This window comes from Ruegeria sp. CDSA077 (assembly GCF_059612265.1).
In genome coordinates this window covers 1-42,144 of record NZ_JBXWQG010000021.1, presented here as the reverse complement: position 1 = coordinate 42,144, position 42,144 = coordinate 1, and the positions used below count along the sequence as shown (strand labels likewise).

General features: G+C 52.7%; 37 protein-coding genes and 2 pseudogenes. 13 read left to right on the top strand and 26 right to left on the bottom strand.

Translation table 11 applies throughout. From position 1 onward, the window contains the following. Positions 1-158: 158 nt before the first annotated feature. The 12 genes from AC2FLE_RS20955 to AC2FLE_RS20900 all read right to left on the bottom strand — a co-directional run bounded on the left by AC2FLE_RS20955 (position 159) and on the right by AC2FLE_RS20900 (position 13,525). Complete coding sequence (locus tag AC2FLE_RS20955; RefSeq protein WP_496699517.1) at positions 159-1,190, bottom strand: hypothetical protein; 1,032 nt, start codon at positions 1,188-1,190, stop codon at positions 159-161. Positions 1,191-1,328: 138 nt separating this feature from the next. Continuing rightward, a complete protein-coding gene (locus AC2FLE_RS20950) occupies positions 1,329-2,477 on the bottom strand; it encodes a helix-turn-helix transcriptional regulator (RefSeq protein ID WP_496699516.1) in 1,149 nt (382 codons plus the stop codon). 528 nt (positions 2,478-3,005) lie between these two features. Then, a complete protein-coding gene (locus AC2FLE_RS20945; protein WP_496699514.1) occupies positions 3,006-3,803 on the bottom strand; it encodes a polyphosphate polymerase domain-containing protein in 798 nt (265 codons plus the stop codon). Positions 3,804-3,825: 22 nt separating this feature from the next. Then, entirely contained in the window at positions 3,826-4,401 is a 576-nt protein-coding gene (locus AC2FLE_RS20940; protein ID WP_496699512.1) for a DUF4956 domain-containing protein, read from the bottom strand. A 216-nt stretch (positions 4,402-4,617) separates the two neighbouring features. Beyond that, the gene (locus AC2FLE_RS20935; RefSeq protein ID WP_496699510.1) at positions 4,618-5,130 is read right to left on the bottom strand and encodes a M48 family metalloprotease; all 513 of its coding nucleotides are present in this window, start codon (positions 5,128-5,130) and stop codon (positions 4,618-4,620) included. 353 nt (positions 5,131-5,483) lie between these two features. Further along, positions 5,484-6,155: a response regulator transcription factor gene (locus AC2FLE_RS20930; protein ID WP_085822290.1), complete on the bottom strand. Its 672-nt coding sequence runs from the start codon at positions 6,153-6,155 to the stop codon at positions 5,484-5,486. A 100-nt stretch (positions 6,156-6,255) separates the two neighbouring features. Further along, on the bottom strand, positions 6,256-7,839 hold the full coding sequence (locus AC2FLE_RS20925; RefSeq protein WP_496699508.1) for a sensor histidine kinase: 1,584 nt from the start codon (positions 7,837-7,839) through the stop codon (positions 6,256-6,258). A gap of 1 nt (position 7,840) precedes the next feature. Then, positions 7,841-9,298, bottom strand: a complete 1,458-nt coding sequence (locus AC2FLE_RS20920) for an ABC transporter transmembrane domain-containing protein (RefSeq protein WP_496699506.1) — start codon at positions 9,296-9,298, stop codon at positions 7,841-7,843. A gap of 68 nt (positions 9,299-9,366) precedes the next feature. Then, on the bottom strand, positions 9,367-10,431 hold the full coding sequence (locus AC2FLE_RS20915) for a hypothetical protein (protein ID WP_496699504.1): 1,065 nt from the start codon (positions 10,429-10,431) through the stop codon (positions 9,367-9,369). A gap of 213 nt (positions 10,432-10,644) precedes the next feature. After that, positions 10,645-10,788, bottom strand: a complete 144-nt coding sequence (locus AC2FLE_RS20910; protein ID WP_496699502.1) for a hypothetical protein — start codon at positions 10,786-10,788, stop codon at positions 10,645-10,647. Positions 10,789-11,508: 720 nt separating this feature from the next. Beyond that, the gene (locus AC2FLE_RS20905) at positions 11,509-12,972 is read right to left on the bottom strand and encodes a phospholipase effector Tle1 domain-containing protein (RefSeq protein WP_496699500.1); all 1,464 of its coding nucleotides are present in this window, start codon (positions 12,970-12,972) and stop codon (positions 11,509-11,511) included. A 73-nt stretch (positions 12,973-13,045) separates the two neighbouring features. Then, the gene (locus tag AC2FLE_RS20900; RefSeq protein WP_496699498.1) at positions 13,046-13,525 is read right to left on the bottom strand and encodes a toll/interleukin-1 receptor domain-containing protein; all 480 of its coding nucleotides are present in this window, start codon (positions 13,523-13,525) and stop codon (positions 13,046-13,048) included. Between the two features lie 751 nt (positions 13,526-14,276). Between AC2FLE_RS20900 and AC2FLE_RS20895 the strand changes: the two genes are divergently transcribed. The 3 genes from AC2FLE_RS20895 to AC2FLE_RS20885 all read left to right on the top strand — a co-directional run bounded on the left by AC2FLE_RS20895 (position 14,277) and on the right by AC2FLE_RS20885 (position 16,093). Further along, positions 14,277-14,612, top strand: coding sequence for a helix-turn-helix domain-containing protein (locus tag AC2FLE_RS20895; RefSeq protein WP_496699496.1), 336 nt, complete (start codon positions 14,277-14,279; stop codon positions 14,610-14,612). A 4-nt stretch (positions 14,613-14,616) separates the two neighbouring features. Beyond that, on the top strand, positions 14,617-15,177 hold the full coding sequence (locus AC2FLE_RS20890) for an ImmA/IrrE family metallo-endopeptidase (RefSeq protein ID WP_496699494.1): 561 nt from the start codon (positions 14,617-14,619) through the stop codon (positions 15,175-15,177). Between the two features lie 478 nt (positions 15,178-15,655). Then, positions 15,656-16,093 (top strand): DMT family transporter, encoded by a 438-nt coding sequence (locus tag AC2FLE_RS20885; RefSeq protein ID WP_496699492.1) that lies wholly within the window; start codon positions 15,656-15,658, stop codon positions 16,091-16,093. A 185-nt stretch (positions 16,094-16,278) separates the two neighbouring features. Here the strand turns inward: AC2FLE_RS20885 and AC2FLE_RS20880 are convergent, their stop codons facing one another. After that, positions 16,279-17,034, bottom strand: coding sequence for an SDR family oxidoreductase (locus AC2FLE_RS20880; RefSeq protein ID WP_496699490.1), 756 nt, complete (start codon positions 17,032-17,034; stop codon positions 16,279-16,281). A 49-nt stretch (positions 17,035-17,083) separates the two neighbouring features. On the opposite strand from AC2FLE_RS20880, the gene AC2FLE_RS20875 reads away from it, so the two are divergent. After that, positions 17,084-17,260: a hypothetical protein gene (locus tag AC2FLE_RS20875; protein ID WP_496699488.1), complete on the top strand. Its 177-nt coding sequence runs from the start codon at positions 17,084-17,086 to the stop codon at positions 17,258-17,260. Between the two features lie 50 nt (positions 17,261-17,310). Here AC2FLE_RS20875 and AC2FLE_RS20870 read toward each other — a convergent pair whose 3' ends face one another. The 6 genes from AC2FLE_RS20870 to AC2FLE_RS20845 form a co-directional block, all read right to left on the bottom strand. Further along, positions 17,311-17,919 (bottom strand): exonuclease domain-containing protein, encoded by a 609-nt coding sequence (locus AC2FLE_RS20870; RefSeq protein WP_142640329.1) that lies wholly within the window; start codon positions 17,917-17,919, stop codon positions 17,311-17,313. Positions 17,920-18,323: 404 nt separating this feature from the next. Next, entirely contained in the window at positions 18,324-19,187 is an 864-nt protein-coding gene (locus tag AC2FLE_RS20865) for a sugar phosphate isomerase/epimerase family protein (RefSeq protein WP_496699486.1), read from the bottom strand. Between the two features lie 13 nt (positions 19,188-19,200). Beyond that, positions 19,201-20,109 carry an NAD(P)-dependent oxidoreductase gene (locus AC2FLE_RS20860; protein WP_496699520.1) on the bottom strand — a complete coding sequence of 303 codons (909 nt, stop codon included), beginning with the start codon at positions 20,107-20,109 and terminating at the stop codon, positions 19,201-19,203. Positions 20,110-20,229: 120 nt separating this feature from the next. Further along, positions 20,230-21,504, bottom strand: a complete 1,275-nt coding sequence (locus AC2FLE_RS20855) for a TRAP transporter large permease (RefSeq protein WP_496699484.1) — start codon at positions 21,502-21,504, stop codon at positions 20,230-20,232. A gap of 2 nt (positions 21,505-21,506) precedes the next feature. Next, entirely contained in the window at positions 21,507-22,010 is a 504-nt protein-coding gene (locus tag AC2FLE_RS20850) for a TRAP transporter small permease (RefSeq protein ID WP_496699483.1), read from the bottom strand. Between the two features lie 59 nt (positions 22,011-22,069). Further along, positions 22,070-23,065 (bottom strand): TRAP transporter substrate-binding protein, encoded by a 996-nt coding sequence (locus AC2FLE_RS20845; protein ID WP_496699481.1) that lies wholly within the window; start codon positions 23,063-23,065, stop codon positions 22,070-22,072. Positions 23,066-23,233: 168 nt separating this feature from the next. On the opposite strand from AC2FLE_RS20845, the pseudogene AC2FLE_RS20840 reads away from it, so the two are divergent. Both AC2FLE_RS20840 and AC2FLE_RS20835 read left to right on the top strand, forming a co-directional pair. Next, positions 23,234-23,365, top strand: a pseudogene (locus AC2FLE_RS20840) (helix-turn-helix domain-containing protein); the annotation flags it as partial. A gap of 39 nt (positions 23,366-23,404) precedes the next feature. Then, positions 23,405-24,268, top strand: a complete 864-nt coding sequence (locus tag AC2FLE_RS20835) for a substrate-binding domain-containing protein (protein ID WP_496699519.1) — start codon at positions 23,405-23,407, stop codon at positions 24,266-24,268. A 262-nt stretch (positions 24,269-24,530) separates the two neighbouring features. On the opposite strand, the gene AC2FLE_RS20830 is transcribed toward AC2FLE_RS20835, so the two are convergent. After that, positions 24,531-25,421, bottom strand: a complete 891-nt coding sequence (locus AC2FLE_RS20830; RefSeq protein WP_496699480.1) for an AraC family transcriptional regulator — start codon at positions 25,419-25,421, stop codon at positions 24,531-24,533. A gap of 161 nt (positions 25,422-25,582) precedes the next feature. Between AC2FLE_RS20830 and AC2FLE_RS20825 the strand changes: the two genes are divergently transcribed. The 3 genes and pseudogenes from AC2FLE_RS20825 to AC2FLE_RS20815 all read left to right on the top strand — a co-directional run. Further along, positions 25,583-26,182: an SDR family NAD(P)-dependent oxidoreductase gene (locus tag AC2FLE_RS20825; protein WP_496699478.1), complete on the top strand. Its 600-nt coding sequence runs from the start codon at positions 25,583-25,585 to the stop codon at positions 26,180-26,182. A gap of 120 nt (positions 26,183-26,302) precedes the next feature. Then, a complete protein-coding gene (locus AC2FLE_RS20820) occupies positions 26,303-26,536 on the top strand; it encodes a hypothetical protein (RefSeq protein ID WP_496699476.1) in 234 nt (77 codons plus the stop codon). A 258-nt stretch (positions 26,537-26,794) separates the two neighbouring features. Next, positions 26,795-26,887, top strand: a pseudogene (locus tag AC2FLE_RS20815) (IS5/IS1182 family transposase); the annotation flags it as partial. A gap of 622 nt (positions 26,888-27,509) precedes the next feature. Here AC2FLE_RS20815 and AC2FLE_RS20810 read toward each other — a convergent pair. The 3 genes from AC2FLE_RS20810 to dctP all read right to left on the bottom strand — a co-directional run bounded on the left by AC2FLE_RS20810 (position 27,510) and on the right by dctP (position 30,517). Further along, the gene (locus AC2FLE_RS20810; protein ID WP_496699475.1) at positions 27,510-28,826 is read right to left on the bottom strand and encodes a TRAP transporter large permease; all 1,317 of its coding nucleotides are present in this window, start codon (positions 28,824-28,826) and stop codon (positions 27,510-27,512) included. Next, positions 28,819-29,316, bottom strand: a complete 498-nt coding sequence (locus AC2FLE_RS20805) for a TRAP transporter small permease (RefSeq protein ID WP_496699473.1) — start codon at positions 29,314-29,316, stop codon at positions 28,819-28,821. Before AC2FLE_RS20805 ends, AC2FLE_RS20810 begins: the two co-directional genes overlap by 8 nt. 67 nt (positions 29,317-29,383) lie before the next feature. Beyond that, a complete protein-coding gene (gene dctP, locus AC2FLE_RS20800) occupies positions 29,384-30,517 on the bottom strand; it encodes a TRAP transporter substrate-binding protein DctP (protein WP_496699471.1) in 1,134 nt (377 codons plus the stop codon). A gap of 281 nt (positions 30,518-30,798) precedes the next feature. On the opposite strand from dctP, the gene AC2FLE_RS20795 reads away from it, so the two are divergent. Then, positions 30,799-31,401 carry a TetR/AcrR family transcriptional regulator gene (locus tag AC2FLE_RS20795; protein ID WP_496699469.1) on the top strand — a complete coding sequence of 201 codons (603 nt, stop codon included), beginning with the start codon at positions 30,799-30,801 and terminating at the stop codon, positions 31,399-31,401. On the opposite strand, the gene AC2FLE_RS20790 is transcribed toward AC2FLE_RS20795, so the two are convergent. The 3 genes from AC2FLE_RS20790 to AC2FLE_RS20780 form a co-directional block, all read right to left on the bottom strand. Then, positions 31,398-32,636, bottom strand: coding sequence for a metal-dependent hydrolase family protein (locus AC2FLE_RS20790; protein ID WP_496699467.1), 1,239 nt, complete (start codon positions 32,634-32,636; stop codon positions 31,398-31,400). The two genes, AC2FLE_RS20795 and AC2FLE_RS20790, sit on opposite strands and share 4 nt — an antisense overlap. A 156-nt stretch (positions 32,637-32,792) precedes the next feature. Continuing rightward, the gene (locus AC2FLE_RS20785) at positions 32,793-32,999 is read right to left on the bottom strand and encodes a hypothetical protein (RefSeq protein WP_496699466.1); all 207 of its coding nucleotides are present in this window, start codon (positions 32,997-32,999) and stop codon (positions 32,793-32,795) included. A gap of 743 nt (positions 33,000-33,742) precedes the next feature. Continuing rightward, on the bottom strand, positions 33,743-34,699 hold the full coding sequence (locus tag AC2FLE_RS20780) for an EamA family transporter (protein ID WP_496699464.1): 957 nt from the start codon (positions 34,697-34,699) through the stop codon (positions 33,743-33,745). A gap of 78 nt (positions 34,700-34,777) precedes the next feature. Here AC2FLE_RS20780 and AC2FLE_RS20775 point away from each other — a divergent pair, with 78 nt between their 5' ends. From AC2FLE_RS20775 to AC2FLE_RS20765, 3 genes are all read left to right on the top strand, one after another. Further along, a complete protein-coding gene (locus tag AC2FLE_RS20775) occupies positions 34,778-36,172 on the top strand; it encodes an aminotransferase-like domain-containing protein (protein WP_496699462.1) in 1,395 nt (464 codons plus the stop codon). Between the two features lie 655 nt (positions 36,173-36,827). Next, positions 36,828-37,793 (top strand): formylglycine-generating enzyme family protein, encoded by a 966-nt coding sequence (locus AC2FLE_RS20770; RefSeq protein ID WP_496699460.1) that lies wholly within the window; start codon positions 36,828-36,830, stop codon positions 37,791-37,793. 12 nt (positions 37,794-37,805) lie between these two features. Continuing rightward, positions 37,806-41,636: an SPM autocatalytic domain-containing protein gene (locus AC2FLE_RS20765; RefSeq protein ID WP_496699459.1), complete on the top strand. Its 3,831-nt coding sequence runs from the start codon at positions 37,806-37,808 to the stop codon at positions 41,634-41,636. The last annotated feature ends 508 nt before the right edge of the window (positions 41,637-42,144 follow it).

Sequence of the window (42,144 nt, the reverse complement as noted above, 5' to 3'; positions counted from 1 at the left end):
CTATTCGCCGAGATCGCAGGATAGGTGTATCCAGTAAGTCGCTGACTTTGACCGTTCCAAATGTTTGCGACACATCCTACCAAATGGATGGCGACGGATACCCAAATCCATCGCCATTTTTCCGGTTGCTTTGTATCAGGACCGATTCATCAAACGCACTATTGGTTAAGAAATGTTGTTACATCTGTATCGAAGGAAAAAACCTGTCCAAATGCTCCGGGCGCTCCGGCTCCGCCTGCACAATCTGTTGGGACTGCTGGACTACTCCCAGGGTTTCCAGGGCCTCCACCAGACCTGCAACGGTTCGTTAACCGACCTTGATCTCCCGTCATACCAGGGTTGCCGCTTCGACCACATTGGCCTGGAACGCCAGGTTGACCGCCACGGTTGCCGAACAAGAAGTAAGTGAGCGTATCAAGAGTTTGATCAGGTGCTACTAAGTAGATATCGGCTCCGTTGCCGCCGTTTCCAGCCTTGCCTCCAAGTCCGTACCTACCCCCATTGCCCGCATTGCCACCCTTACCCGGACCTCTGCGACAGTCCAACAGACCATCTGCTCCATCACCACCCTTTTCACCACTCCCTCCATGCCCACCGGTACCGCCAGTGCCACCATTGCCGCCGTGTGGGCCATGAAAAATGAGACTCATTGATGCATTAAGTGTGCTTCCGGTCTGAGCTTCCAGCTCTCCTACAACAAAATATACTGGCGGATGGTGAAGTGTCTCGCCTTCACCACCTTGTCCGCCAGTACCCCCATGTCCGCCACTTCGACCTTGGGAGCCCTGATTGTGAACGTAGCTCGGAGAACCGTTTGCTCCATTTGAACCCGTTGCCCCGTTTGCAGCAGCAACTTCGAACGAACGAGCAATTGTGTAATTGCAATTTGCATCTTTGAATTTGAGCGTGGGTGTAAAAACAATCAGATAGGGATATCTAATGTCTGTAAATACTATCTTAGAACCACATTGTTCGAAAACGATTTCGTCAGCACGAATGATGTTGGTGCTGAATTCTCGCGTTCCTGTGATTGAGAGAATGCTCTGAAGCGGAGCTGCCTTTATTGCGTCAACAATTTCATCTGAAACCGCGGTCACACTTTGGATTCCCTGAGCCAAACTAGAGCCGCTCACAAACAAACCAAGAAGAGAAAATACCGACAGGGTCAATCTGGATGAACGTGCGATCATAATGTTGTCACCTTTCGAAATGCTATGAACTTAAGTGGGTAATTGTGTCCCTTCGAAGTTACGGGTCGCAACGATTCTGACATGATCCGTTTGGATCATGACAAGCATTCTTTGATTCATTGCTTCGGACGAAATCGCTCAGGCAACCGGTGGCAATACACGAAGGATCAGCCTTATCAGCTCGATCCGACTACGTACTCCAGCCTTAGAAAGCACGATTGAAACTTGGTTCTTTGCTGTTGTCGGACTTGTTCCGCGTCGCTCTGCGATCTCAGTTACACTCGCACCGTCAGCTATCCATCGACAAACTTCGGTTTCCGCACGAGTCAGTCCATAAAGCTCTGTGAAACGATCCAATCGGAGATAAGGGACACGTTCAGGGTCAATAATGGTAACGAGCACACCATCTAGACCTGCCTCCAGCTCAGCTTTGCTGTCGCTAACAGGCCCAATGTCCAGTAGAAAAGGTGTGAGACCTGATGGCCGAACTATTGATACCAAAGACTCATGCCGACTCGCCTGACCCTGTGCGGTTGAACCTACATCGAGAATGTGAGCGCGGATTTTCGAAGTAACGTCAGGATCAGCGGTCACGATTGTGCCATCAACAGCCAAGGCGATACCGTCTTTCAGATTTAGTATCCTCTCCGCCTCTGTATTCTGAACAATAATCTGTCCATCCGGAAGCGCAATAACGACCCCTGCCTGCACCTGATCCAAGGCCAATAGTGTAGCTCTATGACGAGCTTTCAGGAGGGCGAACATGCGACCAATTTCGAGTGCCTTTGTTAGGTGAGGGAGTAGCGCTCGTGACCTTTCAAGCGCGAGTGGAGGGACTTCGAAAGCCCCCTGATCAAATCCAATGCTCATCGCATCAAACCAAACGGAATCTTCATTCAATCGAATGCCAAGACGCCGTGCGACGCCTGTTCTTTTTCTCAAAAAAGTATAGTCTCTACGGTCATCAAGGGCTCGGGCTGAAAGCCCTGTGTCCAAGTCTGGTATTGGTTGATGTACGGGCTGAGTTCGAAGAAAGTCCCAATCAACGTTCTGTAACCTTGAAAGCCATGCACCGTAGTACCAACCCGCTGGTGTACGAGAAAAATCTAGATATACGCTGGACATCATCGTCAAGTCTTTCAAGCCAGCCTTCTTGCCACGAATTACCAACGCGATCGCCTTAGCTTCAACAGCATCCGCTGTTGCATCAAGTGCGCGTCGCCAACTCCCTGGGTTCACCGCTGTGTCGTAAATCGCCTCAAGTGCTTGATAGCTTCTGACATCCATCTGAATTTGCTTTCACAGTGTTCTTTGGGAGTTCTCTTTCCACTCTCAATTTGGAAAACACAGTAGTCCCATAAGCGATTTGGATGTCAAATCTGTAGAGTTCAGCTAACTCGGACATTGGTGCAAAGCGCATTACCCGGAACTTTTGGGCTCACGGCGTTCTTCGAGGCGGCGCAGCATCTTCAATTGCCCGGTTTCTTTCCTCATGAAACGGCCCACAGCCGACATTCGTCCGGCCAGTCGATGCCGCAGTGCAGCTTCCGCATTGCCGCCATTCGTGTGTTTTGGGCAATTTTTCTAGATTAGATAGGTCGCGTTACGACAGCACGTGCATTCGTTGTCATTGCACACCTTCATCCCTGGCCGAAAAACAACACAAGATACAAGTTAAATCCGCCTATCGCGGACACAAACGGCGAAACCGCATCGAGGTTATGCTTGGCAGCCTCAAGCATCAGTGGCGCGTGGCGACCCATTGTGACCGCTGTCCAAAGGCCATTCTATCAACCTTCGCCCACGGAGCTAACGTCATCCATTGGGTCTGAATTCCTGACATTGGTGCCCGGAGAGGCAAAGCTTCCGCAACGCTGGTAGAAAATTGTTTTGCCGATCGACAACGCCCGTTGCAGCCATACCAATACAGTATTTCGAACAGCGCTCGGTCGGGTGTAGATGCATCCCGCGTAGAATTTTATCAGCGATGCCATTGGCGCGGGCCGATTTGGTCTCGACGATGAACATGTCGGGTTGGACCGCGCGAGAAACTCCGCCAGCGTTAAAATGCAGACTGGAGTCAATGGTCATACGCTCTCCACCTTCTTTGGCAACTAAGGTGATACGTTCGTATTGCATTGCGATCACCGGTTGCAGCGATTTGCCGAAACTCTCTGAATAGATATCACGATAGTTTTCTTCGATAAATTCGACTGCCTGTTGGTTGAGTGGATTGGTAAGATTGTTGACTTTCAATCGTCGTTTTACGGTGACTTTGCGCCTGTCCTTCAGCTTAACCTCAAGATAGCTGAACCCGGCGTCCACATATTCTCGCACTCGAACTTTGCAGCGCTTTCGGCGCCCCTGATGGTGGTCATAGTAACCGCGCAACTCACTGTCGTCATAATACCTGGTTGCATATGTGAAGGCACGCTTGCCATGTATTTCCAAGACATCAAAATGCTCGGAAAAACGTTCCAGAGCTGGCCTGAGAGTTTCGGCAGGCAAAATGTATTTGTTGTCCAATCGTTCGAGCATAGCCGCTTTGCTGTTAAGTTCTGCAAGACCAATTGCCGCGAAACTCGTGAGTGTATTTGCGATGTTGGTATCCATGGCGGTTTCCCTTGATTGCAGGTCAGGTTTTGCGGAAAAACACGTTTATACGGGCCATGTCGTTGATGTAATCGAGCGCAGTGATTTGATAGGACATCACGTCCACTCCCAATCGCTCGGACAGGTCCGCACGCATTGCCTCGGGATCTGACAGTGCATGCGCATCGATCTTGTCCAACGTGATCTTGACGCCATCGGCCGACTGCAGAATGCGCGGATGGTCAAGCGCCCAAGCACCCAGCAGCACCAGCGTGACAATCACGCCGACAAAAGCCAGTTCGGTACCGTGAATTGAGCAGATGACGGCGATAGCGATGGAGCCGAAGAAATAGGTGATTTCGACCTTTGAGATTTGTTCCGACCGCAGAGTGAACAGTGCCAAAATGGCGAATAAGCCAAATCCAGCCGCTAGGCTAAATTCAACCGATGACAAAACGGTAAGCACACCGAAGGCAAAGACATTGAATAGCGACGCGGCTGTCACCAGTTCTTTGTCGCGATAGCGGCGGTAATACAAACCAAAGACTAGAACCATCATCGCAATGATGTTGATTGCAAAGCGAAAGAGGGTTTCGGGGGCGAGAATTGATTCAACCATGTACTTTGATCCCTGTTGTGAACCCTCACGGGGCACTTGATGGATCTAGTTTTGCCAGGGGCGCCTGAACCCTTCCTGATTGGCAAATTTACCACGTGTTACAGTTTTATGAAAGTTTTATGACAAGGGCATTTATTTTTTGGACCTCAAGAGATTCGCAAACGCACCCATCGGTGGATGAGAGGCTGTTTGACGATAGCCAACAGCCTAAACGGATCATCCACCAATTTCGGCCATGGTCGCTTGAACCACATAATATCGCTGAGCATTGGGTGGATGCGTCCCCAGCTTGTCAGCCTCCAGTTCGAAATTTTTCGAATAGCTGCGTCCGCCGGCAAATGCCCCGATATCTTGCGCCGTGGCAATCTCGTTTGCTCCCATCCCTGCGAGCGTTGCGATACCCCCCAATAACACTGCACCGGCCGCTGCGTTTTGGGCCTGGCGTGCCAAATGCCCCTTAACATGATGAGCGGCCTCATGTGCCATTACAAAGGCAAGCTCATCAGTATTGTTCACATCCCGTATCAGCGCTTGCGTCATTGTAAGAACGGGGCGCCCCGTCTTGTCCAAACTCTGATATGCGTTAGAGGGCGCGTTTTTGTCTGGATCTGTCCGGATCAGAAAGTCACAGTTCACGCCCTGAGTCCGACGGCGACATTCACGCTCTGCCACGGGTTCGATCCGGGCCGCGACCTGACGGAACCGCGCTTGTGCCTGCGGAGAACTCACGGGAGCGCTTGCGCGTGCTGGCTGAGGGATTGGTGCCGACGGCGGGGTGGTGGTTGATATGCATCCTGACAGCATCAGAATTACCAGAACAGGCAACACTCGCGTCATGAAAAGACCTTTCAATCGACTTAAGGGGCCATAATTGAGACCGTGACCCACACAAAAGTAAAGCGTCCTGTTGGCATTGATGGGCTGGTGGCATTCTCTTGCGCAGAGTCGGCAAAACCAGTCTTTGAGGGCAGTCCATACAAACCCGAGATCGATCCAGAGTAGGAGCAACGATATTTGCGCCGCACTCAAACGCAGACTTCTTTTTAAGTGACCACTTCCCGAGTCAGACCCAATAGTAATGTTCAGGTCATACGGTAACCGACGTTCCTGAGTGTCACGATCCGCTGACCTTCCGCACCGATTTTGCGCCTGAGACGCCCGACATAGACATCAACAACATTGGTCAATGGATCTTCATTCATGCCCCAAACCGAGTTTAAAATCCGCTCTCTGGATAACACGCGCCCAACATTGGTCAGAAACAGAAGAAGCAGGTCGCGCTCCTTCTTGGATAACTGGATTTCTTGACCTTCAACGGCAACCTGAAGCGAACGCCGGTCAAAGGTAAGCGCCCCACAGGTAATCACAGTTTCGCTAAGATCGTTCGCATAGCTGTTGGCACGGCGATGCAGCGCTTCAACCCGCGCTATCAGTTCGTCAAAGTCGAACGGCTTGGGAAGATAATCGTCTGCGCCAATTTTTAGCCCTTCCACTCTTTCCTCTGGGCTGTCCAATGCGGTCAGCATCAAAATCGGGATCTTTGATTTCCTGGCGCGCAGTTTGCGACAGACATCTTGCCCCTGAATCCCTGGTAACATCAGATCTAACAAGATGATGTCATAGTTGCTGGCAGCTACGTGCTCCAAAGCATCTTCGCCACTTGGTACGTGATCTACAGACCAGCCTTCAGCGGACAATCCGCGACGTATAAAATCAGCTACACGGGCTTCGTCCTCGACAAGCAAAATATTCATAGTACGCCTCAATTATCTCTATGCTCACAACCGCGACGATGCGCAGTGGTGTGCGACCTAACCGATTGCCCAACTTGCTTTTGAAGCAGACTGGCACGCATTAGCCGGTTTCTCGTAGGGCATCGGTCTGAACAACTTTCATCCGAGGTGACTTGGGCAGAGTTATGGTGATCATTAACCCGCCTTCCTGGCGATCTTGAAGGTCAACTGTCCCACAATGAGCCTCGACAATCGACTTCACGACCGGTAGCCCGAGGCCGCTGCCTTCGATCCCCTGCCCCGATGCGTTCGATCCCCGAAAGAACCGGTCGAATGCTTGGGATTTTTCCACCGCGCTCAGGCCGGGACCGTCATCTTCGATTGTGATCTTGCAAGACGAGAGCCCTTCTTCCAACATCGCGCTTATTGTTGGGCCTCCATATCGTCGTGCATATTGCAGCAATGCCAGTACGGACTGCCGAAGTCGAACCTCGTCAACCGAAGCGATCACCTTGCTTTCTGGGCATTCGACCTGAACCGGATCGGGGAACATCGCCACTGCATCGTGCAGTATTTTTCGTAGATCCGTTTCCTTACGATCCAGTCTGAGCTGACCAGCCTCAAACCGGGCGACGGTCAACATGTCATCCACGATTTGGTTTGTGTGCTTTGCGGAATCTCGAATACGGGCAAGTGAATCAGAAGCGACTTCTGAAAGCGTTTCTGATGTCCGTAGAGTGACATCAGCCTCGCCGAGGATGATTGCCAAAGGCGTTCGTAACTCATGGCTGATATCGGCCATCAAACGCTTGCGGTTCTCTTCGCCTGTCTCAAGCTTATCGATGAGTTGCTGAAGCTCGAACGTTCTGGCGGCAACGGTATCTTCTAGTTGCCTCTTTTGCTCGGCGCGGCTGACTTCGCGAGCAGCCAATCCTTCGGCCATACTATTCAGAACGGTTTCCAACTCTCTGAACTCTTGGCTGCCACCGAGACTTACCGGCTTGGAATAATCGGCCCCACGCAGGTGCCCAATGCCGTCTGCAAGTCGCGTAAGTGGCTTTCTGATCTGGCGATTGAACGACACGAGCGTCACAAGCAAAACGCCAATTGCGGCAAGAACGATCAAGTAAACCAATCGTTCATTCCATTTTCTGAAGGCCGCTGCCTCGCTCAATACCTCGTCGACCTCCTCGGCCTCTTCATCAAGGGCAGCCTGAATTTTTTGATCGAGTTCATCATCAATGTCACCGTCCAGCAGCGCGGCCAAGCGTTCAATCCGAACAAATGTCTCGATACGGCTTCCATTGGCTGAAAGGTTCGCGATTGCTGCATTGACGGATTCGATATCGTCCTCGATCTCATCGAGAAGTTCGAGCTCTTCGATCTCCTCATCACCCACCATCTGGATTTCACGCGCGATAGTCATTCGGATCGAATCTAATGTCTGGTCGATTTTCGCCTGCAGCTCTTCTTCGCTTACGCCATCGTCTCGGTCTCCTATAAGAAGCGCGTCGCCGTGTTGTTTGAACAGACGGTATAGATCCGCCTCAAGCCGCAGATGCAGCCCATAGGATTCTTGGGCCAGTGATATCCGGGCGTCCCACCATCGCGTTTTTTCGAGGCTGTACAGGGTGAGTCCCGCAAGACCACCTAAGAAAGCTACCAGAACAGCAGCGTAAATCCCAAATAGAGTAGATGAACGCATTTCAGACGACCTTTGAATTCTGTTTCACATTAGGCGAGGCGGCATCTTCGGCCAATATGATGGTGGCCGACGAAAACTTCTGCATAGTTTCAAGCAATTTGGCCTGGCGATCCCTGCATGAACCCCACCTGACAGAAGCGATTACGACGACGTCAGCTTTGCCAAGAACTGCGCGCACGAGATCAATACTCAATGTTTGGAAGGGTGACAGCCCGTTACCATTTTCCGCCACCCGCTGATCCAGGCCACCAGGTGCCCGAAGCAGGTCGGATAATCCAAAGTTCTGCATGACCTTTGTTATTATCTGATCATTCGGTCTTTTCGAACACATCAGTGTTGCCGAACGACGCAAACTGCCTTGGAGCCCGACATGGTCGCCCCCGACAAAGGCGATTTTTGAGGCTCTATCTTGCCCACCATAGCGAACCGCGATGCCCTCATTCTTATCAAGGCCCGCAATACACCGCGCGATACTGTTTGCGTGCTGCCCTACTAATGTTGAAGTTGAACCGGGCGGCACCGCAAAAAAGATAGAGTTTCCATCCAATTCCCCGGTGACTTCAATTTCAGGGGGCGCGCCATGATCTACACCAGCTCGCATCAACACCGGTTCCGAAAGTAGCGTTGCTGCCTTTTCGCGTGCAACGCTCCAGGCGCAAAAATAGTCCCACGCCCCGGCAAGGCTCTGCAACGGAAGGGCAAGTAGCGCCAAAACAGAAAGGCTCGCAGCCACTGTCGCCGGTGCTGTTTCGTTTTGGCTTGCCAACCAAAGCATCAAAAGACCGGTAAGCGCCACACCGAGTTGCAATACTGCCTGGAGGCTCGCGGTTCTGCCTCGACGTGCCAATGCGTCGCGTCGCAACGATGCGCCTTGTTTGTCAAGTTTGCGCAATTCGCGATTGGTTCGACCCATCAGGTCCAGTTCAGGCGCAATCGCTATGCGCTGAATCATGCAAATCGCGATATTGGCACGTTTGCGACGCAGCTTTTTATGCCGACGAGCCAGATGCCAGGCCAGCATTCCCATGATAAGCAGCGCGAAACTGAGTGAGGCAATGCCATAGACCGCAAGGGCAGGATCAAGAAAGTAGAGAACGGATACGGCACCCGGAATAACAAAGGTTGCTGACAAAACGTCTGGTAAACCACGGCCAAACCATAGGCGCGCCGCAGATAGGTCCCCGACAAAACGCAAGGACAGTGCACCAACCCGGCGTTTTTCGTGCCGAGATTTGGGAAGTCGGGCTATCTGCTTATACAACGCTCGGCGCAAAGAAATCGCGTAACTTTGGCCGAGAGCTTCTGCGCGGTATCTTGAAAAAAACAAGCACGCAGCTGCGATAATTCCGGAGATCGCCAGTTGCAGGACCGTACTCATTGCAAGAGCGTGGCCTGCATGAAGCGCGGTAAAGGCATCACGCGTCGCAAACGCTGCGAACGCCAGTGCAACAGCCTGCACAATACCGCAGATTGTAAGGAGGACCGCATCAACGATGCGGTCCTTTGTGGCCAGTTCCGTGAGGGGGGTCATGCGGCCACGTTGACAGTTTCACGTCGCATCAGCGGTGCAACATGTTGGGTTATGGTCGCGGGCGACCAAAGATCTTCGCGTGATAAAATCGGGCGACCGGTTACCTCAGCAGCTTCGGCTGCGGCCAATGGCGAACAACTGACCATCCCGGATATCGCAAATGGGCTGAGACCCACCTTGTTCAGAACGGTCACACCGCCCAGAGCACTTAGTGCGTCAGGTGCAGCAAACAGGATGCCGTCCAACCGATCCCGAATCCGCGAAGACTGCAAGATAGCCCGTGTTTCCTGCTGGAACACACCGTCAGCGATCTCAACCACCACAACCTCGGCGCCACGCTCAGCTGCGGTTGCAACCAGCGTATCAAAACCGGCTTCAATCGTTTCTAGCGGCATCCGATATGTCGTGGCCATACCGACGTCCGTGAAGTCGAGCGCCGGAGCGCCTCCGTCTTCGAAACTGTTGAAGTCACCAAAGGCTCCGGTCCCAGTCGCTTTCACACCGGCAACGGAGTAACCCGAACGCGTTAGGCCATGACCAAGGCTTGACGCAGCCGTTGTCTTTCCGGAATTCATCGAGGCCCCGAAGACACCAATGACCGTAACGTGTTCGTTGTTCGGCAGCGAGGGCAACGCGTAGTCTGATACGTTAATCACATGACCTGAGGCATTGGTCAGAAGGCCGATGGGCTTTAGTCGCGTCGGATCATCCATACGTATGTGCGCGGCGTCCACTCGGCCAGCGACACCACCGCCTGCGACCAGATCGATAAGATCTTCATCAATCACCGCGCTGGCAAGAAACTGATCTGGTGCGTATCGGTCGCCCAAACAAAGGACAACATAGTCACCAGGGTAGCTGACCGAGGCGCGGCGCTCCGCCAACTGAATTTTCTTGTGATGTCCAATTTCGGCAATCTCACAAAGAATAAGATCTCCTGCCTTTGCGCGGCCCATCTGCGTGGTAAGCCCGTGTACATCGGACCGATCAACTCTGCGGGTTGTAAATGCCCATTTTGCAATTTCGCAAGCGGCAGGGGAGGTTTGAAGAAACTGTGTCATGCTTTGCTCCGTGACTGGCTGTTCAATGAAATCATTTTGCCAGTGCGACGTGAGAAGAATTGCAAAGTGGGATGAAAGGTCAGCATGCGGTCAAATGAACGGCAAATGAACACGTGCTGTTGGAGCTACGTTTTTAAGCTGCGTATTTTCATGCAGTATGAATTCCGGTTTGCTCTCACAAACGGTCAGAGGAACAAACATAGCAGTGGGCCTTCATTTAGTCGTCATCGTCTCTATCGTCGTCTCCATCATCATCGCGATCATCACTACGATCATCTCCATCCTGTTCGCCTGACCTGCCACTCCTGTTTTCTCGACCTTCACGTTCGCCGCGCTCATTTTTTTCGCCTTGTCCATTATCTACACCACGGCGCAACTCAATGATCGTGATACGATCGTCTCCATTACGATCAATGTCCTCAAGAAGCCTCCGCGCGCCGGATTCTCCAAATGCTGTGGTAAGCTCATTCAAGCTCAAAACTCCGTCCGAGTTCGTATCAACAGACCGGAAACTAGCTGTTTGTGCTATGGCTCCATTGAACAGGCTGAGGCCAACTAAAAATGTGAAGGCCAAGAAAAGGGCGCACTTGACGCGGGCGGTTGCCCTTGACCCACGTTGCGCTGCTCCACTGCCAGTCTTTGACACATTTGATCCTTTGCCCGTCGAATGCTTCGGTGAAAAAGCGCTCCTTACTTCCAGTAGGACAATATGGCCGGCTGAGATGAACCTGACCTAATTTGAAAGTGAACGTCAGATGAATGTTGCCAGCTACCCGGAAACACGGTTTGGCTAAAGACATCGAAACCGCCCAAGACCAAACTCTGGTTTCCAAGGCAAAGGCCAGAAGTTACAGTGATCACAGCTTCCTGCCGGCGACAACGTACAACTGACATTGCGGCCCATTCCTGACCTTCGCCCTACCTACAAGATGCTGCGGTCGCAGCGCGCTTTTCCGACATTCGCCGCGCATGCAAAATCTGAAGCCGCTCGAACTCACACAATGCAAGACCTTGCCGCCTTTCCCCATTATCGTGACCGCCCTTTGGGCCCGATTTCGAACGAAGACGATCTTCTCGCTATTTCTTAGGCGACGACCCCGAAGCAGCGGCTTGGCTGTCTTCGTAGAATTCGCGCGCCTCAAGATGGTCCTTTAGTTGTTCCGGCCTATAGGGCTTCATTTCCCCCAAGTGTGAAACTGCCTCAGCTTTCAGACGCTCCTGCACCGAAGGATGAAGTGGGAAATCTGGGTTCACCATTCGCGGCTTTGCTGGCCACCGTTTTTGGATCGGCCCAATTTTGAACATGAAGGTTTCTTCGTGCTGCATTCCCTTTGGGTCAGGTGACGTTACAAGCAGGTCGTCATTGATCAAAATCTCCGGCACACAGTCACGCGCTTCCTCAACCATCCATTCGAGCGAGATGTCACTCAGCCTGGATTCTGTTTCGAGATAGCTTCCCCCAATATCGCTGTGGCATCCCGCGAACCAAATCTGTTTCAACCATTCTGGTTTCTTCCCGAAATTCTTCTTTTCTTCGGCATGCATGGCCCATTTCACACGCGGGAAATCTCTCCTGTTTTCATCAATAGCCAAAGCGTGACGTGCAAAGCCAACATCCGAATCCAACCACTTGTCGTAGTTTTGGCGGTTCCAAACCGCCCGATGTCCGTACTTCCAGATTTTTGGCCAATCTCGGATGTTCGAGATCTTCAGTGGCTTGTCTTCATCAGGAGAGAAGTACTTGAACTGTGACCATCGCAATTTTCCGTACCAATAGAGGACGAGCAGGGCCAAAATGCTAAGGGGTGACCACAGTAGCCAATGCCAAGAGGCGTGAATCATAAGCGGGACAACGGCTAGAAGTGCAGCAAACACGCCCGCTGCGGCAAATCCGACTAGGACGTTCCCTAGTGCAGCAACCGTGTCAAATACGCCAGCGAATGTGGGCTGAACATTGCCCTGCACATCCTTCTCTGCATCCGGTACAAAGCTGCCATATTTGCGCCGAAACCGTCGGCCCAGCTCCTCACGACGATCGAGATAGGGCTGTTTGCCTCGTGGAAACCCATTGCCATGGTTGTAAACATAGTTGACGGCGTCACTCGCGATTTTTCGCAATCGCGGTCCATGGCGCGGCACCGGCGTGCCATCCGGCATCGTAGTGGGAACTCCGCAAAGGTTCATAACATTCGTGACCGCGCGGACGGTATAAGCGCCCCGCGAAAATCCGAACAAAAGGATGCGATCGCCCGGCTCATAGTAAGAAATGATCTTTTCGTAACAGTCGATCACGTTTTCATCGATGCCGGTCCCAACAGCCGCTGAGAGCACATTTCTAACCCGCTGAAGAGTTAGGCCGCCAACCTCCCCTGCTCCAAGGCCAGCATCGTAGAAGCAAACTTGCTGGTCCGGTTTGATCGGCGACGACGGACCAGGCCGCATAGCTCGGTACATTTTGTAGACGTTGGAAAGCCGTTGGTCGGGTCGCAGGCCCCCTACTTGGCCGGTGCCATCGGAAAAAATGAGGATATTCTTTGGCATCTTAGTCTTACCTATTTCGCTTTAAGCTGGTTATCTTTGCAGGCACGTCTCAAACATCGGACCAACAATCGATTCAGAGGTTAACTAGCTCCGCGAGCTTCGCCGCTACTTCTGCCATGGAACCTTCCCCCGTGTTCAAACCACTACGAGAGGCAAGCATCGGGCTGACATCGCGAAGCGCCTCATACGTGGTGTCATGTACGACGGGAACGAGCAGATCAGTCGCAAGAAGAACAGACAGTTCTTTGTCGGCGATACCTTCACATTGAAGGCGTTCCAACAGGGCAGGCGTCACAAGCACGACCCCAACTCGCGATTTTGCTAACCCTTTGTTGATTTCGCGGAGCAACGTTGAGCCAAGAAGGACATCTTTTTCGCTGAACCAGACCGAGACATCCGACGATTCTAGCAAATCGTGCAACTGTTTTGCGGCCCCTGCCCGATCATCCCACGCATGGCAAAGAAAAACATCACGCGGATCCGGCGGAGGTGTTCGTGTCTCGACACTGCGGCGGACCGGTGTAAGTGCCCGCACCTCAGCTGTGGTATACATCACTGAAGATCCTGACGGAGACCATCTTGGCCTGCTGCGGCCAGAACTGGAACCACCCCCGTTGCTGCGGCTACCACTAACGTATCCTGAGTTGGAATAGGATCGAGATGAATATGGCGAGGAGTACGATCTATAGCCTCGGTAACCGCCCCGGCATGCAGGACAGTTTGCTGCGCCGCTCGCAGTTCGGTGTCCATTCACTGGTGCTGTGCATCTTGCCATTTCATATCTCTCATCTTCTCAAGGGTTTTGGAGCCTCGCGTGACTGCTTATCGCTTGCGGCTAGGACGTTGGGTCAGCGCAGAACCAGCAGCGGACTTCGCCGCTTTCGATGCATTGGGGTTCCGAAGCGTCTTAGAAGCGGCGCTCGCAGCCCTTTTGCTGGTGACTTCATTGGCACCGCTCTTGCTCCGCACTTGAGTTAATGCTGAGCCAGCCGCACTCTTGGCTGCTTTGCTGGCCGTGCGGCTTCGCAAGACCTTTGATGCTGCTGTTGCAGCACGTTTCCCAGTGACTTCCTTGTTTCGTTTCGTAGCCATTTTATGCTCCTTGTTCTGTCTGCCGCTCAAATTCTTGAGCATATTTTCTTGCCTAATATCACCGAAGCTCGACGTCAGACTTGACGCACAAGCATGCACATGATTCACTGTCTTACATGAGAGACGTATCAGAATGGCAACGAATACTGTCTCACAAGTAAGACAGTTACGGCGAATTAACCACAGAGTCAAAGTATCTCCTGGGAGAAAGAATGAGTCTTCAGATTCAAAAGCTCGGCGCTCGTATTGTTGAGCACCGCGGTCCTAGTGGCGTTAGAGCTGCAGCGGCCGAAATCGGCGTTAGTTCAGCTACATTATCGCGGATTGAAAACGGACATGTCCCAGACTTAGGAACCTTTGCAAAGATCTGTGCATGGCTAGGAGAAGATCCCGCTGTGTTCTTGGGTATCGAAGCAAATCGCTCCGTTAGGCCGCCACCGACAGTTCATATGCGCAAGAAAAATACGACATCCGTTGATACAGCTAATGCACTTGGGGCCATGATAGTGGCGGTGCAGAATGCGATCATCGCTCGGGAAGAACTTTGAATAGATGCGGAGAGGTTTTAAGGCGCATGCCGAGCGACTGTCGCTTGAGACGCGAGATCGGCTTGGCATCCGCAATGACACCGCTATCGACCCAATCGAACTTGTTCAATCTAAAGGGTGTCTTGTTTGGACACCTCAAGAGGTGCCTGAACTAGATGTGTCGCATCTTACCCAACTGACCGTCTCTGATCCGGATAGCTGGGATGCCGTTACGATTAAGGAAGGTGACTGTACTGTCATCGTCGTCAACAACACCCGCCCTGCCGCGCGGCAAGCAAACACAATCATGCATGAATGGGCACATCTTGAGTTGAAGCATAAGCCAAGCCGTGTCGACGAGTTCGAAAATGGCCTTCTACTCCTCAGTGATTATCCAAAAGAACTCGAAGACGAAGCCAATTGGTTGTCTGGAGCTATGCTGGCACCTCGCGATGGTCTCGCTAGCTTGCGAAAACGGAAGCTTGATGATCAGCAAATTGCAGAGGTATTTGGCATAAGCATTGAGCTAGCAACTTGGAGGCTTCGGATGACGGGCATCGACCGCCAATTCCGTCGCCGATATTGAAGTTGGCTTGAGCAGCGTATTGCCACTTCTATCTGGGCCCCTAACCGACTTGCGATGTCGCGCGTCAGGTTTCGTGCAGCGAGACTGGTGACCATCATGGTCGGCCATTTGGGCTCTGTAAGCAGAGCTCAATCGGCCCGGAGCTGACCTTGAGCACGGTCTTCAGATGCTGCGGTCGCAGCCCGCAGTCCGGACTTTAGCTGCACCCGCAATATCGCGATCAGTTTGGAGGTCGGGACCGCTGAGAGGGTGTGTAAAAACTCCGGACCATGATCTCTCTCGTCGCGCTCGTTTTCAACACCTGTGCAAAAGCTCTTTCAGAAGCGCGAGAGACGCACATAAAGGGTGTTTTTGGCCTATTTCGCGGGACGGCCAGAGTTTTCACACAGCCTCCGGACAAAGCCGCCGTCGGGATTTACACTCGCGCATATTGGCGAAGGTGAGTACGTTCGCCCCAACTCCAATAATTGAGGTGCTCATGTTCGAAACTCTACTGATTGTAGGATTAGGTCTCGCAGGTGGCTTCGCTGTTGGTGCGCAAGCTCAAATCGCTGGTTCCATGGGCAATCGTATAGGCGGGGCTGCTGGAAGCTTCATCGTCCACTTCGGTGGGGCTGTCGCGTCACTTGCATTGTTGATCGCCCGCGGCGGAGAAAACATTAGCGAATGGAAGCACTTACCTTGGTATATGTTGGGTAGTGGTCTATTCGGCGTGGCACTGTATCTGACGCTAAGTCAAACTGTTCCAAAACTGGGAGCCACGTCAGCGATTGCATTGGTTGTTGTAGGTCAGCTTCTAGCGGGATTGCTTATTGATCATTTCGGTTTATTTGATGCCTCTGTCAGGAGCATCGATTCATCACGGATTGCGGCAGCCTTCCTGCTTCTAGCCGGTGCCTATCTGATGCTACGCTGAATCGCAGTCGACCGTTAAATACCCATTGGGCTCTTTGCGGTCTTCAGATGCGGCGCGGCATCCCTGTCGCCTTGCTGTCGATGAGAAGTATGGATCGGCCCAAAGCCGAAAATCATCACGCTCCATCACGCCGCGATGCAGCTCCCCCAACCGCCGTTGGTTACCAAGCAACCAACGGCAGATTTTCAAAGCAGCCGAGTTGCCATACCACCGTCAACGGCCATCGGAGACCCCGTCACGAAACTTGCCCGGTCTGACAACAAGAACAAAGCAGATTGGGCAATCTCCTTTGGCTCTGCCATGCGATTCAGGGGATGCAGGCTGGCAATGAAGTCGTGCGTCGCAGGATCATCGCCGGCCATGTCGGTTTTAGTACCACCCGGCAAAATAGTGTTGATACGGACCCCCTTGGCCCCATGATCGGATGCCAAAGACTGTACGAGCCCAATCAGTCCAGCCTTTGATGCGGCATAGGCCCCCATGCCGGGCATGCCCCCATTGCTGAAACCAACAAAAGTTCCGGTGAAGACAATAGACCCGCCGCCGCGTTCCTCCATTGCCGGAATCTGCGCTTTAGCCGCAAAAAATGCACTGTTGAGGTTTGTAGCAAGTACCGACTGCCAGTTGTCTGACTCCATTTCGGGAACTGGACCCATCTTGCCCATAATTCCCGCATTGTTGAATGCGCCATCAAGGCCGCCAAATTGCTGTTTCGCCAGATCAACAAGTTCCCTGGAATATATTTCGTCCGTCACGTCGCCCGCAAGGCAAACAGCGCGCCCACTGCTCTGTGTAATCTGCCCGACAAGTGTGTTCAGCTGAGCTTCCCGACGGGCACCCAAAACGACATTCGCCCCTTCCGAAGCAAACAGAAGCGCTGCTGCAGCACCGATTCCGCTGCTCGCGCCGGTAATGATGATGGTTTTGTCTTTAAGTTCCATGGTCATGCCTTTTTGAAATTACATGCCAATCACCTAAGGAATGATGCGAGTGAATCGCGACCCGGTTCTTGCGGGTGTTGAGCTACTTGAGCTGAAAGCGCAAGAAACGGATCAATTGGTTGACCTCAAACGGGAGCCGCCGTTCGTTCGCGGTAGCGAAATCACTTTATTGGGATCAGTACCAACGCTGTTGCAAGAGCAATATCTAACGATTGAGCCTATGTGATCCGGACCTTGCCGATGTCCTCACTCGTCGCAACGCAGCTTCGCCAACCCTTATCTCTCAGATCGATTTATGAACGGGAAGGTCAACTGGCGGTTGGTCGTGAGATAGGACAGCGGCGCCCCTAAAACCTCTTCCGCCTTTAGAATCACAGAAGCCGAGGCACGGGCGTCCTCTCCAGCGTCATGGTGGTGAAACTCAAGACCGAGATGTTTTTTAAGATTTGCCAGCCCGTGCCCACCGGCGCCCTTCAATGAAGGCCATGCTTGGCGGGCAATCGTGACGCTATTCGTCCAATGCGACGTGATCATTGGCAGGCCATACCGGGCGCAAGCAGCCGTCATCGCCTTCTCATCAAACGTACTGTGTTGCACAAGGTTGTGCGTGTTCAGGACTTCAAACAAGGACGCATAGACCGTTGGGAATGTTCCAGCCCCAATCACGGTTTCGGCGGAAATCCCGTGGAGCTCAGTATTGAAAGCTTCAAACGGTCCCTCGGGGTCAATCAGGACAGAATAGGTTTGAATAAAACCAGCGTCGCTGACGAAACAAAGTCCGATCTGGCAAATGCTACTAATAGTCTTTCCCGCCGTTTCGACATCCAACGCAATAAAGCGAAAAGGGCCGTTCGGCGGCACATTAAGATGCCCAAATCTGTTCAACGTGTCCAACTCTCGGCGCCCTACATCTGTCGGATTTTCTCAGCCCTTGCTGCCAGGTCGACACCTACGCAACCTAGTTTTTGCGGGTCGAATGGGTCTTGGCAAGTCGTTCTCGCTCTCAAGGAGTGCAGTATGACTATATGACACTTCACGAAACGGCCCATTGCTGCCGTTGACCTAGAGTTTGTGTTCCTGCAGCGCGGCCCGTCGAAGCGGACTTTCGCCGCAAGCGCAAAGTCTTGAGCCGCTCCTATTCACAGTCTGCGGGACATTGCCGACCTTGGCCTTTCCAGTAAATCTGGATGCATGTGTCGACGTTTTTGCGTCGTGCAACAAATGCAAAATGGGCCACCCGGATCGTTGAAATCAAGCCGGGCAACCCTTTAGGGCAAAAGGGAGAAGGTTTACCCGAAGTTTTCTTGAAAACGCTCTATGCAGAGACGGAAGCCGTCTTCGAAATTGCCGTTGCCAGGATGGTAGACGCTTTCAAAGCTGATGACACCGTCATAGCCATCGGCCCGCAACGCATCGGCCATGGGTTGGAACTGGTCAGCCAATTGACCCTCACCCATGCGCCGTACTTCTAGCGTGGCACGTGGGGTGTCGACCTGTACGTCCTTTATGTGGATATGGCCAAGGTAGCCATCTTTCACCTCTTCATAGCCATCGGGGAAAGCCCTTTCGTGGCACCAGCAATTGTTGGCCGGATCCCACAGCACTTTCAGGGCGCCTTTGGCATCCAAATCGTCGATCAACTTGCGGCCAGTGTAGTTCGAGTTAACCATGGTGCCGTTGCCGGTTTCGACCACCAGCGTAAGACCCGCGTCCTTGATCACATCGACCGCAGGCGCGATCAGCGGCAACATCGCATCCCAGGCACCATGTGCCACGTTCCACTTTTCGGCCCCGTTCAGGCCCCACAGGATTTGTTCTTTCTTGGGGCTCATAATCCGAACTAAGGGTGACCCGACCACATGCGCCATTTCGATAACGCGCTTCAGCGCATCCATGTGTTTGGTATGAAGCTCGTCTCCCGGCTTGTTTGCTCCGGTCGTGCCAGCAAAAATATGACGAGACAGGCAGGACACGGGTTTACCACGAGCGCGCAAGAGCGTGTCGATTTCCGTGATTTCCTGCGCCGAGTGGTCGCCCACTTCAGTATCACCAACAAATTGCAGTTCCGCATATTCGAGGCCGAATTCGTCCATAACATCGACAGAATAAGAGAGATCTCGGCTGATGCCGTCGCAGATGACGCCTAATTTCATGAGTCTTTCCTTTTTAGCGGTGCAATTCTGCGCCAATGATTTCTTCCATGACCCGCGTGCAAACCCAATTGTCGCCTGCGGGGTATTTGGTCTTTCCTTGATGGAATATCTGCATGGCGGTCGAGGCCATGAACAACGGCACGCCGATTTCCTCAGCCAAGTCCAGCGAGATTGTCAGATCCTTGTGCATAGTGCCGATACCGGATCCGGTGCCTTCGAATTTACGATCAATGATATTTTCAAGCGCGGTATTGGAAACGCCGCAACCCGCCCCTGATGTTGAGAAGACATCGAACAGAACCTGCCCAGAGACTCCGGCCTTTGCGGCAAGAGCGGCGGCCTCAAAAGTCGCGCCAAAGATTGAGCCAATCAGCGTTTGCAGGCAGGATTTGACGACCTGTCCGTCACCGGCCTGGGCACCAACCCGGTGGATGGTTTTGGACACCGCCTCCATCACAGGTTTGTAGGTATCCAGAACCGAGGGTTCACCCGCGGCCATCATGGTCAACGCACCGCTCTGTGCACCGGGAAAACCGCCCGAAACTGGGCTGTCAATCAAGTGAACTCCGGATCCTTCCATCGCCGTCGCGATCTCACGCGCTTCACTAGGTTTGATCGTAGCAGTTAGAACCACCGCGCCACCCTTGGTCATGTGGCTGATCAGGCCGTTATCCCCCAGGATAACGGCCTTGGCCTGCGCGCCGTTCATCACCATAACATAAACCGCATCAGCATTCGCACCGACTTCGGCCACGCTGGTCGCTGATATGCCACCCATCGCGGCAAACGCGCTCATTCGATCTTCACTCAGATCTAGGCCGGTCGTTGCAAACCCATTTTTGATTAGGTTCTTGGCTAGCCCGCTACCCATATCCCCTAAGCCGATGACACCAGCTCGTAACATTTCAACTTCCTTGTATATCCGGCACTTGCCGGGCCGTTGACGTTTAACACCCGGTTGCCGGACGCTATTGCAAGAGAGGTTTCAACGCGTTCGCGTCGGGCGGGTCCAAAAGACACCTCCTGCCCATTTCATTCCCGGCTAGAAAACCAAGCCGGGTATCCACAACACCAACTGCGGGAAAACACAGATCAGGATCAGCACAACGACGTTTGCGCACAGAAACGGGGCCGCCCCGAGAAAGATTTTTCCGATGCTGAGTCGCGAAATTGCGGCGCAAACGTTTAGGCAATTGCCGACTGGCGGCGTACAGGCTCCGACAGCAAGCCCCGAGATCATCACCACCCCGAAATGCACCCCCGAAATGCCAAGCTCCTGAGCAACCGGCAACAGCACGGGCGTCATCAACAGGATCGCCGGGCTTACGTCGATGAAGGTGCCTGAAATCAGAATCAACAACGCCATCAGTAAAATGAAGCCCGTTGGACCTAAGCCAAACCCTGAAACAAAATCAGCCAGTTGATTGGGAACCCGCTCGAGTGCCAGCACCGTGATGAACACCTGGCTGAAGGCGATGATCATCATAATTTTGGCAGACATGATGATGGCTTGCCGCATGGCGCCGGGCAGTTCCTTGACCACCACCAAACCAACTAGAAAAAGCCCGATGATCAGGCCGTAAACCACAGCTGCCCCAGCCGTTTCTGTTGGCGTCACAAAGCCGAAAACCACGGATCCGACAATCATTATAGGCATGATCACCACGGGCGCAGATCGCTTGGCTTCAAGCCACGCAGCCCGCAGTGTGAAGGGGATGTTTTCGGTCGGGTAGCCGTTGCGGCGGGCCATGTACCAAACCACAATCATCTGCATTAGCCCGACCATGATACCGGGAATGATGCCTCCCAGAAACAGCTGCCCAATCGATTCCTCAGCTGCGATAGCGTAGATGATCATCGGCACCGATGGCGGAATGATCATACCCATCGTTGACGAAGCGACAGTAATGCCTGCGGCCACTTCTTTCGGATAGCCACGCTTTTCCATCTCTGGGATCAGGACCGCGCCGATCGACGCCGTGTCTGACGCCGACGAGCCCGAGATGCCGCCGAAGATCATCGAAGCCACGACGTTCACATGGCCCAGACCACCACGGAACCGGCCCACGAAGAACATCGACAGATCGAGCAGGCGGCGGGTGATGCCGCCGGAATTCATCACCAGCCCCATCAGAATGAAGAATGGTAACGACACCAGCGGGTAATTGTTTATGCCTGAAAAGAACCGCTGCACGACAAAACCCATCGCAGCAGGTGCTTCGATCATGAAGTAAGCGACCGATGCAAGACCCAACGCGTAAGCGACGGGCACGCCGATGACCAAAAGAAGCAGAAGGGATCCAAGGAGAATTAACATGGTCAGTCCTCGGGCATCCAAAGTATGTCGGTATTCTCGTCGCCAGACAACGTCAGGACGATTTTGATGGCGCAAAACAACACGGCAAGCGAGCAGGCAAGCGGGACAATGACAAAGACGTAAGATTGCGGCATGCCAAATGGCTGCCAAATATTCTTGCCCGGTCCAGCAATCCAGTCAAAGGATAGATAGACCAACAACCCATTCATCGCACCGACAAGCGCCAGGCCCAAAATATACAGGCTGACTTTAATAGTATGCGGCAACAGATCTATGAAGACGGTGATGGCAATATGTTCCCGACGGGAAATTGCGACCGCACCACCAAGGGCGCTGGTGGTCAGGAAAGACATCTTAACCAGTTCATCAACCCCGTAGATCGCAGCATCGAAGGGTCGCATCAGAACTTTGGCACATACTATGACCAGAAAAATGGCAAATAGAACCACCATGATGTTCTCCAGCAGAGCAGTCAGCACCCGATTTATGGCAATAAGACGATCCACAACATTACCCTTCTGCTTGCAGGGTTCGGGCCAGCGACTCAGGCCCGAACCCAATCTGATCAATTGCAGGACTGAGCAGCAGCGCGGGCTGCATCAATGTCATCTTGGGAGAAATGACCTGCATCAATCATCTGTGCGTAAACAGGTTCAACGGCGGTCTGGAAACCAGTCAGGGCAGCGGGTTCCAATGTATTGATTTCCACAAATTCCTTCATGTCTTCAATCACATTAGTTTCGGCCTCGCGGTACAGGTTGTCGGACATTGCGAGCGCTTCCACCGAAACCTCGTCAAAGATAGCCTGCAGATCGGCGGGTAGAGCGTCGTACCATGCCTTGTTCACGATAAGCGGATCGGGGCCTGTCATATGGTTTGTAAGAGACAGATATTTTTGGACTTCATGTACCTTGAAGTCCCAGATGTTTTGCGGCGGGTTATGCTGGCCATCAATCACACCCTGCTGGAAAGCCTGATAGGTTTCAGAAAATGGCATGGCAACTGGAACAGATCCAAGCGCGGTACCGGTTGCGATCATCAAATCGGACTGCGGTTCGCGGATTTTTAACCCGGCAAGATCTTCGACTTTGGTGATGGGTTTCACATTGTTTGTATAGGCTCGAAATCCTTGGCTGATGCCGGTGGCCGGCACGTGATAGCCATTGGCCGCGGCGCGGGCTCCGATTTCTTTGGTGAAATCGCTACCAACCAAGCACTGCATTTCGTCCCAGCTCGCAACCAAAAAAGGCAGCTGAAACAAATTGAAGGCCCCGCTGGCATCAGCAAAGAATCCGCCACGCGTACCTTGCAAAAGCCCCGACGTGACCTGATCCATCATTTCGCGTTCATTACCTAACGCGCCACCAAAGAATGTCTCGACATCAATGCGGCCACCCGAGCGGTCCTCAAGTTCTTTTTCAAAGAATACCATCGACTGAGACCGGATCGAAGCTTCGGGCTGTTCGTTCCCATATTTGAATGTAAAATCAGCCGCCGACGCGCCGGTTGCTGCGATGATCGAGCTGACCACTGTGGCCAGAAATTTTGTTGTCCGTTTCATGACGTCCTCCCAGTTTTTTGGGTGCGTAGACCCAGCATAAGCGAGAAACTCACGATCGGCGCCGCCCATTGCAAGGAATATCGGGCATCAATTCAATCATGATGCTAAATGATGTACATATTTGGAAATTATTACTAATAGTGATGCAAAATGATGTGGAGGTAGGCCGTGGATTCAGAACCACTGATCCCAAAACATGCACGAGTCGCAGATATCGCACGCCTTGCCGGGGTTGGGACAGCCACTGTCGACCGCGTCCTGAATGGTCGCGGTAATGTGCGCGATTCAACGCGGCAGCGCGTCATTCAGGCGAAAGCCGCGATTGAAACCGGCACACCTGTGGTCGACCGAAACAGACCCTGGCGGTTGAAAATATTTTTACCAGGTGAAGCCGGCCCTTCCACCGAATATCTTGCCCAGTGTTTTCAGGAATTCGGCGCCAGGGGGAACGCAACGATTGAATGCGTCTTTACCACCAAAATGGAGCCGGGTGCGTTGGCACGCAAACTACGCGCTTGTGAAGGACAAGGTATAGATGCCGTCGCCTTCCAGGCACTGGAAGATCAACGCGTGCGCGATGCGGTCGACCACTTGAAGATCCGCGGAATTCCGTGCCTGTCCCTGATTTCTAGCCTCGCGAATTCGGCCGTCATTGGATTTGTCGGAACAGACTCGCGCGCCGCCGGACGTACCGCTGGATTGCTTATGGGTCGCCTGTGTCAGTCAGCCGGATTGGTCGCAATCATCTCGGGCGGTCAATATTACAGAAGCCACGAAAATCGCGAAATGGGTTTTCGCGCGGTGGTCCGCAAAGAGTTTCCACACCTGCAATTGGCTGATACGATTTCGGGTCAAGATGACATCGAAGGAAACTATAACGCCACCTGTACCTTCATCGAGGAACATCCCGACTTGTTGGGGATCTACAGTGTCGGCGGTGGCAATGAAGGGATCGTTAGGGCCCTGCAAGCTAATGGTGTCGCTGGCGAAGTCAAATTGATCGGCCACAATCTGACGGCGAAGACGCAGGCATATCTGCTTGATGGCAGTATGCACTATACGCTGCATCAGAACATGCGTCGGGCCGCGGAATTGGCTGTCCAGGTGATGATCGCGGAACTGGAGCACCAAAAACCTATAATTCCTATTCTTCCAATAGAAATTATCACCCGAGAGAACATTCTTGGTACAACTTTCGGTTAGAACATTGCGATGCAAGAGCAGGCTTCATCCGAGCAGTACCCGGCGCGGCACTAAAGTTTCTCAGTGACTACTACCCCAGAGCTCTGGCTGCCATGCACAGTTTTCCTCTTGGCATTTATGACAAGGTGTTGGAGGCGACCGATGCCGCCCGCATCCTAGAATCGGCAAACGGCCCAATCCTGCCGTTGGTCGACAGATCAAGTTTCTGCAGCTCAAGCCCGCTTACCGGACATTTGTCACAGGCCTGAAGTACCAGGCCCCCTTAAGTCAGTCGTTCATGGTCCTGCGCCGCATGGCTCCATTGCCGGGGCGACTGGCCGTACATTCGCTTAAACTCGCGGCTGAATTGAGAGGAGCTTTGATAGCCCGCATCCCAAGCTGCCTCCGACACGGTCTTTCCTTCGGCAATCTTCATGGCTGCGTTGTTCAGCCGCATAGATTTCACGAACTGTATTGGAGACATTGTCGTAGCGTCTTTGAACCGCCGGTGGAATACCGCCCGGCTCATGCCGACGTGGTCGGCCATATCGTCGATGGTTACCGGTTCGTTCAGGCGGGTTGAGAGGTAGTCGATGGTGCGCGCGATTTCGTTGCCGACGCCAAAGGCCCTTCTTGCTGCGGCCCCGGCCTCGCCCATGAGCACCGCATAACACAACTCGCGCAGTCGCCCCTGCCCGAGCACCTCCAGATCAACCGGACTGTCGAGCAGCTCTATAAGCCGCAGCAGTGCCTGCGTGAAACCACCATCCCAGGAAGCCAATGCCAAGGCCGATGGCGCGCCATCCCGCGTTTGTCTGTTGCCACCAGCGGCGGTCTCGATCTCCATTGTGAGCTCCCGCATCATCCGTGGCTCCAGCGCAATCACGACGCCAAGCAGAGGATCGTCCTTGGAAGCCAATGGCGTGCCCGCCTCCACCGGTAAAGTCATGGGGCACAGCATGTATTTGTCGCTGCCATAGACCTGGTGCTCACCGTCCAGAACAGCTTCCTTGGTGCCACTGAGAATAGCCACCACCGTGGGCTCGTAGACAGCAGGCACGCAGGGCATGGCCTCGGTCACCCGAAAAAGCTGGACGCCTTTCAACGCGGTATCGACGAGGCCTGCCTCTGGCAGACGGCGCTCGATAAGATCTTTGATCTGGTCTTTGCTCATGCGCTCTAGCTGGCAGAGGACTTTCATCTTTGCAATGGGGTTGAGACGATTGGGCAAGTAATCGAGAGGATATCGCCTGTTTACGTGCCCAGTCAGGTTCTATCTGTGCTTTCAGACAATAGCACCCCAAACCGCCAGCTTGGGCTGGCAGGAGACAGAAAATGGTAGATACGACATTTGGCCCTAAAGGCTGGACACCCGAACGCCTCGTCGACCAGTCAGGCAAGACCTATGTCGTCACCGGCGCCAACGCTGGCGCAGGCTTTCAAGCCGCGCGCATTCTTCTGAAGAAGAACGCGAAGGTGGTGATGCTGAACCGCTCGGCCGAGAAATCCGAGGTGGCAATCGCGGACCTGATAGAGGAATTCGGCGCGAAAGCCGACGTGAGCTTCATCCGCATGGATCTGTCCGTTCTGGACAGCGTGCGCGAGGCCGCCGACGAGGTCCTGCGGACCGTGCCCTGCATCGACGCGCTGATCAACAATGCGGCTATCGCGCAGGTGCCGAAGCGCGAGCTGACCGTCGACGGGTTCGAAAGCCAGCTCGGCACCAACCACTACGGACATTTTCTACTCAATGGTCTGCTGTTTGACCGCATCGCCGAAAGCAAGGGCCGGATCGTGGTTGTCGCCAGTCTCGGCTACAACCTTGGGCTCAAGACGATCAAGTTCGGCGATATGAACTGGGATGAAGGCTACGGTGCAAACACCGCATATTCACAGAGCAAGCTGGCTCAGATGATGTTCGCATACGAACTGTAGGACTGGCTGGCCGCTGCGGGGCGCAAAGATGTCGAAGTTTTTGTCTGCCATCCGGGCTCATCGGCCACTTCGCTGATCACAACAAGCGGCAGCCGCACGACGCGTTTTATTTGGTGGCTAATGACCAAGACGCCGATGGTACAGACTGCAGAGCAAGGCTCATACCCCGAGGTTATGTGCGCGACCGAAGAGGCTCTGACTGAACAACGCGCCCTCTACGGTCCGACTGGCCGCATGGAAGCGGTCGGCCCCGTCGGCAAAGGCACACTAAATGCTCATGCCTATGACAAGGCTGTTATGTCGCGTCTTTGGGAGGTTTCCGAAAAGGCCGTAGGGTACGATTGGAAACTCTGAACTAGACGACAAATTCTCGTTGCTGTTCGACGTGAGGATCGCTTTTGGAACCGGCCCAGAGCCGACATCCAGAGGCCAACCGAGATGCTGCGGCAGCAGTCGCTTTGCCTCCATTCGCTGCACTCGCAAGAAAGGAGGCCTGTCGAACTCACTAACGCGGAATTTGAGGTCGTTAGTCTTGTCCATGCGAAGGCCTGTGATCCCTCTAATTCCGACCATTCATTGAAGCCTTTGCAGAAAATACAATGAAGCTCTGACTCATATAACACAGCACAGAAGCAACGCGGATCACTCTCGATCTGGCTCGATCCCGGGATCGTTTGGACGCCGTTTCTGAACGGCAATCCACCGTCAACCCGCCTGTTTTTCAAAAAAGCCCGCGCACAAGCATCGCGCGCGGGCTAGTTGGGGGGAGTGTTTAGTTATTCTTGACCCCAATGCGATCCAACACATTAGGGAAGTCGGACGAGTTTAAGGTATTCATAGCGTTCCTGATGACATTTTCTGGAGGCAGGGTATCAGCATCAACTTCAAAGAGGCAGTTCACAGTTCCAATGCACCTGCCAACTAGGATTACGGGCAAATTGAGCACTGCGAAGTAGCCCCCCTCCAAAATCTGTTGGTAGTCAGGAAACACTGCCCTCAGCTGGATTATGCCGGAAGTCAGCATTGGTTGCTTGTTGATTACCACCTTAGACTTCCAGTTTTTGCTTGGGAGCGTCTTGATTCCTGACTTCGGGAAACCTGGAATCGATGAATAGATACGGTGAGCGTGTGAACGTGAACTATTGAGCTTTAGGATCGTAAGATCACTACAGGTGATATTCGATCTCACGATGTCCACAACAGCTGAAATGTCTGCCGATATTACCACTGGAGAAAAACCGTTGACCACGAAAAAATCCTTCTTTCCAAGTGTGGTTTTGGTCGGGTGTTTCGCTAACCTTTTGGGAAAGCCCAAAGGGTCAATCGCTTAATTTAGAACCACTGTAGGCAACCAAAGTGTGATAGCAGGAAATGCCACGAGAACGACCAGCGTGAGTACATCCATTACTATGAACCAAGTCACGCCCTTGAAGATTTTTGCCAAAGGCACCTCTCCCTTAAGAGCACTTTGAATGACGAAGATATTCAGTCCGACGGGTGGGGTGATCAGGCCTATTTCGAGCAGCTTGATCAAGATAATGCCAAACCAAACAAGGTCGAGACCCATTGTGTTGGCCAATGGCAAAATCAATGGCGCGGTCAATAACAAAAGACCGATCGAGTCGATAAACATCCCCAAGATGATGTAAGTTATTGCTACTGCGATGATCAATGCCAACGGTCCTGCTGCGCTTGCAGTCAAGAGCTCTTCCAACATGATGTTGACGCCCGCAACGGCCGTGAACCGGGTCAAGAGCGCGCCACCAATCACAATGATGAAAATTGCAGTGAACGAAGCCGCGCTCATTCGGAGAGCCAGAAACAGTGTTTTCCACTCGAATTGCCCAGTGATAACAGCGATAGCTATGGCGCCTGCAGCTCCGAGCGCGCCGGCTTCAGTCGGTGTAGCAATGCCAAAAGAAATACTCCCCATAACAACACCGATCAGAATTGGGAGAGGGGCAAGTTCACGCATTATTGTTGCGAAACTCAACTCGGTTTCTTCTTCTTGGTGACCTGCGCCGCCAAGCGATGGATTGATACTACATCTGGTGATGATCATCCCCATGTAAATCGCGGCAGATAGAACGCCAGGAATAAAGCCAGCCAAGAAGAGCGCACCGATAGATACATCGGAGTAAACTCCATACAGGATCATCAAGATTGAAGGCGGAATGAGTGATCCGAGAGTCCCTGAGGCCGCGATCGTACCGCATGCAAGGCCAGGATCGTATTTCCGCCTTAGCATTTCTGGAATGGCAATTTTGGACATAGAAGCCGCCGTCGCTACCGAAGATCCCGATGCAGCCGCGAACAGCGCGCTGGCAAACACGCTTGCGCATGCGAGCGCCCCAGGCAGTCGACGTAGCAAAACCTTGGAGGTAGAGAACAATCCCTTCGTGAGCCCGCTCTCTGCTGCGACATAACCCATCAGGAGAAACATAGGAACTGCGGAGAAGCTCCAGTTTGTTGCAAGTTCGTATGGCAATCGCGACACAGAGCCGAATGCGGCACGCCAACTTGTTTCCGCCGCGATTCCAAAAAACGAAACTGTAATCAGAGCAAGACCTATTGGCGTGCGAATAGAAATCAGGAAAAGTAAGCCACCAAAAACAAGCAATACAGGTATGAGATCTTCAACCATTTTGATTGTCTTTCTTGAATGTTTGGAAAGCGAGAATTAGCGCGGAAATTGTTGCAAAAGAGAAGGCAATGGGAAGCACCCATCTAACCGGCCAAATTGGGATAAGGTTTACCCCCATCGAAACCTCCTTTGCTTCAGTTGATTCCAATGCTTGATCAAAGGTGAGCCACGCTAGCCCAGCGTAAATTGCGACGGCAATAGAGCTTGATACTGTATCAGCCAGATGCCTTTGCTGCAGAGGGAACATCTGATAGAACAAGTCGGTTTCGATGTGTTCGCGATGGTATTCAAGAAACATCAGGGGGAAAAAAGTAACGGGGATCATGCACCAAAAGGAGACGATCTCCAATGTGGCGCTTATCGGAGAATTGAACAGAGATCGCAGTAACACGTCGGAAAATATTGCGAGCAATATGCCAAGTATTCCAAGTGCGGAAAGCGCGAGTTGGAAGCCAGCAGCGCGCTCCAGGCAATAAGTTAGTTTAGGCATCTTCCCCTCCCTGGAAAGCAGCGGAGTTGGCTCATGAAACCAGCTCCGCACTAGTATTCTTGTATGGTTAGTCTATTCCGTAGCTTTCGAGGTCGAGGCTGTCGTAGATTTCACTTCGAATGAGGCCCGCAAATGTCTCGGTATCTTCAATGGGGACCTCGGCAAGAAGCGCCTCCCATTTGGAAACTGTGGAGCCAAACCGGGCAAGAAGCTCTTCCGCTTCCTGAATGTTGAAGGTTTCCTGGATCACTGAAACTGCCAATTCGGGCTGTGCAGTTTTGAACTTTTCCAACGAAGCTACTAAATCGGCACTAGGTGTATGGAACGTGACGCCTTCTGCGCTGAGTTTTTCTCGTGCACTTTCTTCTTCGGCGATTGTTCCTTCTACGATCAATGCCGCCATGGAATCGGCATCGGCATAGAGTGCCGAACGACGCTGCTCGACTGTAAGCTCCGACCAGACGCCAGGGTTGTACCCGTGACCCAGGCCGGCCCAGAACATCGTGATTGGAAGATCTGTGATGTGGGGCGCGACTTCATAAAGTTTGCGGACATAGGCGTCTGCGGCAGTCGTAGTCGTGCATGTTAGAGCACCTTTATCGAGCGCTCCGTATTGTTCATTTGTGTTGAATGCGACGGTTGCGGCACCCGCGTTATTTGCCCACTCTGCAGGAGCCCGACCGGGAAGACGAAGCTTGGCGCCTTTGAGTTCGGTAAGTGATGTAACCGGCCGATTGCAAATGAACTTGTAAGGGTTAGTTGTGTAGGAACTGCCGAATATGATGCCGTGGCTTTGCCACTCTGCCTGTTGTTGTGGGTCATTGATGTTGAAGTCGGTTGCTGCGGCAATAATCACGCGTGGATCGGTGAACGTCATACCTAGTTCTTCAACCGCGTTAGCCACGGGTAGTACGCTAGGCGTATATTGTGCGAAATGGCCAGACACATCAGCTAGTCCATCGGCAATCTCAGACATGTTTCCAGAGGCAGTAACGCGTGGAGATCCAAGTTCCACTTGCGCTGTAAGTGCTCCGCCAGAGTGCTCCTCCAATCGCTCCGCCCAATACTCATAGAGATAGCGTGAGTATTGATGTGAGGGAGGCAACCACGTCGCAGCGACGATTGTGTCGCGGGCGAGTGAAGGGGTTGATGTCGAAGCAAACGTGGCCGCCAAGGCGGCAGCTATTCCTAGTGTTCGCATAGTATAATCCTTTCCCTGTTTCTTTTGTGCCGATTTGACGAACAAACATAAACACAGACAGGTCTGTTTGTAAATGAATGAATCTTGTATAATGTTGATGGGGCATTGATTGAATCGGAAGTGTTTGGAAATTCCCCAAATCCTCTTGCGGGTAGGACTTGAGTTCTTTAAATAGACTGGTCTGTTTGTAATGATTAGACCAGACAGGCAGATACTTCTCCGGCTATGATTTTTTAGCGATTGGAAGAACAGACTAAGCCTAATCAATGATGGTGCAAAGAATGCCGCGTCGCAGTCAAGAAGAACGCTCGCAAGAAACGAGATGGAAAGCCTGCGAGGCAACCCTGGATGCCTTAGTAGAAGTCGGCTATGAACGTATCTCAACTCCTATGATTGCTAACAAGGCCGGAATTTCGAGGGGCGCGCTTACTCATCAGTACGCGATACGGGATGACCTCCTTGTTGATGCATTCCAACATCTAGTGAGCGAATGGCGTAACAGATACCCGTTTCGGGATGAAACACGGCCCATTGGACTTTCGATTGAAGAACTGATTGATGCACTATGGAAAAACATCTTCGAGCCGAAGAGATATGCGGCAGCAATGGAACTCATGTTGGCTTCAAGACAGAACAATGAACTTGGCCAAGCACTGCGGGATGTTCTCATCGCCTGGATCGAGGAGCGTGATCGGATTGCAATTCAGATATTGGGTGTGCAAGACAACGATGAAAGAACCAAGAACTTCATACAACTTACACTCTCCTCGCTCCGTGGAATAGCAATGCATCGCAGTTTCGACGATGACAGCCATGTTGTTGAAAGGCAGTTGTCTCTTTGGAAGGAGGTTGCGCGCCGGTCATTTCACCCATGCGACAACTAGACTGACGCAATCTCGGATTTTACTACTTTCCCACTTTGTATGATTAACGGAAGGTGCACACCGTCATCGCAGAGCAAACTCAGATTGCGCAACGGGTCACCATTGACTGTTATCAGGTCAGCTGAAGCACCAACGGTGATGGAGCCAATTTCGTTTTCCATTTTCAGTATTTTTGCGGCGTCTACTGTCGCTGAACGGATCACGTCGTGCGCTGGCAAGTATTTCCCGCGCAATACAAATTCACCGGATTGGTGACGGTGCATTTCACCTAGAAGGTCGGAACCGTAACCCATCACGACACCTGCCGCATGCAGCTTTCCCAGTCGTTCAAGGCCAGCCTGGCGAACGTCTTCAATTTTGTTAACTGACTCAGCCGGGAGGCCAAAAGATGCGCCTTCTTTGGCCAGGATGTCATAAGTGATGTTAGTTGGAACAACGAAAACACCTTCGCGGGCGACTCGTTCAATCGTCGCATCGCTCATGATATTGCCGTGCTCTATACAGGTGATACCACAGTCCAACGCACGAATAATGGCCTCGTCTTCGTAGAGGTGGCCGGCGACGTAGGTGCCAAATCCAGTTGCAACTTCGACAACCGCCTTCAACTCATCCACTGAATAGACCTGGTAGCCAATTGGATCTGACGGGGATGAAACGCCGCCATCGGCCATGACCTTAAGGAATTGAGCGCCGTTCTTGATCTCTTCACGAGCAGCTATTTGCACGGCGGGCACCCCGTCACATATCCTGCCAAGAGCACCAAGCTTCTCAGAATAATACGTGATATCTCTATTGTTGAAGGGTCCACGGTAGTCCGTGTGACCGCCAGTTTGTGATAGCGCCTTTCCGCAGATAACAAGCTTCGGACCCGTTATCAGGCCATCTCGTTGCGCCTTTGCCAACGACAAGTCCGCTCCGCCAAGATCGCGAACCGTAGTAAAACCACGCATGAGCATCTCGCGCATAATTCTTGCGGCCTTCAGAGCGATCCATGAGCTTGGAAGCTCTGCGTTTAGACCAAGATTCGCAGTTGCCGCCGCAACATGAACATGGCAGTCAATCAGGCCGGGCATGACGACGCTGTTATTTACATCAATGACTACGTCAGCATCAAAGTTGATCTGGCGATCAACCTCAACGAACCGCCCGTTCTCGATTGCGATATCTACAGGTTCAGCCGCAATCTCTGCCGTGCCGTCGACGATTCGACCATTTTTTATCAGTATTGATGTCATTGCGATTCCCCAGCAATTGCGATTCACCAACGCACCCTTAATTTACAGGCACAACTGTTTGTTACTTACAGACTTGCCTGTTTGCAAGACTGGATTCTTGAATTGGGCTGTTGCGTTAATTGGTGTGTTTCGGAATTGTGGGATGTGGTTTGAACCTTAGACGGGCACCGGAAAAAGTTGGAGCATGAATTCGATTTCACCTCTGACGCCTCGTTGTTTGTGGTGAATGTGTCCGCGTTTGATGGTCCGGGTGGTTTCAGGCTTAGATGTCGCCGCCTTGATAATGGCTTTTAACGCTTCGGCGTTCGCATCCCCCATATCGTTGCCAAACGTTGCCGCGACCTGAATAATCGCATCACACAACACGGCAGTATCTGCCCAATGGGTTGAAGCAAGAAATTACCTTTGCACGGTTCTGCACCATTTGAGGCCATCTTTTTGTCTGACTTTTCCGAGCGGCTCAACGCTAGGACCTGATTGCTTCTAGCCATCAGTTTGAAAACAATTGCAGTTCCAATCGTTCCCCTGCCAGCCAGTACAAAAATCCGCCTCAATCGCCCTCCATCTTTCAATCAGAACGACTTCCTAAAACTTCAACCGAGGGTGAGGTCAACCGAGAATTCCCACATAAAGCCGCCACTCATGCATAGCGCAGTATTCACAGGTTTGGGCTCGATGCTGACCTCGGTGCCGTTGCAACAAAGCCCCCTGCCCCGCTAATAACTTACACGGGGACGGCCCAATCCTGCCGTTGGCCAAGTGATCAAGATGCCGCATTCGCGGCCCGCTTTGCGGTCATTCGCTGCAAGTGCGAACTCCCGGCTCTGTCGAACTCACACATCGCGGACGAACCGTGCATTCATGGAATGTCTGTCGAATGGCTGCTTCATCAAAGGCAACTAGTTTGAACCACGTTCCAAGCGAAGGATCGCAACAATCCTTGATGCTATACCTTGCCTTCGTGGGAGGCAGCGCTCCGATGGCACGGATTGCATGGTATAATTTGCGCACGGATTGGCGCATTGAGTGTCTTGATGATCCTTATCTTCTAAAGGTTCGCACCGACTAGCCGTCATCATTACACGGGCAAAAATGTCGAGCATCCTCTACGCCTCCGGTGCTGCGGATTGGAGCCTGTTCTTTCTCAGACTTGCCAGTGTCAGGCCGTAGATGCAGACCACGACGACAGCCAGCGCAACGACCTGATACGGCGCGACAGCATCGCCAAGCAACGGGACGGCGAGCACCATCGTCAGGGCAGGCCAGGGCGTCGTGATCGAGCTGGCCAGCGATACGTCGATGTGGCGAACAGCGTAGAACCAGACGATTAGTTCCAGAAAATAGACTAGGCCCATAAGCGCTGACATCGTTCGGAAGATCGCGCCGATGCCAGAGCCAAATCCTGAGGGAACAGCCATGATCAGAACTATTGCTAGGAACAGCGTCGAGATCGCGACACGGAAGAATGTCACCTGAGCCGGTGTGATCGGCGTGTTGCTGAGCTCCTCTTTGATGATGACATGCGCGATGCTCCACAGCAGAGGCACCCCGAGAGAAACAAGGAACCAGGGCGATAGGCCCGACATGAGGAAGGTGCCGCCCGTGCCGAGGTAGTAAAGCGCGCCAATCAGAACGGCAGTCAGGGTCAGCTCGACCGGCGTTTTCCGCCGCCTCAGGAACAGGGACTCCCAAAGGATGGCGAAGAGGGGATAGGCTTGGATTGCGATGGCGGCGTTGGTCGCCCCTGCCTTTTCGACACCCAGAACATAGAGGTATGTCGAGAGGCCAAAGAGCGCGCCTGTGAAGAGCGCGACGAGGATTATCCGGCGACGTTCGCGATGGGACAGATCAACACCGAAGATACCTTTGGTGCCCCTGCGCAGTTCCCATCCAAAAACTGGCGCAGCAAACACCACCTGCCAAACGGAAAGTGCAAAGGCGAAGCTGAGCGCCCCGACATCGGACGGGCGCAGGTTCGATATGATCGGCATGACCCCAAGCAGTGTGAGGCTGGTCAGGGAAAGAGCGATGCCCTTGCCGACTGAAGGAGTGAATTGCGCCATAACAGAATCCCATAATTGAATTGACACCTACAGGATTTGCACCCACACTTGTGTCAGTGCAATAGAAAGATTGATCTGATGGCAATTTGGACTCCCGACCTATCAAGCCGTGATGGCCCGAAGTATCTGCGCATTTTCGAGGCGATGGCGGAGGATATCGCGACAGGCCGCTTGTTGCCAGGAACACGTCTGCCACCCCACCGTGAGCTGGCCTATCAACTCGGAGTTTCTCCGAACACGACCAGCCGTGCGTATGCCGAGGCGGTGAAGCGCGCCCTTTTGAAAGGTGAGGTTGGTCGTGGCACTTTTGTGCGTTCGAACGACGCTGATCCTGCTCATGCGGAACCAGAAACCCTGCGCAGGCTGGAAAACGGTCCGATTGACCTGTCCCGCAACTTGCCGATGCCGGGGTTTTCAGAGCAGCACATCCGTCGCGTGATGGCCGAGATTGCGACCGATACCGGCCTGCGATCCCTGTTGGACTACCAGACCGACGCAGACCTTGTGCATCATCGCGCAGCCGGTCAGGCATGGCTTGAGAGCTGTGGTCTCACGTTAGACCTCGAATGCGTCATTCCCGTCGTTGGGGGACAGCACGGCATTTTGAGTGTGCTTATGGCGCTTTTGCAGCCCGGTGATCTGTTGCTGGCCGAGGCGCTGACCTACACGCCCGTCCTGACTATGGCTGCGCGCCTCGAACTGCAGACGGGGGCTGTTGCAATGGACGAGGACGGCGTGGTCCCCGAGGCGTTCGAAGCATGGTGCCGAGAGGCAAACCCCAAAGCCTTTTACCTGACGCCAACCTTGCAAGCGCCAACAACAATCACGCTCTCCGAAGTGCGGCGCACGCGGATCGCAGAGATTGCCGCCCGCTATGACGTGATACTGATCGAGGATGATGTGTTTGGGCCACTCAAATCCAACAAGCCAGCGCCGCTGGCGCAGATCGCACCGGAGACGACGATCTACGTGACAAGCCTGTCAAAGTCGGTCGCACCCGGATTGCGGGTGGGTTTTCTAAAGGCCCCCACGAAGCTGGCCGCCGCATTGCACCAGTCGGTCAATCTCAGCGTTTGGATGACACCGCCGCTGACGCTGGAGGTGGCGAGCCGGTTGATCGAGGATGGCACGGCAACCAAATTGGCTGACCAGCAACAGCGCGTCGCCAAACTTCGACAGCAACTCGCCCAACGCGTTCTAGGGGCTGACGCGATCCTTAATTTTTCGGATGGCTTCCATCTCTGGCTACCGTTGCCAAAAGGCTGGCGTGCTGATGTATTTCGCGCGGAATGCGCTCGTCTAAACGTACAAGTCAGTGAAGGTCGCTGCTTCGCCGTCAATGCAGGTGATGCGCCGGAAGCCATTCGCCTCTGCGTCAGTCACGAGGCAAACGAAGGGAGATTACAACTTGGCTTGGAAGCTGTGGCCGGTGTTTTGCGGCAAAAGCCGAGCGGTTCCTCGATGGTGATCTGACTTGTTGCCAACGCTGCAAGCTGCCGTTCGTCTGCAATGCAGCATTCGGTAAATTGGGGCTCGCTGCCGACTTCGGTGCCGTTGCAGCAAAGCCCCCTGCCCCAATAGTAGCTGATCACGAGGACGGCCCATTCCGGACCTTCACTCACTTTCTGCAGTGCTGCGGTGCGGCCCGTCATAGCTGCCGTTGGTGCGGCGCGCAGCATTTCAGTTATCAGGACGACTGTACTGCCGGACAAAACCGACCTTGGGTTTTCGACCTTTGCTGGCGCAGAAACTCTTGGCACAAGCAGCGAGCCTGTCGCGGGGTCGCGGCGCAGGTCGCCGAACCGGTCGTTCACAAACGTCGATCTGGCCCGAACCAAGACCGTACTTTCGCCGCAGTCTGATCCGACATGTCAGACGGGTGTGGAAATCGGGACGAACTCCAGTTTTCGCCAGAGAGGCCGTTGAAGCCGCGCGCAAACCGCTCCTTCGCCGTAAAGCACTGTAACCCGAAAAACGCCCAACAAAGTCGCCCTTCCTAGCATCGTAAGCTTCGGCAGCACTCAGCCCAATGCAGATTTCCCTCTTATGTCTTGCAAGTAAAAGTTGTTTTTGACACTAATCGGATAAGCAGAGCGCAAAGTGCTCCGTTAGCGCAGGCGAGTAAAAAATGATCTTTCAAAAACTAGCATTTGTTTCAGTGCTTTCCCTTCTTACTTCCTACGCACACGCAGATTATGTTCTTTCGGATGGCACTGAAGTTGCGCCGCTTCAGATGTTTCAGGAATGCGATGTTTGCCCTGAGATGATTGCCTTGCCTATGGGTGAGTTCATGATGGGTGGACCACCGGGAGAATCGAAACGAAACTTTCATTGGGATGAAAAAGGGCGCCGACCCGCGACAGCGGAAGAGCCGTATATCGCGCATCGTGAAGGTCCGGTTCATAGCGTCAGAATAGATCTGTCCTTTGCCATGGGACGTAACGAGGTTACCCGTGATGAGTGGATGGCCTGCGTTGAAGATGGGGGATGTAGCAAATATGTGCCGGAAGATTTTGTAATCGGCGATAGTTTTGAGCGCATAGATCTTACGGGCAATCATCCAGTGAATGATGTGTCTTATTTGGATGCTTTGGCTTACACGGATTGGCTGAACAAAAAACTCGGGATAGATGCCTACCGCTTACCAACGGAAGCCGAATGGGAATTTGCCGCCCGTGCCGGAACGCAGACTCCTTTTGCGCAAGGGGAGGAAGTTACGACGGATCAGGCCAATTTCCATGCCAAACCGACAGAAGAGATGATTGGTGAAAAGCGGCCGGATTTAGTGTGGCGCGGTTACCCAGTTCGCGTTGATGAACTTGATGCCTCCAATGCTTGGGGTCTTCGGCATATGTCGGGGAATGTCGGGGAAAAAACGATGTCCTGCTGGACAGCGACGCACCCGGGTTGGTCGACTTCCAGCCAGCACTTAGAGGTGGCGAGATCAGTCGATTGTCACAGGCGGGTTGTAAAAGGCGGTTCCTACTCATTTGCTATGGATTTTTCGCGGGTTGCGACTCGCGGTGGCGGAGGCATTGATTGGCGGTCAAAATTGTCAGGCTTCCGAGTCGTTAGAGAATTCAATCGAAATTGAGGAAAATGAATTATGTGCGAAATGAACGCCGCCGGACCTTATAGAGATCTCAAGGACGTAGAAGCAGCCAAAGATGTTCTCAAAAAGCTCGGTTATCCAGCAGATGTTAGTGTCGGTGTAAACGGTGAAACACTCTATGTTTCCATGAATAGTGGGATGGTTACAAAAATAGCGGACACACTCGGCTTCACCACGGCAATCGATATTGAGATAAGATACGATCACAATGGGAATCTAGACAGGGTTACAGTGACTGGATCTGCTGGCGGTGAAATCGCTGGCATTGACTTTGGCTCGGTCGGCGTCAATGGAGATTATATCAACATAGACATTCCCGGTGTGATTAAGGGTTCTTATCATAAGAACAACATCGAATCAGACCTTGCGAAAGACTTGGTCGCACACGGTGTAATCGATGATCCGGACATAGCCTCTGATGCAGCGAGTGCGTTGGCCAAATTACCAGCCGTAGCGAGGGACGTTGAAAACGATGTAAAAGACATTTTACCGAATTTTCCTATTGGGTGCACACCTCCAAACCAAGCTTCAATAATACCTTCCATCATACCCCAAATTGTCGCTGAGCTAGTTGATCCTAAGCCATCCCCCCTTGTTCTGGATCTTGACGGTGATGGCATCGAGTTAACGTCTCTGGAAGGGTCGTTCACCCATTTTGACGTCGATACCAACGGGTTTGCCGAAGCAACTGGATGGGTTGCCACAGACGATGGCCTATTGGCGCTGGACATCGACGGCGACGGTTGGATCGAAAACGGATCAGAACTTTTCGGAGATCAGGCAGGTTACGACAACGGATTTCTTGCACTAGCAGCATATGATACTAACAACGACGGGCTTATCGACGAAAGTGATGCCGTTTTCGATGACTTGCTGATTTGGCAGGACGTCAATGGAGATGGTGTGAATCAGGACGGCGAGACGCAAAACCTTACGGAAGCAGGGATAACATCTATCTCAGTGAATGCTACCCAAACAAACTACGAAGTCGCGGGAAACGACATCCTTTTGGAAGGCAGTTTCACGAAAGCTGATGGAACTACAGGTGTCGTTGTGGACGCATACTTTGACACCGATCCGGTCGATTCAATAGCGCTCCTACCAGATGAATTCTCTTATCATGCCGATGCATTTTACTTACCAATGCTAGCCGGTTCCGGGACGTTGCTGCCAAGTTTGATTGCAATGTCCGCGGACGAGGGCTTGCGAGGGCAAGCCATTGCACTCGTCGACCAACTGGCAACAGGCGATGTAGTTGGTTTTATTCAGCGTTTTGAAGATTTTTTGCTAGCTTGGGCTGGCGTTGAAGATGCCGACCCCATTGGCCGTGGTCCAAACATCGATGGTCGACATCTGGCTTTTCTGGAACAAGTCACGGGAATAGTTCTGTTAGGCAATCCAAGTTCCTCGCCCGGAAATGCTGCTGGGGCTGAATTCGAGTCGCTATTTGATATTCTCTTTCAACAATATGCTGCTCGGTTTGTCGCTCAAGCTGCCGCGTCCTCGGCTCATTTTTCCTCTTCAACTCCTGAAGAGTATTCGGCAGCGTTCGAAGCGCACCCGCTTTCGTCTCTGGCTACAATGACACATGAAACACTTGCTGAAGCGCTTTCTGAGTTAGCACAGGCTGTAGATGGAGGAGCGATCACGGCTGCGGATGCATCAGCTGCTGTTATGCTCTTTCAGCCGGACTTGAGCTCAAGCAGCGAAGTTTTCGAAATCATGATACAGGCGGCTATCGCAGCAGCGAATCTGGACGAGACTTCCGACTTTGTGCAGGCCTTAGCATATTCTGGGACATTGCAGTCTTTGGAGGGTACTTCAAACGCTGAAACGCTCACTGCAACGAGCGCAAGTTATATCAATGCCGGTGCAGGCAACGATGTAATCAACGGGAGCTCCGACGGAAATATCATCGTCGGCGGCACTGGCGACGACGCAATTACTGGTGGGGTAAACGCGGACGCTTATGGTTATTCTTTGGGTGATGGATCAGATGTTATCACCGACTTCAGTGGCGACTTGAACACAAACGACACGCTTAAGTTTACCGATGTGAACGCGGCTGATGTGACCTTCTCGCAGAACGCAGGCAAAGATCTGGTGATCACGCTGAGCAATGGTGAGACCATAACGGTCACAGATCACTTCCAGGATTGGCAGTGGGGTTTGGAGCAGATCGAATTTGCCGATGGCACAGTCCTGGATACGCAAGATATCCGGGATAAATCAGCATCGGATATGAAGGCCACGGGGACCGTGACGGGCTCTCGCTACGTGGAGAATTACGAACATACATCTGGCGATGGGTCGTATACGATCACCGACTTTAGTGGCGACTTGAACACAAACGACACGCTTAAGTTCACCGATGTGAACGCGGCTGATGTGACCTTCTCGCAGAACGCAGGCAAAGATCTGGTGATAACGCTGAGCAATGGTGAGACTGTTACCATTGTGGACCACTTCCAGGATTGGCAGTGGGGCGTGGAACAGATCGAATTTGCAGATGGCACGGTTTTGAACGTGCAAGATATCCGGGATAAATCAGCATCGGATATGAAGGCCACGGGGACCGTGACGGGCTCTCGCTACGTGGAGAATTACGAACATACATCTGGCGATGGGTCGTATACGATCACCGACTTTAGTGGCGACTTGAACACAAACGACACGCTTAAGTTCACCGATGTGAACGCGGCTGATGTGACCTTCTCGCAGAACGCAGGCAAAGATCTGGTGATAACGCTGAGCAATGGTGAGACTGTTACCATTGTGGACCACTTCCAGGATTGGCAGTGGGGCGTGGAACAGATCGAATTTGCAGATGGCACGGTTTTGAACGTGCAAGATATCCGAGACAAAGTTCTTACTGGGAGCTCTGGTGATGACACAATTATTGGTTTCTCATCGGATGATGTTTTGGACGGTGGTGCAGGCAACGATATTGTCGACGGCGGAAATGGCGATGACGCACACTTTGGTGGAGAAGGCGACGATCTTCTGATTGCCAATATCGGTGCGGATAGCTTTGACGGGGGTAGTGGCAACGACACGATTGATTTTACCTACACTTCCAACAACGTGACAATTGATCTCTCGACAGAAACAGCTACCTTTGAAAATGGCTTTGTTGAGTCGATGATCAACCTCGAGAACGTCATCGGAAGCGTCGGCAATAATCTCATCACAGGATCAGGTGTAGCTAATGTGTTGGACGGTCGGGCAGGCAACGACACAATCTACGGTGGCGCGGGTGACGACATAATCGACGGTGGCGATGGCGATGACAATCACTATGGCGATGGCGGCAACGACCTGATCTTAGGTAGCATTGGGGCTGACTTCTTTGATGGTGGCGATGGTATCGACACTATCGATTTCTCTTACTCCGGCAACAACTTCAATCTGAGTCTGGCCGTTTCCAACGTGGTTTTCTCTGATGGTTTTACAGAGCAGGTCCTCAACTTTGAGAACATTGTTGGAGGGGCTGGACATAATGTTCTCACAGGGTCAGACACAGCCAACGTTATCGATGGTGGGGCGGGCAATGACCGCATTGTCGGGCTGGAAGGCGACGATACGCTAACCGGTGGCTCTGGGGCCGATGTCTTTGTATTTAATACGTTGGCTACTGAAGGTACGGACAACATCACAGACTTCGAGCTTGATGTTGACATAATAGAGCTGGTGGGAAGCACTTACACGGACCTGACTTTCATCGACACAGGATCTGGAACACACGTGGAATGGGCTAATGGTTCTGTGGAGATTGAAAACGTATCTGTCGCGTCTCTAACCGAGGATCAGTTTTCGTTCGTGTGATCTGAATTTCCTATGAGTGCGGGCGTGATCTGGGTCCCGCACTCAACTTTAACTTGCTAACACCCAACTCAAACAAGTCGTTCGATAGCTAAAGTTGAACGACTGCGGTGTTTGCAACCTGTGACTCTGCCACTTCAAAATTGCCGCGCTACTCACGAATGGCCGAAGTCTCCGCTGAACCGCAGATCGGCCTTGAGTGCCCGCGCGGAGAGTTTTTCGCTGCGAGCGCACGCAGCGAAAAAATCCAAGGTACAGATTGGGCTCGTTGCCGACCTTCGAGGCAGCGCAGCATCGGCCCAACGTGAGCCGTCGAGCCCGTTCAAGGCGGCCCACAACTGCCGTTCGTCGGATCGTCAAGCGTCGCAGCGCAGCTTAGGGTCATGGCGACGTCACCGTCAGGGCCAGCACTGATTGTTAGAATGGCAAGTCAAAAAGCGCTTATCACCAGTTCCTTGATTTGAAGGGCTGCGCTGGACAGACCCTTATCGCGTTCTACAATTTGAATGCA

What these genes read in the sequence shown, in the direction of transcription:
- AC2FLE_RS20915 (WP_496699504.1), bottom strand. Translation starts at nt 10,431, where the DNA reads ATGACACAGTTTCTTCAAACCTCCCCTGCCGCTTGCGAAATTGCAAAA.
- AC2FLE_RS20845 (WP_496699481.1), bottom strand. Translation starts at nt 23,065, where the DNA reads ATGAAACGGACAACAAAATTTCTGGCCACAGTGGTCAGCTCGATCATC.
- AC2FLE_RS20795 (WP_496699469.1), top strand. Translation starts at nt 30,799, where the DNA reads ATGCCGCGTCGCAGTCAAGAAGAACGCTCGCAAGAAACGAGATGGAAA.
- AC2FLE_RS20780 (WP_496699464.1), bottom strand. Translation starts at nt 34,699, where the DNA reads ATGGCGCAATTCACTCCTTCAGTCGGCAAGGGCATCGCTCTTTCCCTG.
- AC2FLE_RS20895 (WP_496699496.1), top strand. Translation starts at nt 14,277, where the DNA reads ATGAGTCTTCAGATTCAAAAGCTCGGCGCTCGTATTGTTGAGCACCGC.
- AC2FLE_RS20765 (WP_496699459.1), top strand. Translation starts at nt 37,806, where the DNA reads ATGTGCGAAATGAACGCCGCCGGACCTTATAGAGATCTCAAGGACGTA.
- AC2FLE_RS20955 (WP_496699517.1), bottom strand. Translation starts at nt 1,190, where the DNA reads ATGATCGCACGTTCATCCAGATTGACCCTGTCGGTATTTTCTCTTCTT.
- AC2FLE_RS20925 (WP_496699508.1), bottom strand. Translation starts at nt 7,839, where the DNA reads ATGCGTTCATCTACTCTATTTGGGATTTACGCTGCTGTTCTGGTAGCT.
- AC2FLE_RS20950 (WP_496699516.1), bottom strand. Translation starts at nt 2,477, where the DNA reads ATGGATGTCAGAAGCTATCAAGCACTTGAGGCGATTTACGACACAGCG.
- AC2FLE_RS20900 (WP_496699498.1), bottom strand. Translation starts at nt 13,525, where the DNA reads ATGTATACCACAGCTGAGGTGCGGGCACTTACACCGGTCCGCCGCAGT.
- AC2FLE_RS20930 (WP_085822290.1), bottom strand. Translation starts at nt 6,155, where the DNA reads ATGAATATTTTGCTTGTCGAGGACGAAGCCCGTGTAGCTGATTTTATA.
- AC2FLE_RS20880 (WP_496699490.1), bottom strand. Translation starts at nt 17,034, where the DNA reads ATGGAACTTAAAGACAAAACCATCATCATTACCGGCGCGAGCAGCGGA.
- AC2FLE_RS20810 (WP_496699475.1), bottom strand. Translation starts at nt 28,826, where the DNA reads ATGGTTGAAGATCTCATACCTGTATTGCTTGTTTTTGGTGGCTTACTT.
- AC2FLE_RS20945 (WP_496699514.1), bottom strand. Translation starts at nt 3,803, where the DNA reads ATGGATACCAACATCGCAAATACACTCACGAGTTTCGCGGCAATTGGT.
- AC2FLE_RS20825 (WP_496699478.1), top strand. Translation starts at nt 25,583, where the DNA reads ATGGTAGATACGACATTTGGCCCTAAAGGCTGGACACCCGAACGCCTC.
- AC2FLE_RS20885 (WP_496699492.1), top strand. Translation starts at nt 15,656, where the DNA reads ATGTTCGAAACTCTACTGATTGTAGGATTAGGTCTCGCAGGTGGCTTC.
- dctP (WP_496699471.1), bottom strand. Translation starts at nt 30,517, where the DNA reads ATGCGAACACTAGGAATAGCTGCCGCCTTGGCGGCCACGTTTGCTTCG.
- AC2FLE_RS20940 (WP_496699512.1), bottom strand. Translation starts at nt 4,401, where the DNA reads ATGGTTGAATCAATTCTCGCCCCCGAAACCCTCTTTCGCTTTGCAATC.
- AC2FLE_RS20855 (WP_496699484.1), bottom strand. Translation starts at nt 21,504, where the DNA reads ATGTTAATTCTCCTTGGATCCCTTCTGCTTCTTTTGGTCATCGGCGTG.
- AC2FLE_RS20775 (WP_496699462.1), top strand. Translation starts at nt 34,778, where the DNA reads ATGGCAATTTGGACTCCCGACCTATCAAGCCGTGATGGCCCGAAGTAT.
- AC2FLE_RS20790 (WP_496699467.1), bottom strand. Translation starts at nt 32,636, where the DNA reads ATGACATCAATACTGATAAAAAATGGTCGAATCGTCGACGGCACGGCA.
- AC2FLE_RS20865 (WP_496699486.1), bottom strand. Translation starts at nt 19,187, where the DNA reads ATGAAATTAGGCGTCATCTGCGACGGCATCAGCCGAGATCTCTCTTAT.
- AC2FLE_RS20805 (WP_496699473.1), bottom strand. Translation starts at nt 29,316, where the DNA reads ATGCCTAAACTAACTTATTGCCTGGAGCGCGCTGCTGGCTTCCAACTC.
- AC2FLE_RS20905 (WP_496699500.1), bottom strand. Translation starts at nt 12,972, where the DNA reads ATGCCAAAGAATATCCTCATTTTTTCCGATGGCACCGGCCAAGTAGGG.
- AC2FLE_RS20910 (WP_496699502.1), bottom strand. Translation starts at nt 10,788, where the DNA reads ATGGACAAGGCGAAAAAAATGAGCGCGGCGAACGTGAAGGTCGAGAAA.
- AC2FLE_RS20830 (WP_496699480.1), bottom strand. Translation starts at nt 25,421, where the DNA reads ATGAGCAAAGACCAGATCAAAGATCTTATCGAGCGCCGTCTGCCAGAG.
- AC2FLE_RS20820 (WP_496699476.1), top strand. Translation starts at nt 26,303, where the DNA reads ATGACCAAGACGCCGATGGTACAGACTGCAGAGCAAGGCTCATACCCC.
- AC2FLE_RS20890 (WP_496699494.1), top strand. Translation starts at nt 14,617, where the DNA reads ATGCGGAGAGGTTTTAAGGCGCATGCCGAGCGACTGTCGCTTGAGACG.
- AC2FLE_RS20770 (WP_496699460.1), top strand. Translation starts at nt 36,828, where the DNA reads ATGATCTTTCAAAAACTAGCATTTGTTTCAGTGCTTTCCCTTCTTACT.